Annotated in this window: 52 protein-coding genes, 2 pseudogenes, 2 riboswitches and 1 other annotated feature (1 of these 57 cut by a window edge); of the genes and pseudogenes, 17 read left to right on the top strand and 37 right to left on the bottom strand. The window is 35.9% G+C overall.

The genetic code is table 11. The features are described 5' to 3' along the window. Positions 1-1102, top strand: the 3' portion of a protein-coding gene (gene gshAB / locus FH508_RS11460; RefSeq protein WP_172771449.1) for a bifunctional glutamate--cysteine ligase GshA/glutathione synthetase GshB. 1157 nt of this gene lie to the left of the window's left edge; 1102 of the gene's 2259 nt are visible here — the last part of the coding sequence; the start codon falls outside the window, past its left edge; the stop codon is at positions 1100-1102. A 702-nt stretch (positions 1103-1804) separates the two neighbouring features. Here gshAB and FH508_RS11455 read toward each other — a convergent pair. Beyond that, positions 1805-2392 carry an SCO family protein gene (locus FH508_RS11455; protein WP_172771448.1) on the bottom strand — a complete coding sequence of 196 codons (588 nt, stop codon included), beginning with the start codon at positions 2390-2392 and terminating at the stop codon, positions 1805-1807. 590 nt (positions 2393-2982) lie between these two features. On the opposite strand from FH508_RS11455, the gene FH508_RS11450 reads away from it, so the two are divergent. The 5 genes from FH508_RS11450 to FH508_RS11430 all read left to right on the top strand — a co-directional run bounded on the left by FH508_RS11450 (position 2983) and on the right by FH508_RS11430 (position 7499). Then, positions 2983-3318 carry a DUF485 domain-containing protein gene (locus tag FH508_RS11450; RefSeq protein WP_172771447.1) on the top strand — a complete coding sequence of 112 codons (336 nt, stop codon included), beginning with the start codon at positions 2983-2985 and terminating at the stop codon, positions 3316-3318. Further along, positions 3319-4872: a solute symporter family protein gene (locus FH508_RS11445; RefSeq protein ID WP_172771446.1), complete on the top strand. Its 1554-nt coding sequence runs from the start codon at positions 3319-3321 to the stop codon at positions 4870-4872. It abuts the gene before it with no gap. A 459-nt stretch (positions 4873-5331) separates the two neighbouring features. After that, positions 5332-5670 carry a DUF485 domain-containing protein gene (locus tag FH508_RS11440; protein WP_172771445.1) on the top strand — a complete coding sequence of 113 codons (339 nt, stop codon included), beginning with the start codon at positions 5332-5334 and terminating at the stop codon, positions 5668-5670. Further along, positions 5667-7211, top strand: coding sequence for a solute symporter family protein (locus FH508_RS11435; protein ID WP_139860345.1), 1545 nt, complete (start codon positions 5667-5669; stop codon positions 7209-7211). The genes FH508_RS11440 and FH508_RS11435 overlap by 4 nt, the downstream gene beginning before the upstream one ends. A 99-nt stretch (positions 7212-7310) precedes the next feature. Beyond that, complete coding sequence (locus FH508_RS11430; protein ID WP_139860343.1) at positions 7311-7499, top strand: hypothetical protein; 189 nt, start codon at positions 7311-7313, stop codon at positions 7497-7499. A 22-nt stretch (positions 7500-7521) separates the two neighbouring features. Here the strand turns inward: FH508_RS11430 and FH508_RS11425 are convergent, their stop codons facing one another. The 10 genes from FH508_RS11425 to parE form a co-directional block, all read right to left on the bottom strand. Continuing rightward, on the bottom strand, positions 7522-8271 hold the full coding sequence (locus tag FH508_RS11425; protein ID WP_139860349.1) for a TatD family hydrolase: 750 nt from the start codon (positions 8269-8271) through the stop codon (positions 7522-7524). Next, the gene (locus FH508_RS11420; protein WP_172771444.1) at positions 8261-9010 is read right to left on the bottom strand and encodes an ABC transporter ATP-binding protein; all 750 of its coding nucleotides are present in this window, start codon (positions 9008-9010) and stop codon (positions 8261-8263) included. The genes FH508_RS11425 and FH508_RS11420 overlap by 11 nt, the downstream gene beginning before the upstream one ends. Continuing rightward, positions 8985-9758, bottom strand: a complete 774-nt coding sequence (locus FH508_RS11415) for an ABC transporter permease (RefSeq protein WP_172771443.1) — start codon at positions 9756-9758, stop codon at positions 8985-8987. The genes FH508_RS11420 and FH508_RS11415 overlap by 26 nt, the downstream gene beginning before the upstream one ends. After that, positions 9755-10048: a thiamine-binding protein gene (locus FH508_RS11410; protein WP_172771442.1), complete on the bottom strand. Its 294-nt coding sequence runs from the start codon at positions 10046-10048 to the stop codon at positions 9755-9757. The genes FH508_RS11415 and FH508_RS11410 overlap by 4 nt, the downstream gene beginning before the upstream one ends. Further along, a complete protein-coding gene (locus tag FH508_RS11405) occupies positions 10048-11043 on the bottom strand; it encodes an ABC transporter substrate-binding protein (RefSeq protein WP_172771441.1) in 996 nt (331 codons plus the stop codon). Before FH508_RS11405 ends, FH508_RS11410 begins: the two co-directional genes overlap by 1 nt. Before the next feature lie 196 nt (positions 11044-11239). Further along, a riboswitch (TPP riboswitch) is annotated at positions 11240-11351 on the bottom strand. A gap of 349 nt (positions 11352-11700) precedes the next feature. After that, positions 11701-12699, bottom strand: a complete 999-nt coding sequence (locus tag FH508_RS11400; RefSeq protein WP_172771440.1) for a sensor histidine kinase — start codon at positions 12697-12699, stop codon at positions 11701-11703. Beyond that, positions 12696-13364, bottom strand: coding sequence for a response regulator transcription factor (locus FH508_RS11395; RefSeq protein ID WP_172771941.1), 669 nt, complete (start codon positions 13362-13364; stop codon positions 12696-12698). Before FH508_RS11395 ends, FH508_RS11400 begins: the two co-directional genes overlap by 4 nt. 13 nt (positions 13365-13377) lie before the next feature. After that, on the bottom strand, positions 13378-14352 hold the full coding sequence (locus FH508_RS11390) for an alpha/beta fold hydrolase (RefSeq protein WP_172771439.1): 975 nt from the start codon (positions 14350-14352) through the stop codon (positions 13378-13380). 390 nt (positions 14353-14742) lie between these two features. Continuing rightward, positions 14743-17172: a DNA topoisomerase IV subunit A gene (parC, locus tag FH508_RS11385; protein WP_172771438.1), complete on the bottom strand. Its 2430-nt coding sequence runs from the start codon at positions 17170-17172 to the stop codon at positions 14743-14745. Continuing rightward, entirely contained in the window at positions 17169-19145 is a 1977-nt protein-coding gene (gene parE / locus FH508_RS11380; protein WP_172771437.1) for a DNA topoisomerase IV subunit B, read from the bottom strand. The genes parC and parE overlap by 4 nt, the downstream gene beginning before the upstream one ends. A gap of 653 nt (positions 19146-19798) precedes the next feature. Here parE and plsY point away from each other — a divergent pair. The 6 genes from plsY (at position 19799) to FH508_RS11350 (ending at position 25184) form a co-directional block, all read left to right on the top strand. After that, positions 19799-20401: a glycerol-3-phosphate 1-O-acyltransferase PlsY gene (gene plsY, locus FH508_RS11375; protein ID WP_172771436.1), complete on the top strand. Its 603-nt coding sequence runs from the start codon at positions 19799-19801 to the stop codon at positions 20399-20401. An 18-nt stretch (positions 20402-20419) separates the two neighbouring features. Continuing rightward, on the top strand, positions 20420-20710 hold the full coding sequence (locus FH508_RS11370; protein WP_172771435.1) for a HesB/YadR/YfhF family protein: 291 nt from the start codon (positions 20420-20422) through the stop codon (positions 20708-20710). A gap of 142 nt (positions 20711-20852) precedes the next feature. Further along, positions 20853-22400, top strand: coding sequence for a spore germination protein (locus FH508_RS11365; protein ID WP_172771434.1), 1548 nt, complete (start codon positions 20853-20855; stop codon positions 22398-22400). 34 nt (positions 22401-22434) lie between these two features. Then, positions 22435-23631, top strand: coding sequence for a Ger(x)C family spore germination protein (locus tag FH508_RS11360; protein ID WP_172771433.1), 1197 nt, complete (start codon positions 22435-22437; stop codon positions 23629-23631). Between the two features lie 6 nt (positions 23632-23637). Then, positions 23638-23868, top strand: coding sequence for a hypothetical protein (locus FH508_RS11355; protein WP_172771432.1), 231 nt, complete (start codon positions 23638-23640; stop codon positions 23866-23868). A 29-nt stretch (positions 23869-23897) separates the two neighbouring features. Next, entirely contained in the window at positions 23898-25184 is a 1287-nt protein-coding gene (locus FH508_RS11350; protein WP_172771431.1) for a GerAB/ArcD/ProY family transporter, read from the top strand. Between the two features lie 87 nt (positions 25185-25271). Here FH508_RS11350 and metA read toward each other — a convergent pair whose 3' ends face one another. Beyond that, positions 25272-26207, bottom strand: a complete 936-nt coding sequence (metA, locus tag FH508_RS11345; protein ID WP_172771430.1) for a homoserine O-acetyltransferase MetA — start codon at positions 26205-26207, stop codon at positions 25272-25274. Positions 26208-26313: 106 nt separating this feature from the next. Then, a riboswitch (SAM riboswitch) is annotated at positions 26314-26423 on the bottom strand. 320 nt (positions 26424-26743) lie between these two features. On the opposite strand from metA, the gene FH508_RS11340 reads away from it, so the two are divergent. After that, positions 26744-27115 carry a nucleotide excision repair endonuclease gene (locus FH508_RS11340; RefSeq protein WP_172771429.1) on the top strand — a complete coding sequence of 124 codons (372 nt, stop codon included), beginning with the start codon at positions 26744-26746 and terminating at the stop codon, positions 27113-27115. 100 nt (positions 27116-27215) lie between these two features. Here FH508_RS11340 and panF read toward each other — a convergent pair whose 3' ends face one another. The 14 genes and pseudogenes from panF to FH508_RS11265 form a co-directional block, all read right to left on the bottom strand. After that, complete coding sequence (panF, locus tag FH508_RS11335) at positions 27216-28661, bottom strand: sodium/pantothenate symporter (RefSeq protein WP_172771428.1); 1446 nt, start codon at positions 28659-28661, stop codon at positions 27216-27218. Further along, positions 28661-28924, bottom strand: coding sequence for a YhdT family protein (locus FH508_RS11330; protein WP_172771427.1), 264 nt, complete (start codon positions 28922-28924; stop codon positions 28661-28663). The genes panF and FH508_RS11330 overlap by 1 nt, the downstream gene beginning before the upstream one ends. A gap of 129 nt (positions 28925-29053) precedes the next feature. Further along, positions 29054-30520 carry a class I adenylate-forming enzyme family protein gene (locus FH508_RS11325; protein ID WP_172771426.1) on the bottom strand — a complete coding sequence of 489 codons (1467 nt, stop codon included), beginning with the start codon at positions 30518-30520 and terminating at the stop codon, positions 29054-29056. Between the two features lie 16 nt (positions 30521-30536). Further along, entirely contained in the window at positions 30537-31268 is a 732-nt protein-coding gene (gene fabG / locus FH508_RS11320; RefSeq protein ID WP_172771425.1) for a 3-oxoacyl-ACP reductase FabG, read from the bottom strand. Next, positions 31252-32163 (bottom strand): intracellular short-chain-length polyhydroxyalkanoate depolymerase, encoded by a 912-nt coding sequence (locus tag FH508_RS11315; RefSeq protein WP_172771424.1) that lies wholly within the window; start codon positions 32161-32163, stop codon positions 31252-31254. Before FH508_RS11315 ends, fabG begins: the two co-directional genes overlap by 17 nt. Before the next feature lie 12 nt (positions 32164-32175). Then, positions 32176-33180 carry a 3-oxoacyl-ACP synthase gene (locus FH508_RS11310; protein ID WP_172771423.1) on the bottom strand — a complete coding sequence of 335 codons (1005 nt, stop codon included), beginning with the start codon at positions 33178-33180 and terminating at the stop codon, positions 32176-32178. Further along, complete coding sequence (locus FH508_RS11305) at positions 33177-34199, bottom strand: branched-chain amino acid ABC transporter permease (RefSeq protein WP_370635735.1); 1023 nt, start codon at positions 34197-34199, stop codon at positions 33177-33179. Before FH508_RS11305 ends, FH508_RS11310 begins: the two co-directional genes overlap by 4 nt. Next, complete coding sequence (locus FH508_RS11300; RefSeq protein WP_172771421.1) at positions 34199-35071, bottom strand: branched-chain amino acid ABC transporter permease; 873 nt, start codon at positions 35069-35071, stop codon at positions 34199-34201. Before FH508_RS11300 ends, FH508_RS11305 begins: the two co-directional genes overlap by 1 nt. 15 nt (positions 35072-35086) lie before the next feature. After that, complete coding sequence (locus FH508_RS11295; RefSeq protein ID WP_172771420.1) at positions 35087-35794, bottom strand: ABC transporter ATP-binding protein; 708 nt, start codon at positions 35792-35794, stop codon at positions 35087-35089. Then, complete coding sequence (locus FH508_RS11290; RefSeq protein WP_172771419.1) at positions 35769-36545, bottom strand: ABC transporter ATP-binding protein; 777 nt, start codon at positions 36543-36545, stop codon at positions 35769-35771. Before FH508_RS11290 ends, FH508_RS11295 begins: the two co-directional genes overlap by 26 nt. A 109-nt stretch (positions 36546-36654) precedes the next feature. After that, positions 36655-37898, bottom strand: a pseudogene (locus tag FH508_RS11285) (substrate-binding domain-containing protein). Between the two features lie 165 nt (positions 37899-38063). Further along, entirely contained in the window at positions 38064-38576 is a 513-nt protein-coding gene (locus FH508_RS11275) for an alpha/beta fold hydrolase (protein WP_370635728.1), read from the bottom strand. Between the two features lie 284 nt (positions 38577-38860). Then, the gene (locus FH508_RS11270) at positions 38861-41971 is read right to left on the bottom strand and encodes an AfsR/SARP family transcriptional regulator (protein WP_228134491.1); all 3111 of its coding nucleotides are present in this window, start codon (positions 41969-41971) and stop codon (positions 38861-38863) included. A 368-nt stretch (positions 41972-42339) separates the two neighbouring features. Then, the gene (locus tag FH508_RS11265; protein WP_172771416.1) at positions 42340-43320 is read right to left on the bottom strand and encodes a diaminopimelate dehydrogenase; all 981 of its coding nucleotides are present in this window, start codon (positions 43318-43320) and stop codon (positions 42340-42342) included. A gap of 282 nt (positions 43321-43602) precedes the next feature. Here FH508_RS11265 and FH508_RS11260 point away from each other — a divergent pair, with 282 nt between their 5' ends. Then, a complete protein-coding gene (locus tag FH508_RS11260) occupies positions 43603-43887 on the top strand; it encodes a hypothetical protein (protein WP_172771415.1) in 285 nt (94 codons plus the stop codon). On the opposite strand, the gene yeiL is transcribed toward FH508_RS11260, so the two are convergent. Further along, a complete protein-coding gene (gene yeiL, locus FH508_RS11255; protein WP_172771414.1) occupies positions 43884-44549 on the bottom strand; it encodes a transcriptional regulator YeiL in 666 nt (221 codons plus the stop codon). The two genes, FH508_RS11260 and yeiL, sit on opposite strands and share 4 nt — an antisense overlap. Positions 44550-44647: 98 nt before the next feature. Here yeiL and FH508_RS11250 point away from each other — a divergent pair, with 98 nt between their 5' ends. Then, positions 44648-45799 carry an MFS transporter gene (locus FH508_RS11250; RefSeq protein ID WP_172771413.1) on the top strand — a complete coding sequence of 384 codons (1152 nt, stop codon included), beginning with the start codon at positions 44648-44650 and terminating at the stop codon, positions 45797-45799. A gap of 56 nt (positions 45800-45855) precedes the next feature. On the opposite strand, the gene FH508_RS11245 is transcribed toward FH508_RS11250, so the two are convergent. Further along, the gene (locus FH508_RS11245) at positions 45856-47040 is read right to left on the bottom strand and encodes an oxalate decarboxylase family bicupin (RefSeq protein WP_172771412.1); all 1185 of its coding nucleotides are present in this window, start codon (positions 47038-47040) and stop codon (positions 45856-45858) included. Between the two features lie 202 nt (positions 47041-47242). Beyond that, positions 47243-47476 carry a hypothetical protein gene (locus FH508_RS11240; RefSeq protein WP_172771411.1) on the bottom strand — a complete coding sequence of 78 codons (234 nt, stop codon included), beginning with the start codon at positions 47474-47476 and terminating at the stop codon, positions 47243-47245. A gap of 293 nt (positions 47477-47769) precedes the next feature. Here FH508_RS11240 and FH508_RS11235 point away from each other — a divergent pair, with 293 nt between their 5' ends. Then, entirely contained in the window at positions 47770-48348 is a 579-nt protein-coding gene (locus FH508_RS11235) for a hypothetical protein (RefSeq protein ID WP_172771410.1), read from the top strand. Positions 48349-48714: 366 nt separating this feature from the next. On the opposite strand, the gene FH508_RS11230 is transcribed toward FH508_RS11235, so the two are convergent. Next, positions 48715-50154 carry an aminotransferase-like domain-containing protein gene (locus tag FH508_RS11230; protein WP_172771409.1) on the bottom strand — a complete coding sequence of 480 codons (1440 nt, stop codon included), beginning with the start codon at positions 50152-50154 and terminating at the stop codon, positions 48715-48717. Positions 50155-50254: 100 nt separating this feature from the next. Between FH508_RS11230 and FH508_RS11225 the strand changes: the two genes are divergently transcribed. Beyond that, positions 50255-50857 (top strand): LysE/ArgO family amino acid transporter, encoded by a 603-nt coding sequence (locus FH508_RS11225; protein WP_172771408.1) that lies wholly within the window; start codon positions 50255-50257, stop codon positions 50855-50857. A 327-nt stretch (positions 50858-51184) separates the two neighbouring features. On the opposite strand, the gene FH508_RS11220 is transcribed toward FH508_RS11225, so the two are convergent. The 7 genes and pseudogenes from FH508_RS11220 to FH508_RS11195 all read right to left on the bottom strand — a co-directional run bounded on the left by FH508_RS11220 (position 51185) and on the right by FH508_RS11195 (position 57551). Beyond that, positions 51185-51919: a S8/S53 family peptidase gene (locus FH508_RS11220; RefSeq protein WP_172771407.1), complete on the bottom strand. Its 735-nt coding sequence runs from the start codon at positions 51917-51919 to the stop codon at positions 51185-51187. Further along, a complete protein-coding gene (locus FH508_RS23940; RefSeq protein ID WP_172771406.1) occupies positions 51871-52164 on the bottom strand; it encodes a S8 family serine peptidase in 294 nt (97 codons plus the stop codon). The genes FH508_RS11220 and FH508_RS23940 overlap by 49 nt, the downstream gene beginning before the upstream one ends. A 375-nt stretch (positions 52165-52539) precedes the next feature. Next, on the bottom strand, positions 52540-54255 hold the full coding sequence (locus tag FH508_RS11215) for an ABC transporter ATP-binding protein (RefSeq protein WP_172771404.1): 1716 nt from the start codon (positions 54253-54255) through the stop codon (positions 52540-52542). A 19-nt stretch (positions 54256-54274) separates the two neighbouring features. Beyond that, positions 54275-54748: a lanthionine synthetase LanC family protein gene (locus FH508_RS11210; protein WP_172771939.1), complete on the bottom strand. Its 474-nt coding sequence runs from the start codon at positions 54746-54748 to the stop codon at positions 54275-54277. A 323-nt stretch (positions 54749-55071) separates the two neighbouring features. Continuing rightward, positions 55072-55971 (bottom strand): annotated as a pseudogene (locus FH508_RS11205) (DUF5915 domain-containing protein). 18 nt (positions 55972-55989) lie between these two features. Next, positions 55990-56228: a binding site (T-box leader), on the bottom strand. A gap of 36 nt (positions 56229-56264) precedes the next feature. Then, positions 56265-57113, bottom strand: a complete 849-nt coding sequence (locus FH508_RS11200; RefSeq protein WP_172771403.1) for a DUF2785 domain-containing protein — start codon at positions 57111-57113, stop codon at positions 56265-56267. Between the two features lie 33 nt (positions 57114-57146). After that, positions 57147-57551 carry a hypothetical protein gene (locus FH508_RS11195; RefSeq protein WP_172771402.1) on the bottom strand — a complete coding sequence of 135 codons (405 nt, stop codon included), beginning with the start codon at positions 57549-57551 and terminating at the stop codon, positions 57147-57149. Positions 57552-57671: the final 120 nt, after the last annotated feature.

Below are 57671 nucleotides of genomic sequence, written 5' to 3'. Positions count from 1 at the left end.
TTTAGCTGGAAGACTTTTTGAAGAAAGTGAAAAATGCAGTCAACGTCAATTGGCTACGTCGATTGCTAAAGAAAATTATAAAAAATCATGGGATAAGCCATATCAATTAGCAGGATTTACTGACATGGAGTTGTCTACTCAGATTTTTATGTTTGATGCGATTCAACAAGGAATCCAAGTAGAAATCTTGGATCGACAAGATCAATTTCTGAAGCTCAAATTAAAAGATCATGTTGAATATGTAAAAAATGGTAATATGACAAGCAAAGATAATTATGTATCCACTTTAATTATGGAAAATAAAACAGTAACAAAGAAAATTCTTCAACAACATGGATTTCGTGTGCCGAAGGGTAAGGAATTTCAGACAATTGAACAGGCTTTACGCAGCTATGATCACTTTTCCTCCAAACCTTTTGTTGTGAAGCCGAAAACAACCAACTATGGATTAGGAATATCAATCTTCAAAGAAGGCTCAAATTACGAAGATTATCAAAAAGCCATTATACTAGCATTTAAAGAAGACTCTTCCATATTAGTAGAAGAATTTCTGAAAGGAACAGAATATCGATTTTTTGTATTAAATGATCGAGTAAATGCTGTTTTACTAAGAGTTCCTGCGAATGTTAAAGGTGACGGTAAACATACAATCGAAGAGTTAGTCATGCAAAAGAATCGTAACCCGTTAAGAGGAAGAGACCACCGGACACCTTTAGAAATTATCCAGTTAGGTGAATTAGAGAATCTTATGCTTAAATCTCAAGGATATCAAGTCAATTCGATTCCTAAAACGGATGAAATCATCTTTCTGCGTGAAAATTCTAATATTAGTACAGGTGGAGACTCGATTAATGTGACGGATTTAATTCCTGATGATTATAAAAAAATAGCAGTTGATGCAGCAGCTGCATTAGGAGCCAAAATTTGTGGTATTGATTTGATTATTGAAAATGGTAATAAAAATGCTTATGGAATTATTGAAGCCAACTTTAACCCATCTATGTATATGCACATCTATCCATATAAAGGAGAGACTCGACGTTTAACTATGCATATCATACATTATTTATTTCCTGAACTATTGCTGAGTCAGTCAAATTAGGGGCACAAATATTTTAACCACGTCCTGAGTAAGGACGTGGTTTTAAATGCTGTGTATATAATGCTATACTATGCAAATGTTAAACGATTGAACGATTATGTGATAATTAATTTCGTTTTTCCTTATAGTTTATGGTTCGCAGATAAGACACTTTGTTTATTTGTAAACGGCTATGATAGATTAAAATTAGTAAAGAAAGAATAAACCAATATAAAAGGGTTTCATATTGCGCTGTGTGAGAGCAATCGAGTTGACCAAAGGTACGTGAGACTGAATGTCACTGCGTTTTACATCACTCTGATTTAGTGGTAAATACTTAAAATACAGTATGTACAGGGAAAAATAAGAATGTCCGGACATTCTTGTCCTTTTTATTTTTTTAAAAAATGAACTGTCTGGACTTTCTTGTCCTTTTTAGCTTTTGAAATTGTGAGTTTGTCTGTATTTTCTTGTCCAAAAAGTAGGGAATTATCTTACGTCTGGACTTTCTTGTCCAAAATGTCTGTAGTTTCTTGTCCGTATACAGTATACAATATATGACTGTTAGCGAAAGCTAGCAGTCCTTTTTCTCGTCGTAAAATAATTTTAGTTTACATAATATAAATTATAGGAAGTTAAGTTTCAATGAAAAGTATACTTATGATAGTGAGACAAAATTAAAATAAACTCAGATAATTGTTACATCATCTGAGTTTATTCATCTTATTTAGATAAAGCTTTCATATCTGCTACGATTGTTTCTACAGGTACATTTGTAGCGCCGTCATAATCCTTCACGACAACTCCGTCAGCATTTACTAAATAAAAGCTCGACATATGTACGACTTGATCAGAATTCGGATCATTTTTTACTAATGAATTAAAAGATTTTCGCGCAAATTGCTCAATATACTTTTGATCATAACCAGTTAGTAGCTGCCATTTGCTATCCTTAACAACTGAATATGTTTGTAAATAATTTTTTAAAATATCTGGCGTATCTACTTCAGGATCTACACTAAATGCTACTATTTGATAATTCTTCACACCTTCATCCTCTAATGACTTTTGCACATCCGTCATATTATATGTCATTGGTGGACAAATCGAATTACAATTTGTAAATATGAACATTGCTAGCCAAGGCTGTCCTTTTAAGCTATCAAGGCTTACTTGCTTATTATTTTGATTCGTAAATGAAAAATCTTCTACATCAATACTCATTTTAGGTTCGAATTTATAACTGCCGCAAGCTGCCAAAATTGTGGTTAATACTAGTAACCCAACTAGTATGATCCTTTTCTTCCCCATTAAAATGTACACTTCCCTCCAGTTTATCATCGTATTTTATTGTATAAATAATAGAATACAAATACAAGATAATGAACTTGAATCATTTCCTCCTTTATATCATCCACTCTTAATCTGTATATTTTTGGTATACATTGACCATTTCTATTTTTTATATACAGAAAATTTTCAAAAAAAATTCACAACATTTATTTACTAATTTTCTTATTTCCCAAGACGCTTAACACTTGTTATATAACAACGTTTTTTAGCTATTCCTTTATAACTGACATTTTATACAATATTAAGGAAAGCATTAAATTTCTCTTTCAAGTTCGAATTTTCTCCTACATTCAAAATTATTATCAATAAGCTATTATTAATATACTATTTTAATAACGAATTTCATTCTCTTTCTAACGGGAAATTTCTATTAAAACCTTATTATTTCTACATTATTTCGACTATCTAAATTTAACTAAAAATTTGAAAAACTAAAAATTTAGTATTGCATTATAAGAATCTACCTCATAAAATAAGTGAATATAACGGCGAGTAACAAAGAAATATGTCGTTTAAAACAGAAATATATAACTTTAGGGGGAATAATGATGGCTAACATTACTGAGAACAAAAACGTACAATCAGTTGACTATAATGCAATTGAAGCTATGGAATCGTTCAACATTTTCGTGAAAAAGAAAAACACCTTCCTTTTCTCGATTACAGCAGGGTTTTTATTTCTTTATATTTTACTGCCAATCCTTGCTTTTCAGCCTGTACTACAACAAAAAATTATTGGTAGTATAACGGGTGTTTGGATTTATTCAGCAGGACTTTTCATCATGACAATTGTTCTTTGTACAGTATATGTAAAAAAAGCGGCTTCATTCGATAAAGCTGCTGCTGCAGTTCTTGCAGAGTACCAAGCGAAAGGTGGAAAATAAATGAATTTAGTATCAGTTGGTTTCTTCTTAGGAATCGTAGGTTTAACATTAATCGTTACGTATATAGCAGCGAAACGGACTTCTTCTGCAAGCGATTTTTATACAGCAGGTGGTGGTCTGAAAGGCTGGCAAAATGGTTTTGCCATTGCAGGTGATTACCTATCAGCTGCTGCTTTTTTAGGGGTTTCAGGAGCTATTGCTTTAACTGGATTTGACGGTTTCTTCTTCTCAGTAGGATATGTCGTTGCAAATTTAGTTCTATTATATGTAATTGCGGAGCCAATGCGTAATTTAGGACGCTATACGTTGGCAGATATGTTAACAGCTCGCTTTAATGAAAAACGTATTCGTGGTGTTGCTGCAACTGGAACAATTATTATCGTTATTCTCTATATGATTGCGCAATTAGTCGGTGCTGGTGCACTTATTAAATTATTATTCGGAATTGAGTACTGGATTGCGGTGTTAATTGTAGGAGTAATGATGACAACATATGTATTGTTTGGTGGGATGACAGCTACTTCTTGGGTTCAAATTATTAAGGCTGGACTTTTATTATTTGGGACAGGTCTATTAGCAACACTTGTACTAATGAAATTTGATTTCTCTTTAGTGAAAATGTTTGATACGATTTCTGCCGATCATGGCGACAAATTTTTAGTCCCTGGTATGAAGTACTCAAGCTCAATTGACTCTGTATCAATGATGATGGCACTTGTATTAGGTACGTCTGGTTTACCTCATATTTTAATGCGCTTCTTTACTGTTAAAGATGCGAAAACTGCTCGTGCTTCTATATCTTGGACAACTTGGATTACGGCCATTTTCTTCTCGTTAACAATTTTCTTAGGCTTTGGTGCAATGCACTTTGTAGGTCTTGATAAAATCATTGCAGAAAGTAAGGCTGGTAATACTGCTGCACCACTATTAGCTGAATTCCTTGGTGGAGATGTATTAATGTCATTCATTTGTGCTGTCGCTTTTGCAACCATTTTAGCCGTAGTCTCTGGTTTAGTATTAACAGGTGCATCGGCAATTTCTCATGATATATATGGTGAGATTATGAAAGATGGTAAATTAACAGAGAAACAACAAGTTGTAGCTGCTCGTACTGGCTCTATTTCGATTGCCATCGTTTCTATTATTCTGGCATTGTTTGCTCAAAGTTTAAATGTGTCCTTCTTAGTATCATTTGCATTCTGTATTGGCGCCTCTGCTAACCTACCAGTTATTCTATACACAATATACTGGAAAAAGTTCAACTCAACTGGTGCAGTTACAGCAATGGTAACTGGTTTAGTTTCCTGCTTAATATTAGGCGCAATGGGTCCAAATGTTTGGAGTCCAATAGAAGGTGCTGCAATTTTTGTTGGAGAGCCATTAGTGCCACTAGCAGTCCCAGCAATTATTACCATTCCATTAGGCTTTATTGCTGGTTACTTAGGTTCCGTTCTTTCTGCTAGCAAAGTGTCTCAAGCAGAAGCAGATCGGATTTACAAAGAAATTCGTGTGAAAGCGAATACAGGTGTATCTGTTTCAGATATTTCTCATTAATAAATTTATATCGGAATGAAGCATCAATTATTAATAAAAAGACTCGACTTTGGTCGAGTCTTTTTAATTTTTACTATAAAAATTCAAACATTTTACTTATCGAACAATACTATTTATTTTCCAAATTAAAGAAAATATCCAATTTCCACTAGATAAATAGTGTTTATTTTTTCTGGAAAAAACGCATTTTTTCTCGGTTATTACAATCGTTTTTTTGTCAAGAAGCTAGTAATATCCATACGTTATTAATTTATCTGAATATTCCAAAACCCTTTAATTTCTAGGCTTTGTCTCATATTTTCTGTTTCAAGACTATTTTTACGGAAATTTTTTTTCCATAATTTTTCTGAAATGTATTGCAATTTTGTGAACTGTCTCATAAAATTAAGATGTGAATTCACTAAAGTAGCAAAATTCAGTATTTAAGCAGTAAAAATAAACACAAAATGGGGAATGTTTATGGCGAACAATCAAGCAAGCAAAAGCATTGTAATAGACTATGATGCTATTGCTAAACAAGAATCGTTTAAATCTCTTGTAAAAAGGAAGAATGCATTTCTTTGGTCAATCACTGTATTCTTCTTAGCAGCTTACCTGTTGCTTCCGATTCTTACATCTTACACAACAATCCTACACCAAAAAGCTTTTGGGGAAGTTACTTGGGTATGGATTTATGCAGCAGGATTATTCATTATGACATGGTGCTTATGTCACTTATATGTTGCGAAAGCAAATAGCTTTGACAAAGAAGCGAAAGCAATTATCGCTGAATATGAAAACGGGGGTGGCCGCCTATGAGCCCAATAGCAATATTTTTCTTCGTAGCAATCGTTGGTCTTACATTAATTATTACATGGTGGGCATCTAAACGTACTTCTTCTGCGACCGACTTTTACACTGCAGGCGGCGGTTTAACTGGCTGGCAAAATGGACTAGCTATCGCTGGTGACTACTTATCAGCAGCTTCTTTCTTAGGTATTGCTGGTGCCGTTGCATTATTTGGATTTGATGGATTCTTCTTCTCTATCGGTTATTTAGTAGCTTACTTAGTGGTTCTTTATATCGTAGCTGAGCCATTACGTAACCTTGGTAAATTCACACTAGCTGACATGATTACAGCACGTTTTAACAATTCTAAAGTTCGTGGTACAGCAGCTTTAAGTACAATTACAATTGTATTATTCTACATGATTGCACAACTTGTTGGTGCAGGCGCACTTATTCAATTACTTCTAGGAATCGACTATTGGGTTGCGGTATTAATCGTAGGTGTTATGATGACGACTTACGTTTTATTCGGCGGTATGACTGCAACTTCTTGGGTACAAATTATTAAAGCTTGTCTATTAATGTTAGGTACAGTTATTATTTCGTTCCTAGTATTAAAAGAGTTTGGTTTCAGTATTTCAACAATGTTCTCAGAAATGACGACTGCTACTGAAAGCGGTGCAGCATACTTAAATCCAGGACTTAAATATACAAATGGTCTTGATACAATCTCGATGTTAATCGCACTTGTATTAGGTACTGCGGGTCTTCCACATATTTTAATGCGTTTCTTCACAGTAAAAGACGCAAAAACAGCTCGTTCTTCAGTAATATGGGCAACTTGGATTGTAGGTATTTTCTACGTTTTAACAATCTTCTTAGGATTCGGTGCAGCTGCATTCGTTGGTAAAGAAGATATTATTGCTGCTAACGCGGCTGGTAACATGGCTGCTCCACTACTTGCAGAAGCACTTGGTGGCGATATTCTGTTCTCATTCGTTTGTGCGGTAGCATTCGCAACAATCTTAGCGGTAGTAGCAGGTCTTGTACTTTCTGGTGCATCTGCCCTATCACATGATATTTATGGTCAAATCATTAAAAAAGGTAAAATTACAGAAAAAGAGCAAGTATTTGCGGCTCGTATTGGTTCTATCACGATCTCTATCGTGTCAATCCTTCTTGCTCTTGGTGCTCAAACATTAAACGTTGCGTTCCTAGTATCGCTTGCATTCTGTATTGCAGGTTCTGCAAACTTACCAGTAATTATTTACACAATTTATTGGAAACGCTTTAATACTGCTGGTGCAGTGACAGCGATGTTAACAGGTTTAATTTCCGCTTTAGTACTTGTAGCAGTTTCTCCAAACATTTGGAATCCAGTTGAAGGCAAAGCTATTTTTGTTGGTGAACCGTTAATTATGTTAACAAACCCAGCACTTATCTCTGTGCCACTCGGTTTCCTTGGTGGATTCATCGGAACTTTATTATCTAAAGAAACTGATGACGCGAAATACCGTGAAGTTGATGTAAAAGCTAACACTGGTATTTCAGTACAAGACGTATCTCACTAATATTATGACTAAAAAACCTCGTAGGCCATTAGCTTACGGGGTTTTACTTTTGTCCCCTTTTTCGGTAATATATTGGTAATGTGAAATGGAGGGATTATCATGGCATTATCTAGAGCTAAAAAGAAACGTATGCATTTAAAACGTACACAAGGTAAGGATGTGGAGAAAAAACGTCAAACTTCCCCTTTTAGTACGCATGAGCGCGTGACAAAGACGAAGCGTGCAACATTAGAACATATTAGAACGAAACATAGGAAACAGCCACATGGAGACGATGACTCTCTCTAAATGTGGCTGTTTTGTATTATCACTATAAACTATAAAATTTCTTTGTATTTTCTGTTACAATTTTTGCCGCTTCCTGCGTTGTTAAGTCTTTAATCATTGCAATGACTTCAATTGTATTAGACATCATATAGGGCGATGTAAGCTTTTTATCAAAAGGCCCTTCAAAAGGCCACGGTCCATCCGTTTCCACCATCATCAGTTCTAATGGATATCTTTTAATCAATGCTTGGATTTCTGCTTCATAAACACAATCAGGTGTAATCGAAATAAAATAGCCATTATGTATCATACGCACAATCGCCTCTTCACTTCCCTTAAACCAATGAAAATGTGCTTTTGTCACACCATATCGTTCAAGTAAATCACATGCGATTAAAGCATCCTCATAGACAGCATGTAACACAATCGGTTTGTGAAACTCTTTTGCGAACTTAACAAACTGCTCTAATAAATCAATATAAGGTCTCTCATCGATCTCTTTTTCTTGTCTACGATAATAAGGTAACCCGACCTCTCCAACAGCAATCATGTCACTAGCATGAAGCTGTAACCAATCAAATAAAGCTTTTCTATCTCTGTCACTCGGCAAAGATTGTTCAGGATGAAAACCATATGCTGGCTTTACCTTTGCATAGGTTTTCGATAATTTCAGCGTTTTCTCACACGATTGCAAGTCCGTGCTCACTGCAATGACATATTGTGCTTCATCAAGCAGTAGAGGCACTTCTTCTTCCTTATACTGATCTAAATGGATATGTGCATCAATCAACATACGCATCGTCCTTTTCTTCTTTTAAGTAATGGAAAAGTTGTTGTTTTAATTGAGTAAATTGTACACAATGGCGAATTTCTTCAGAGCGTGGTCGTGCAAACGGAACAATGATTTCCTCCTTGATCGTAGCTGGACGTTTTGTTAATACGATTATCCGATCAGCTAAAAATAACGCTTCTTCAATACTATGTGTAACGAACAAAATAGATTTTTTATGTTCCTCCCAAATCGATAACAACCATGCTTGCATTTCTAGTCTTGTAAACTCGTCTAGAGCTGAGAACGGCTCATCTAGGCATAATATCGGTTTCTCACTGACGATTGCTCGCAGAAAGGATACACGCTGCTGCATGCCTCCCGATAAAGCATGGGGATATGCATTTTCAAAAGAAGCTAGGCCAACCTTTTCTAACCACTTTCTTGCAATCTCTATATTAGGTCGATGATGTAATTCTTCGACAATCGTGACATTTTCCAAAATTGTCCGCCAAGGTAATAAGCTAGGTTGCTGTGGCATGTAGCCGATGGTGCCTGGTTTTTGCTGAATGTTTTCTCCATTTAACAAAATAGCTCCTTGATTTAAGGGTGATATACCGCCTATTAATTGAAAAAGCGTACTTTTCCCACTACCTGAAGGACCAATGATCGCTACAAATTCGCCCTCCCTTACCGTAAAGGATAGGTTTTTCACTACTTCAAGCGCGCCAAAGGATTTAGAAATGTCTTGAATGTCCAGCATGTAATCCTCTCCCCTTTACAGTAATCTTTTCGACGAAACGTATAACACTAAATAACAATAAACTTAACAAAACTATCGCAAATATCGCTACAAATACACGATCCGTTCGAAACGATGATTGAGCAAGTGTCATATAAACACCAATCCCCTTTTTCGCACCAAGCCATTCCGCGATGACAGCCCCCATCACACTATATGTCGCTGCAATCTTAATACCTGAAAATATAGATGGATAGGCAAATGGCCATTCTAATTTCCAAAACGTTTGACGTTTTGTAGCACCAATCATCGCAAAATAATGCTTAAGCTCTGGTGACGTTTGACGAAAGCCATCCATTGCCGCAATAACGATTGGAAAAAAGCAAACGAGACAAATAATAATTAGCTTTGGTAACAGCCCAAAGCCAAACCAAATAATTAATAATGGCGCTAAAACGAGCACTGGCACATTTTGCGAAACTATTAAAATCGGATATAAGAATGCCCGCATTGTATTTGAGCGATGTAATAACACCGCAACACTCAAGCCACAAAGCACACCAATAGCAAGACCTATCACAGCAAGCTGTATAGTAGCGAAAACATGGGGAAGAAACGTTTGGTAAGAGTGCATACCCTCCATAACAATGGCACTCGGCGCTGGCAATAGCCAATGTGGGATTTCAGCAAAACGAATAATGACTTCCCAGATGACTAATAAGAAGGCGATAAAAATAATCGACCTTCCTTTCGTTACTACTTGTTTCATCCTCGATATTTCTCCGTCAACGTCCCCATTGTAATGCCAGTTGGCTGATATAAAATTTTTACTTGTGTAATTACATTAATAGCACCTAAGTCAATCATTTTTTGATTCATCTGTTCAATAATTTGGAGTAAGGTAGACAGTTCGCCCTCCATAGTCGTTTCTAGTGGCTGCACCTCATAGCGCACACCTGCAGCATCGATAATTGCAATTGCCGCATCCACGAAAGGGATGACATCCTCATATTTTTCTGTTTTCGGTATAATTTGTACACTGATTAATGAATTAGCCATTAGTTTGCTCCTTTCGTTGGTAAGAAATCATTTGTAAATGCTTGCTCTGCATCAAATTTTCCTTCTAAGACGTTGTTTTTCGTCATCCATTCCGCATAGTTTTCCCAAACTGCTAATTTTTGTTCGCCCCATTGCGCTGCATCATCTTGATATTTATTTGCTAGCCATTCTTGACTTTTATGCACAAGTGCTTTATCTAAGTCAGGTACCGCTTCAAGTAAAATATCAGCCGCTTCACTAGAATGCTCAATGGCATACTCATAGCCTTTTGTCGTTGCAGCTACAAATGCCTTTACCACATCAGGATTATCCTTAATCATCTTTTCATTCGTAGCTAAAACAGGTGTATAATAATCAAGTTGCTCACTATAGTCTGTTAAATACTGCATGTTTAATGTTTCCCCACGTAGCTCCGCCTCAATCCCTGTCCACGCATAATAGATCCAGGCAAAATCAATATCCTTTTGCATCATGGTGAAAAAGTCTAAATCTCCTGCATTAACAATATCTAATTTTTTGATTTCCGCCTGTTCTTTTTGCATAAGTGATTGTAAAACAGCTTGTTCTATTGGGCTTCCCCAGCCACCATACGTTTTTCCTTCATAGTCCTTAGGAGATGTAATGCCCTTTGAAGCAATCGAAGCAAAGCCAGATGTATTATGCTGAATAATTGCAGCAATTGATACAAGTGGTACACCCTGTACACGTGCTTGTGTAATACCTTCCTGATAGCTTACGCCAAACTGTGCTTTGCCTGATGCAACTAGCTGATCAGCACCAGCATCACCAGGTAAAATAATGTCCACGTCTAAGCCTTGCTCCTCAAAGTAGCCCAGCTTTTTCGCCACATACAGTCCTGTATGATTTGTATTAGGTGTCCAGTCTAGTACAACGGATACCTTTTTTAATGAGTTTGTTTCTTCTTTGTCCTCTTTTTCGCTACAACCAACTAATGTTACTAATGCAGCAATAAGAACGAAAAACCACTTTTTCATGCTGTGTCCTCCAAGTCTAGTAGTTTGAAAGTGTTCATGATTGAATGTTTACACCAGAAAAAAAGGTATTCTAAGGCCATTTGCAGTGCTTATGATTGATTACTCCTAGTTGTAGGTGGAATAATGAATCCTAAACAAAAAACGCCTGGGAGTTATCCCAGACGTTTGCAAACGGTATCAAAAAATAGTAAATGATTATTTTTGAATAGATGTTCCCTACGCTGGTACGAGCCAAATCAGGTTCAAAGGGTCAGCATCTAAACGGACGCAATCTCAGCTGGCAACTTCCAGCCCCCCTACATTCTTAACTTATGAACTTTTCGTTGATTATTATACCCATATGTATCGTAAAATGACAAGCTAGTAATTTTCGTAATTGAAAAAAATGAGCTTTTACTGGACTATACTAGTAATCTGCGACATGACTTTTGCAAATAGAAAAGGTTTTATGCATGGAGTTTGAAGTAGCAGGCTATGCAGTATAATATTTTGGGACAAATATCACTTCCGAAAAAACAATCGAAAAATGTGTAAACAAAAGCACCCGAATCCATGTACTCTCCCCCAATTTTTATATGATTTATGCATTTACCACGTTAAACATAAAGTTGATCTCAAATACAATTTTGGGAAGCTTTCAATTTTCTGGAGTTGCCATTACAAAAAGTTTGAATGTTGCGCATAACTTATGGTAACTTGAGTACCTTTTTCGTTAGATTGGATTGTACTCTGTAGTTCAAGCATTCGGCAAATATCTTCGATGATTCTTAGGCCAGTGCCCTTTTCCTCCACATTAAACCCAACCCCATTATCTTTAAATATAATTAAGTTTTTTTGCAAAGTGATTTCCAATGTATCGCATGCTGCATGACGCAAAATATTTTGGAAGATATTATCAAATAATCTGTGCAACCAAATTTCATTACTCTTCCAAAGGAATTTCGTTGTGGAATCGTTTAACACAATCGAGATTTGATTGACTTTATATAAAAAATTCCACTTTAAAATGATGGTATTGATAAGTTTTGGAACGTCTACTTTTTCCATGATGATATAGGAATTATCAACACGAGATAAGCGCTCAAAGTCATATTCATTGGATAATTTTGAAATATAGTTTATTTGTTCGTTTAGAGAATTGAAAATATCCTGATGTTGTGAAAAATCATTTTCGATTGTGTAAAGTTGTAAGCGCATAGCTGTCAAAGGCGTATTAATATCATGGCGCAACTGCGTTAAAAGTTCTAGTTTCATTTGCTCTTGTTGCATTATTTCAATTTCCTTCGATATCGTCCTGTCAATGAGAAGGTTTACTGCATTGGTTAAATCCCCTAATTCATCATTTCTAGAGTAAGAGATCTTTTGAAGTCTCTTCTTGTCATTACTCGCCAACTCCATAATGGTTTGCTTTAATTCATTTATTCGTTTAATTAATGAATTAATGGATTTGGAAAATAATAATGCCAAAATAAAAAAGCTGACGATAAATAAACCTAGCATTATTGGATAGGCTTTTGACTCGAAAAACTGGGTTTCTGTATCATTTGAAAAATAATTATATATGACGGTTACGATTACATTAATCACTACAATAGAAAAAGGAACACTGAATATAACCGATAATAGCAATAGTTGATATTTCTTTTTTAGTTTCATTGTTTGACACGGGTATTCATACGATACCCTTCTCCATATACATTTTGAATAATCACACCATCTGTATCGGCAATCTTGTTGCGGAGCTTTTTAATATACACATTAATTAAATTGGGATTACGATCTTCTAGCTGCCAAAGGTAATCAATAAATTGTTCTTTAGATAAAATAAAATCTGCGTTTTCATAGAGGTAAAAGAATAATTTCTTTTCAATGGCTGTAAATTCGACTTCTTTATTATTTTGATTATTAACAACACGCTTATGAGTAACATCTATGGATAAATGCTGTATTTGTTTGTGAATTCCGTAAGAAGCAGCTAATCTATTTTTTATTCGTATTAATAATTCCCTCGGATCAAATGGCTTCACCATGTAATCTTCTCCAATTTCAAGCCCTCTTAATTTACTATCAATATCACTTCTAGCCGTTAAAAATAGGATAGGAATATTATGCCCTAACTGATTAATTCGCATGGAAATCTGATACCCGTCCTCGCCTGGTAGCATAATATCCATAATAACAATGTCTACTTGCTTAATAACGGTATATAAAGAAGCACCATTTTTTAACCAGATTACTTTATAACCTTCTTTTTGAAGTATATTCTCCAATAAACTTCCAATCATTTCATCATCTTCTACAAGTAAAATTGAAAACAACATTTTCGTATATTCCTCACTTTTTTCCAACCTTCTCTTGCAAGAACTTTTGCGTTTCTTCATAGATTTCAGTTGGATAGTACAAGTAAATACTATGCTTGCTTTTTATTTGAATAACATTTGAAACGTCTAACTTCTTTGCAAAATCCTGATAGTCTTTTAGTGATGCTTTCGCCGCTTCAGAATTTTTATCAAGGTAAGCATCAATAAATAAAATAGGTGTTGTTTTTGGAATAGGTAATGCGGTCGACTTTTTGCTATTAGTTACGGAATGTAGCATTTCCTGTTCCATATCATTGTTGATTCCCTGTTTATTTGAAATCGCCTTAAATATACTTTTTTCTTTTGAAGTCAGAAAATCTTTCTCTAAGACGGCTTCGTTATAGGCTAAAGACGGAAACAATCTTTGGAATCCTAATGCACTTAATATAGTTCCTGCCTTCATAAAAGCCTTTTCTACGAAACCTACAGGATGTTTTATATATTGAGAAGGTAAACCGATATCTAACGCTACAATCACTTTCACTTCTTTCGGATATTTCTGCGCCCAATAGATAGCTTCGATTCCTGAAATAGAGTGTGGTACTAATATATAAGGGGGCTTATTGCCGCTTTTAATTAGTGCTTCCCTCGTTTGTTCAACTATTACATCGATATCTCGATCGTCGTTAAATACATCACTATACCCATATCCTGCTCTTTCCACAACGGCAATTTTATTTTCCTTTGAGAAATGGCGATACAAGCTTTTTAATTCATACATAGGTGCTGCTACTGCTGAGCCAGCCATAAATACAAATGTCTCTCCGTCTTGACCTTCAGAATAAATATTTATCTTCTTCCCGTTAAAATCGATTAGTTTACCTGTATTATTCTCTAATAACGATGTCTCTTTATTCTCTTTGAACTTATGGAAGCTAAATACAGAGCCGATAAGCACAATCAATATTGTGAAGAAGCTTATCAAAAACCACTTTATCATTTTTTTCATTTTCTACTTACCCCTTTCAATTATTAATACAAGGTTAAAGTAGAAAAATATAATTCTTATAAACTTTTGATAATTTTTTAGAAGTTAACAGCCACTGTACTAAAGTTTGTACACACATTAAAAAGTCACGAATGCTTTTAAATTAATGATTCGTGACTTTCCTAGGAGCACTCTATAACTGTTCGTTTAAATATATTTCTTCCCTTCCTCTACTTAACTTTAACATAAGTATCCAATTTTAGATTTATGTTTTTATTCAATTAATTTGACCGATTGAATAAAAAAGCGAGCAAATTAATTGTGCCTTATTTAACTGCAACACTTATTGAAAATACAGCCCAAATCAAATAAAACCCACGCTCTTTGAATGAACGTGGGCAAAGTAATTTGTTATTCCTCTTTTTTCTTTTTAACAACATGTGAAATGGCACCATCTGTCGCGATATCGACTTTAAAGGAACCATTTGAATGACGGTCAGCGCGCGTTAACCCTTTGACATCAATGATTTCTTGCACGCCCTTATCCGTTTCAACAACAACTTGCTCCTCATCACTAGCCTTGACAACCGCAACAATTCGATGTGGATTTGCTTTTAATTCTGTTAACACTTTTAAACCACGTTTTGCGCGACTCGCGATATCGACTTCGGCGACATTCATCTTCTTCACCGCGCCACGCTGTGTAACAATGACAACATACTCTGTGTCAGATGGTTTTAATATAGTAACACCAACTAATGCTTCCCCATCTTTCAATGTAATTCCCTTCACACCACCAGTTTTAACACCAGTAACAGGGAGCTCCTCAATTGGGAAGCGGATAGCATATGCAGTATCTGTTATTAATAACAATTCGGCATCGTCTGAAACAATATCCGCCAGTATCATTTCATCACCCGATTTCACATTCATCGTTTTAATCGGCTTCGAATATCGTGTAACTGCATAATCAGCTAATAGTGAACGTTTAATCTGTCCTTCTTTTGTAGCCGTTAATATATATGTGTTTGGCTGCTCAAACGTATCAAAACCATAAACGGCAATAATGGTTTCGTCTTCGCCAGTTGGCACAATACTTGAAATATGCTGCCCAAGATCCTTCCAACGAATATCGGGCAATTCATGCACAGGCTGATAAATATAATTTCCACGATTTGTGAACAGCAATACATGATGCTGTGTATTTAACGTTGCCTCATACAATAAATAATCCGAATCCTTCATGGCAAAATCTTGCCCATTGGATGCTGCGTGAGAACGTGTAGATGTTCGCTTAATATAGCCATCTTTTGTCACTGTGACAACCACTTCTTCACTTGGAACTAGCACATCTAACGTAATTTTAATTTCTTCAATTTCTTGCTCAATTTTCGAACGACGTGGCTCAGAAAAACGTTTTTTAATATCGAGCAATTCTTGTTTAATGACACGAACAAGCTTCGCCTCACTGTGTAAAATACCTTCTAGCTTTGCAATTAATGCATTTAATTCATCTTGTTCATGACGAAGCTCTGTAATATCGGTATTTGTTAAACGGTATAATTGTAAGCTTACGATCGCTTCAGATTGAACTTCGGTAAAGTCATACTTCACCTGTAAATTTGTTTTCGCATCACGCTTATCATTCGATGATCGGATCGTCGCAATCACTTCATCTAAAATAGAAAGTGCTTTTATCAAACCATCAACAATATGTGAACGGTCTTTCGCCTTTTGCAAATCATAAATCGAGCGGTTTGTCACCACTTCCTTTTGATGGGCTATGTACGCATCAAGTAGCAGTGGTAAAGTCATCATCGTTGGACGACGATTATGGATAGCAATCATATTAAAATTGTAGGCTACTTGCAAGTCAGTAGTTTTAAATAAGTAATTTAAAATTCCTTGTCCTGGCACATCTTTTTTTAGCTCAACTACCACGCGTAATCCTGTACGATCAGATTCATCACGGATTTCAGCAATGCCTTCCAATCGTTTATCTACACGTTGTTCATCAATTTTCTTAACAAGATTTGCCTTATTAACATCATACGGTAATTCCGTAATAACGATTTGTTCTTTCCCGCCTTTTAACGGTTCAATGGTTGCTTGTGCACGGACAATAATTTTGCCACGCCCTGTTTCATAAGCTTTTTTAATGCCATCTACCCCTTGGATAATACCTCCTGTTGGGAAGTCAGGACCTTTAATAACCGTCATAAGCTCATCTACAGTTGAATTTGGTTGCTCTAAACGCATTAAAACCGCATCTAACACCTCATTAAGCGCGTGAGGGGGAATATCCGTTGCATACCCAGCAGAAATCCCTGTTGAGCCATTTACAAGCAAATTTGGGAAGCGAGACGGTAATACAGTTGGCTCCATATCCTGATCATCAAAGTTCGGTACAAACTCTACCGTTTTTTTCCCAATATCACGTAACATCTCAGCAGCAATTGCTGACAATCTTGCTTCTGTATAACGCATCGCAGCAGGTGGGTCACCATCAACAGAGCCGTTGTTACCATGCATTTCAATTAACATATGGCGAGCCTTCCAATCCTGACTCATGCGCACCATTGCTTCATATACTGAACTATCACCATGTGGATGGTAGTTACCGATAACATTCCCGACCGTTTTTGCTGACTTACGGAAAGGTTTATCATTGGTATTCCCTTCCGTATACATTGCAAATAAAATACGGCGCTGTACAGGTTTAAGACCGTCACGTGCATCTGGCAACGCTCGGTCTTGAATTATATATTTACTATAGCGACCAAAACGGTCACCCATTACTTCTTCTAAAGGTAAATCTTGAAACTTTTCCGTACTACTCATGCTTGGTCCTCCTCTTGTTGGATGAATTCATTATCTAAAATATTTGAATCATCCTCCATACCGAAGTTTACATTTGCTTCGATCCATTTACGGCGTGGTTCTACCTTATCGCCCATTAACGTCGTTACACGACGCTCTGCACGTGCTCCATCTTCAATTGTTACACGGATTAACGTACGTGTGTCAGGGTTCATCGTTGTATCCCACAGCTGGTCAGCATTCATCTCACCAAGACCTTTATAGCGTTGCAGCATATAGCCTTTTCCGACCTTTTTAATGGCACTTTGTAAATCGTTTTCGGTCCAAGCATACTCAATAACTTCTTTTTTACCAGTACCTCTGGATACTTTATAAAGCGGTGGTAATGCGATAAATACTTTACCTGCCTCAATTAATGGGCGCATATAACGGTAGAAGAACGTTAATAGTAGCACTTGAATATGTGCACCATCTGTATCCGCATCGGTCATAATGACAACTTTATCGTAAGCCGAATCTTCGACTGAGAAATCGGCTCCTACACCCGCACCAATAGCATGTATAATCGTTGAAATCTCCTCGTTTTTCATAATATCTTGGAGCTTCGCTTTTTCTGTATTGATGACTTTACCTCGTAACGGTAAAATCGCTTGGAATGTACGATCTCGCCCTTGTTTTGCTGAACCACCCGCAGAGTCACCTTCGACCAGATATAGTTCATTTTTTGCAGCATTACGAGATTGCGCAGGTGTTAGCTTTCCTGAAAGAATCGTACTACCTTTTTTGTTTTTCTTGCCGTTACGAGCATCCTCTCGCGCTTTACGCGCCGCTTCACGAACTTGTTGTGCACGAATCGCTTTTCGAACAAGGGAAGCTGATAGCTCAGCGTTCTCTTCTAATACATATAAAATCTGCTCAGAAACAACGCTATCGACCGCAGAACGAGCCTCACTCGTACCAAGCTTACCTTTCGTTTGACCTTCAAATTGTAATAAATGCTCAGGAATTCGAACAGAAATAATTGCCGCTAAACCTTCACGTATATCTGTCCCTTCCAAGTTTTTATCTTTATCTTTCAAAAGACCAATCTTACGTGCATATTCGTTGAACACTCGCGTTAAGGCAGATTTTGCTCCTGTTTCATGTGTGCCACCATCACGTGTACGGACGTTGTTAACAAACGATAAAATCGTCTCTGAATAGCCATCGTTAAATTGGAAGGCAAATTCAACCTCGATATCATCTTGTTCACCTTCTACATATTTTACAGGGTGAAGAACATCTTTTTCCTCATTCAAATACGCAACGAAAGCTTCAATGCCGTTTTCATAAAAGAAAACATCACCTTTGCCTTCCTCGCGTTGATCGATTAACTCAATTTTTAATCCTTTTAATAAAAATGCAGATTCACGTAAACGTTCTGCAAGCGTATCATAATTGAATTTCGTAACTGAAAAAATCGTGTCATCTGGTAGGAAATGCACAAGTGTTCCTGTTTGTTTTGTCTGACCAATTTCTTCAAGCGTTGTTACAGGGTGTCCGCCATTTTCAAAACGTTGTTTATACTTTTTACCATCACGATGAATTGTTACTTCTAAAAACGTCGATAAAGCATTAACAACTGAAGAACCGACACCGTGTAAGCCACCACTTGTTTTATAGCCGCCTTGTCCAAATTTACCTCCTGCATGTAATACAGTGAAAATAATTTCAGGGGTAGGCTTACCCATTTTATGCATACCTGTTGGCATACCTCGTCCAAAATCTCGAACGCTTAAGCTCTGATCTTTATGAATCGTGACAATGATATGAGAACCAAAGCCAGCTAGTGCTTCATCCACCGCATTATCTACGATTTCATATACAAGGTGATGAAGTCCTCTGCCGTCTGTGGAACCGATATACATGCCGGGTCGCTTTCGAACCGCTTCTAATCCTTCTAATACTTGAATGGCGTCATCATTATAGACGCTTGGTGACTGTTTATTCGCCAAAAGATTCCCCTCCAAAAAACAAACGCATGTTCTGATTACGTTCTCATCCTAATAATAATAGCATTTCCTGTCAATAGCTAGTGACAGTTATATATATTTTTTTGTTTACGCTATGGCGTCTTGCCTTCTATGAATTTTGTTAAACGATCAGTGTAAGTCCGTTTTCGGATATAAATAACTACCACTACCTAAAGTTTACGGCACTAACCACTCTACAAAATCCACAACAGCGTCATAGGTGCTATCTTCATTCAGTCAGCAATAAACGCCAACTTAATGTCTTACACTCAGCTTTCCAAAAAAAGGATTGCTAGGCGTTATCTGTTGAATGATGATTTTTTATAGCTTCACATAGAAATTAAAGATAGACTTCTATTCTACCAAAGGAATGTGTGATTGACAAAATTGCCATTTTACCTATATTTTAAGAAAGAGCTTAGGTATTGTAACGATAATAGTGTCGAACAACCTAACATAAGCTATTATAAGCTTGTGACTTTTGAAATCATGGTAATTAGTTTCCTTTTGTATTGAATTCAAGGCTCATGATGAAATCTCCTTCATATCATTGTAGATTAAAAAGAAAAAGTGTAAAATACTTGTTACAAACTATTAGTACCAAGTGTTATTATTTGGATGAAAGGAGTCCATCTATGTTAAACGGACTTATTATTTTATGTGCCTATCTCATCGGCTCTATACCTTCAGGGTTATGGATTGGCAAAATATTTTACAAAACAGATATTCGCGAGCATGGTAGTGGCAATTTGGGAGCTACCAATACTTTCCGTATATTAGGAAAAAAAGCAGGTTTAGTTGTAACAATCATGGATATTTTAAAGGGAACTGCTGCTGTGTTATTAGTGACACTACCAATCTTCTCTGATGTCACAATCCATGGATTGATTTTAGGTCTTGTTGCAGTTATTGGTCATATGTTCCCTATTTTTGCAAGTTTCCGTGGCGGAAAAGCTGTTGCCACATCAGCTGGCGTCCTACTAGGCTATTCTTGGCCACTATTCATTTTACTATTCATTGCATTTATCGTAACGTTAAAGCTTACGAAAATTGTTAGCCTAACATCGATGATTGCAGCACTTGTAGCTTTAATTTATTCGATTATTTATTATTTTGTGACAGGCGATTTTGCATTGGTGATATTAGTAGCATTTTTATTTATCTTTATTGTTTATCGTCACCGAGCTAATATTACGCGCATTAAAAATGGTACTGAACCAAAAGTAAAATGGCTTTAACTTGAAAGGAGTTCGCACATGAATATCGCACTGACAGATGAAGCTCTTCAATGGTTTAAAAATGAAATGGAAGTCGTAACAGGCGATACCATTCGCTTTTATGCAAGATATGGTGGTTCAAGCCCATTTCATGAAGGATTTTCTCTTGGAATGACTCGCGAAGAACCTCTTGAAATAGGTGTTCAAACAGTAATTGATGGTGTAATCTACTATATCGATGAGAAAGATTTATGGTTTTTTAACGATTATAACTTACACATTGACGTTGACAAACAGCTTTACGAATTAAAATATGACTATTTAAAATAGAACAGTGATTCCTTTCATTTAACTGAAAGGAATTACTGTTTTTCATTTTGTGTAGTAAACAATCTTTAGTTTGTACGAATTGGTTTAGCTCTTCGTAAAATTGACCATCCTCTAACTAGTCAATCTATGAGGAGGAATCATAATGCCCGTTTCAGAAAACAACAATACCTCCCAACAGCAAAACCCCACAACGAATTTACTGCACACTTCTCTTTCAGAAAACATTTATACGATTAAAGAAGCGCTCGGAAATAGTAACGATGTAATTATTCGCGAAGTGATACTTGAAAAATTAGATAATCAATCAATTGCGCTCATTCACATTGATGGTCTATCTGATAAAACGGTGATTACAGATTTTATATTAGAAAATTTAATGCTTGAAATCGACACTGATCCTGAAAACAAAATAGACAACAACATCGACTATATAAAAAAACAATGCTTGGCAGTTGGTGATGTCAAGGTTGTTTTGGATTTTACCGCATTTTATTCCTCCATACTAAATGGCGAAACAGTCATTATGTTAGAGGGACAGTCGGTTGCAATTACGACAGACACTAAAAGTGCAAAAGATAGGGCCATCACAGAGCCACAAACAGAATCCGTGATTAGAGGTCCACGAGAATCATTTACTGAAACATTGCGTACGAATACGGCTCTTATCCGTCGTAAAATTAAAAGCCCTGACCTTTGGATAAAATCCCGAATTATTGGTGATGTAACACAAACAGACGTAGCCATTATGTATATAAACGGGATAGCCAACGATAAGGTTGTCCAAGAGGTGTTAGACCGTTTAGATAATATTGTCATTGATGGCGTATTAGAAACTGGTTATTTGGAGGATTTTATTCAGGACTCTAAATTCTCGTTGTTCCCGATGGTTTACAATACGGAGCGCCCAGATGTGATTGCAGCAGAGTTGTTAGAGGGTAAAGTTGCCATACTTGTGGATGGCACGCCCCTTGTACTTACCGTCCCTGTAGTATTTACGTCCTTTTTACAAGCAGCAGAAGATTATTATCAAAATTGGATTATAAGCTCGCTCATCCGACTTTTACGTTTTTTCGGTATTACTCTTGCATTAGTTATGCCTTCCCTTTATGTAGCCATTACAACCTTTCATCAAGAAATGCTACCTACAGGCATGCTTATAAGCATTGCTTCACAAAGAGAAGGCGTTCCCTTCCCCGCTGTAGTTGAAGCATTAATTATGGAAATTGCTTTTGAAATATTGCGTGAAGCAGGTCTACGAATGCCAAGGACAATTGGTCCAGCCGTCTCCATTGTAGGGACCTTAGTAATTGGTCAAGCGGCTGTAGAAGCAGGTATCGTTTCCGCTGTGATGGTCATTATCGTTGCATTAACGGCTATTTGTAGCTTTCTGTTTCCTTCTTATGGCTTATCAAACACGATTCGTGTCTTACGCTTCCCATTAATGATTTTAGCTGCGATGTTTGGTTTATTTGGCGTTATGTTTGGGGTTATGATGATTATTCTACACTTATGTAGTTTACGCTCTTTTGGTATTCCTTATATGAGTCCATTTGGGCCAATGATTATCAAAGATCAAAAAGATGCGATGGTCCTGTTCCCACGTAGAAATTTACTTACGAGACCAAGGCTCCTCAGTCAAAAAAATGATGTTAGAGAACAACAATATCAAGAGGTTAAAAAAAGAACATAAACATAAACATTAATGTGTAAACGAGGAATACACCATGTCAAAAATAAAGATGATTTTGTTATTGCTAATCCTCACTTTATTATTAAGTGGCTGCTGGAGTAAACGGGAGTTAAATGAGTTAGCAATTGTCGTTGCTCTTGGCATAGATAAAATAGACGATGAATATGAAATTTCTATTCAAGTCGTTGATCCGAGTGAAATATCTTCTAAACAACCATCTAGTGGAAGATCACCTGTAGTAACCTATCATGCTAAAGGAAAAAGTGTATTTGAAGCAATTAGAAGAATGACGACCTTAACACCAAGGAAACCATATTTTTCTCATCTACAAATTGTCGTTATTGGACAAAAATTAGCTGAAGAAGGTTTAAATGAGCCTTTAGATTTTATTGCTAGAGATCATGAATTTCGAAACGATTTTGATGTCGTTATGTCTTATCAAACAACAGCCAAAGAAGTACTCAACGTTTTAACCCCGATTGAAAAGATGCCAGCCAATAAACTATTAAATTCAATTAAGGTTTCTGAAAAATCTTGGGGGTCAACATTAACAGTTAATACAGACGAATTACTTAATACGCTTAGTAGTAAAGAAAAAAGTGCTGTTTTATCCGCTGTTGAAATAGAGGGAGATCCAAAATTAGGAATAGATCAAACGAATGTAGAAAGAATTAAAACACCTGTCATTTTAAAATATTCTGGCATAGCTGTTTTTAAAGAAGATAAATTGTTAGGACTCCTATCAGAAGAAGAAAGCATTTACTTCAATTTCCTTAACAATAAAATTGAAAGTACGGTAGTTGTACTTGCATGCCCTGACAAGGGAGACTTAACGACAGAGATTACACAATCGAAAGCAAAAATTAAAGGGATTTTCGAAAAGGGTACTCCTAAAATTTCCATCAAAATAAATGTCACGCAAAATATAGGTGAAGTGAATTGTGCCATTAATTTAACCCAAAATAAAACCATTGAATATATAGATAAGTTGACAGAAGATCAAATAAAAGAACAAACAGAAAAAACACTAAATATTATTCAAAAAAGTTATAAGCTTGATATTTTAGGCTTTGGCGAAGCACTCCGTCGCGAAAATCCGAAAAAGTGGAAAGAAATGCAAAAAGAATGGTCTACCATTTATCCAGAGATTACAGTCGACATTGATGTAACTGTCAATACTCAAGGATTAGGAACAATCCAAAATTCATTATTGTACAAATCAAAGGAGTAATCGTCGATGTTTTCAACATTTATTATCTTGCTTGCGTCAGTGGCTATTGCCTATATTGTTATTCCTCCTTTGAATAAAAAAGGCGAAAAAAAAACGATACTCGTTTTTTCAATTATCTTAAGTATAGGAGCAATAATAAACATCGCCATTGGCATAAAAAAGAATATTCCGAGCCCATTAGATTTTATAACCTATATTTTCACACCACTTAGGGAGTTTTTGCTTTCGCTTATATAATAATAAATGAAAAGAAAGGGTAGTGTACGATGGAAAAACAAATAATTAGCTCGCAACAATTTACAGTCATTACCCTTCTTTATTCAATTGGTACAGCCATATTAATTGTGCCAGCAAGCATTACAAAGGCGCTTCATCAGGATGCGTGGATTGGTGCGACAATTGGTGTACTGTTAAGCTTATTATTAGTAAAGCTCTATATAACTTTAGCAAATCAAACTCCTAGCAATTCGTTCGTCGAGGCAAATGGCAAAATATTAGGCAAGTTTCTCGGTCCTTTGGCATCACTAGGTTTTTTATCTTTAACCTTTCTGTCAGCTGGTGAATTGTTATATTTCATTGGTAATTTTATGCAAACAGAAGTGATGCCTGAAACGCCTACTATATCCTTTATTGTTTTATTCACCATTATTATCGTTTTTGCTTCGTATTTAGGCATCGAGACTTTTGCCCGCTCAGCAGAAATACTATTTGCAATTTTTTCAGTAATATTTATTGTCTTTATTATTTGTATTTCACCTCAAATAAATATCCAAAATATACAACCTATTTTAGAAACAAAAACAAAGCCATTACTAATCAGTACACTATCATTTATGAGTATTTTTTCATTTCCGTTCGTTGTGTTGCTTATGTTCTTCCCTACAGGAGTCAATGTACAAAAAGCAGCTCAAAAAGGGTTTTATTTAGGGACGATAATTGGCGGAATCGTATTAATCATTATTATTTCCCTATCAACACTAGTTCTTGGTTCAACGAATACTGCTGCTAAAACATTTCCAAGCTATGCTTTAGCTCAAAGAATTTCAATAGGCAATTTTTTTCAGCGCGTAGAAATAATTATGGCAGTTATGTGGATTATTTCAATTTATATTCGTACCTTTATTTATTTTTACGCCACGGTTATTGGCTTAGGACAAATACTTAAAGTGAAAGATCCTCGCCCCTTTATTTTACCATTAGGGATGTGCATGGTTGCAATGGCACAACTTGCTCATCCAAATATTGTCCATTCGAATAATTATAATCAGAAGATATGGCCTCTATTTTCAGGGCTAATAACTGTTTTACTTCCATTGCTTTTACTAGTAGTTGCAAAATTGCGTAAAATAAAAAAGAATGAGGATAATCAACAACGTGATAACACGCAACAGGATACAAACGCTCAACAAAATTCCAACAATCAGCAAAGTGCTAGTATTTTAAAGGATTCTATCGATACCCAAAGCGACAAAACTAAACAAAAATCTAAAGAACAGCAAGATACTAACACGCAACAAGATTCTAAAAATAAACCAAATACTACTGAATCGTAAAAAGTTTAAACAAACCCCCATTTCTCACTGTTTATTTGAGAAATGGGGGTTCTTATCGCTGTAAAACGCAATGGCAATAGTCCCATATTAAATATGGTATTCAATCTCATCAACAAAATCCCATTCGTACGGTGTTTCCTGATAAACATAATAGTTAAGCCAATTTGAAAATAGTAAATGCGTATGTGCTCGCCATGTATTAATCGGCTCATTAGAAGGATTATTATTCGGGAAATAGTTAACAGGAATCGCAATATCAATTCCTTTTTCAACATCACGGTAATATTCATCAGCTAATGTTGTCGCGTCGTATTCTAAGTGACCTGTAATCATTATGTTCTTATTATCCTTTGACTGCACGATAAAGACGCCAGCATCTTCTGAATAGGACAGTAAGCGTAAATCTGGGTGCTTACGTACTTCATCAATGGAAACCGATGTATAGCGTGAATGTGGTGCTGTAAATAAGTCACTAAAGCCGCGCACTAAATCGACCGTTAAATCGGTAATGACATGTGAATAGACGCCAGAACATTTTTCTGGTAGCTCAAATTTACCGATACCGTAATGGTGATATAGTGCAGCTTGTGCACCCCAACATATATGCATTACGGACGTAACATTTTTCACAGACCAATCCATTATTTCTGAAATTTCTTCCCAATAATTCACTTCTTCAAATGCCATTTTTTCAACAGGCGCACCCGTAATAATCATACCGTCAAAGCGGCGATGGCGAATTTCTTTAAACGTCGAGTAAAATAGCTGTAAATGTGATTTACTCACGTTTTTAGACTCATGTGTTGCTGTATTTAAAAATGTAATATTCACTTGTAATGGTGTATTACCGAGCAATCGCAGTAATTGTAGCTCTGTTTTTTCTTTTTCTGGCATTAAATTAAAAATTAAAATATTTAAAGGACGAATTTGTTGCGTTTTAGCGCGGTCTTCTTCCATAACGAATATTTTTTCCCCACGTAAATGTTCTCCAGCTGGTAAGTTTTTCGGAATATTAATAGGCATGCTGTATTCCCCTTTTCTTTAATTTTTTTCTCTCTATCTATTTAAAAATTAAAAAATCCCCCTCATTCCATTAGAGCAAGAATGAGAAGGATAATTATCACGTTCACTCTTATCTCTCAAAGGAAACATCCTTTGGTGGAATTAGCACCTTTCTAACATTGTTAGAGGTTGCTGAAGCGTCATAGGGCCAAATCCCTCAGCTTCTCTTGATAAGATTATTTAATTAAAAAGAATTGTATCATGAACAATTAAGAATTTCAATAATACATAGAATATTTAGTATTTAAATGAATGGAAGTTTATTTTTTGATGAACACTATCATTAAAGTATCTATTTCTTTTGTGAGTTACGTATCTACTGGTTAAATATCATTTTTTACATCAATTAGCCTTCGTAAATGACAAACCAATGACAATTGTAACCCGATAAACATTCATGCATTGTAAATTGATTTTTGTAGAAGAAAACGTAATGGTAATCATGGAGGTATTATGTTAACATATACCTTTAGTAACAGAGAGGAACGTGAAATATTTTGATTAAAATTGAACTCCCAAAACCAGACTTAGTAATTCGTCAACGTGAGCAAGTATTAAAACCAGGTGATGTAGAAATCACACCATTCCATGGTTTTATTGATTTCCATAAAATCACTCGCGAAAAAGGTGGCATATTCTTATTCTACAACGAAAAAAATGAGCTATTATTTGTAGGAAAAGCGCGCAAAATTCGTCAACGCATTAAAAAGCATTTTGAAGATAACGTATCACCAATGAAAAAATATCGTGATGAAATTTTCAAAATTGAAGTGTATGAAATTGATGATCCAATGGAACGTGAAATTTACGAAACATATGCTATTAACACTTTCCGCGCAAAATATAATCTTGAAAAAGTATTTTATTAAGATAAACGCCGTTAGCAACCACTTGCTAACGGTTTTCTTTTTTAGCGTTATTCATATAAAAAAACCCACGAGAGAGGTATCTCTCGTGGGTTTTTGGTATTTAGATAAATATTTTTTCGTCTTTAAATTTGTTAGCTGTTAGTAAGCTTACAACAACAAAGATAATAAATGAAGCTACTATCGGGATTGTCACTGTATGCATACCAAAGATTGACGGATAAAAGCGATCAATCACAATGTATAACGTCATGCCCGTAATCATGGAAGCAATTGCGCCATATTTGTTGGCCTTTTTCCAATATAATCCTAGGACGACTGACCAAATAAAGACAGCTTCTAGGCCACCAAATGCAAATAAATTAAGCCAAACAAGTAAATCTGGTGGATTTAACGCAAATACAACGACCGCTAAACCAATTACGGTAGTGACAATAAAGCTTGCCCGCTTAATCTCCCCGTCGTTGGCAGTTGGCTTCACATAGTTTAAATAAATATCTTTCACAACGGTTGAACTAACTAACATCAGTAGTGCATTAACCGTAGACATCGTGGCTGCCATCGGTGCTGCTAAAACAATACCCGCTAAATATGGCGGTAAAACTTTTAACGTTAATAATGGCATCACTTTATCGCCAATCTCAATACCTGGCATAACTGGACGCGCTAGCACACCAATTAGATGCATGCCAAACATAATTGTCCCGATGGCGATCGTACCAATAATAATCGCTAAATGCATACTTTTTGAATCTTTATAGCTCATAGCACGTACTGCAATTTGAGGTAGACCCACTACGCCAATTCCTATTAAAATCCAAAATGTAGAAACATATAACGGCGTTAGTTCACCTTCTGCACCAAATGGAGACACTAACTTTGGATTTTCTGCCACAAGGGATGTCATAATTTGATCTATTCCCCCGCCTGCAATGATTGTCCCAATTAGTAAAATAACCGTACCAATTACCATTATCGAACCTTGTACTGTATCCGTTAAAGCGACCGCACGGAAGCCCCCAATAATGACATAAATTAATACCGATGCAGCAAAAATAAAGAGTGCCGCTGTATAATTTAAACCCGTTAAAGATTCAATTAAGCGTGCTCCACCAACCCACTGTGCCATCATTGCAGAAAATAAAAAGACAATAATACTAATTGCAGATAAAATTACAATGACATGGCTTTTATAGCGTTCCCGTAAAAAATCAATTAATGTTATTGCCTGATAACGGCGAGCAATAATTGCAAATTTCTTTCCTAATATCATTAATACAAAATAACCAGCTGGTAGTTGTGCCATCGCTAGGAGTACCCATCCAAGTCCTTTATTATAAGCGACCCCTGGTCCACCAATAAAGCTGCTTGCGCTTCCGTACGTGGCAATCATAGTCATTGCTAGGATAAAGCCACCCATTTCACGACCACCAAGAAAATATTCCTGTAAAAACGAGTTCGATGAACGGACATGTTTATTGGCCCATATACCAATACCAAAAATAATAATTAAAAAGATGAAGAGTGGAAAAATAACTTGCCAGTGCACTATTTATCCACCTCCCCGTCTTCAAAAGGTACTTCTTTGAAAAAGAATTTTAAGACGAGCCAGATTAACACAATCATAAAAGCTGTTCCAGCGATACAACTATAGAAAAACCATGCTGGGAAACCCCAAACATATGTATATTTTGTTGGGTCCCCCGAGCCTAGGCCATATGCAAAGCCGTACCAAATAGCAAAGTTGACAAGTACAAGTCCTATGCCGATGAGCGCCTCACGATGTGCAATTTTAAAGCGTTGATCTTTCAATATAGAATCCCCCTAACCTACTCTATTTTACTGGTATGTAGGTATTATGGGAAGCATTGTGAACGATTTCGGTGGTTTTATCGGCGATTTTACACATCCTATCGGCGATACCTCATATTTCATCCATCTTTAAGAGCTTTTCAATTGCATGTTAAGTGCCTTTTTGTCGATTTTCCCGACGATTGTTTTTGGTAACTCATCGATAATAATAATTTTTTTCGGAATTTTATAGTGTCCTAACTCATTTCGACAAAGAGCCTTCACTTCAGCTATTAGCGTATCAGATTGCTGTTGGCAAACAACAAATGCCGTTACAATTTCACCCCAATAATTGTCTGGCACACCGATGACAGCTGCTTCTTTTACAAGCGGGTGACGTAATAAACATTGCTCCACCTCTTGTGGGTAAATATTTTCACCGCCACTAATAATCATTTCTTTCCGACGACCGACAATATAAAAATAACCATCCTCATCCATTGTGGCTAAATCACCTGTTTTTAACCAGCCATCACAAATCGTATTGTCCGTTTCCTGCTGATTATTCCAATAAAATCTAAACATATGCCTACCTCTGACAAAGAGCTCACCTACTTCATGTGCAGTGCAATTCTTCCCATCTTTATTAATAATTTTTGCCTCAATAAATTGCATGCTTTTACCTACTGCCCCTTTTTTCGCATAGGCTTCTTCACGTGAGATATAAAAATTATTTGGTCCAGCCTCTGTTAGTCCATAGCCTTCTTTAAAATATAGTCCCTTTTTAAAAAAAGCATCGTATATAGGGAGTGGACACGGTGCCCCGCCAGATAAGAACACTTTTACAGATGGAAAACTACTTTTCTGAAAATAATCTGTTGTAATCATCGCCTGATACATTGTTGGCACAAATAAAGAAATGGTTGTTTTATAGTGATTAATTGCTCTAAGTGCTGTTTCCGCTTCGAACTTATCTCCAATAACAACCGTTCCTCCTGCCATCAGCAACGGGATAGATAGCGCATTTAGCCCACCTGTATGGAACATCGGCATATAGTTTAACGTACAGTCTTCTTCACTTAACCCCCAACTAATAATTGTATTAATTGCATTCCAATTAACAGAATTAAAGGATAGAACTACTCCCTTTGCTTTACCAGTAGTGCCTCCAGTATAAATCATTAGCCATGGTTCATTTACATCCATTTCTATCTTGCTAGGAACAGACGCTGATTGCGGTACTTGTTGGATGGGATACATATTTTTTAGTTGGATAGGACAACGAACATTCTGATCATAAAGAAGCATGGAAGGTGTAGCATCCGCAACGATTTCGCTAAGTTCCTTCGTATTGAGGCGCCAATTTAAAGGGACATAGATGAGTCCCCGTAAGCCACAAGCAAATAATATGGCAAATAGCTGTATGTTATTTCTAGCAAAAATCGCTACACGACTACCTGTCTGTAATCCTTGCTTTTCAAAAAAACTGCTCCATTTTGCAATTTCATATGTTAACTGCTGATATGTCCATTGTTCCTTTGTTTCAAGGTTTACTAATGCTAAACGATGCGGTGTTAAAGATGCACGGTTTAAAATCCAAGCTTGCTCTGCAAACATCTTAACGCCTCCTTTATTACATCATAATAGCGCCATCCACATGGAGCGTATGGCCATGGACATAGGAAGCCTCTTCAGATGCTAAAAACAAATAAGCATTCGCGATATCTCTCGGTGTTCCTAATCTTTGTAGTGGCACAATCGACCGCATTTTTTCAAGCACTGTTTCAGGCATCTTTTTAACCATATCTGTCTCCGTAAAGCCTGGTGCGACAGCATTTACGTTAATCCCTTTACGCCCAAGCTCTTTTGCCCAAGTTTTCGTCATCCCTACAATCGCAGCCTTTGTTGCCGCATAATTTGTTTGACCTACATTTCCATATACTCCGCTTACAGAGGAAGTATTAATAATTTTGCCATATCCAGCAGCAATCATATGGGGACTAACTTCTTGCGTGCAGTGGAAGACACCCGACAAATTTACATCAAGTACTTGCTGAAATTGATCTTCTGTCATTTTTGTCAACATTGCATCCCGTGTTATACCTGCGTTATTGACTAAAATGTCAATACGACCAGCGTGCACAATTACCGTTTCCACAAGTTTTTTCACACTGTCTCGATTAGCGACATCAACCTGTACAAACGTGGCATTTTCACCTAGTTGATTGGCTGCAGTATTCCCTGCATTATCATCAAAATCAGCAATAAAAACAATAGCTCCTTCTTCAATAAACCGTTCTGCAGCGGCATATCCGATGCCATTAGCAGCACCTGTAATGATTGCTACTTTATTGTGTAAGCGCATTATGTTTCCCTCCAGTTTGTAAAAATGTTTCAATTTCAAATGTAAGTTGCTGCAAATCATCAATTAGCGGAGAATGACCACAATTTTTCAAGCGAACAAATTGTGCATGTTTAGGTAAATCGAGCATTGTTTCATCATTCATTTGCTCTGTTATAACTAAATCTCGTTCTCCTCTTAACACTAAAATTGGAATGTTAATTTGTTGTACTTCATTCGTTCCTTTTGCTACTTCATTATCGATAGCACTCACATTAAATATATTTAATGCGTGGTATACTTCAGCTAAATTTCTTTGCGTCAACATGTCTTCTATATATTCATCATAGTGATCTGCTTCTGGCTTGTTCTCTGTATAAATCAATGCATCCCAAATTGTTTTTAAGCCTTGCGCATTTTTGCTATCATAGAAACCTTGTACTGTCTTAGTTTTAGATGTATCTACGAGCACTTCTTCATACGTGGCGGCCCTTTTGAATGAAGCATGATTTCCCGTTCCTAAATCACTGTAAAATGGATAGCCTCTAGTCGAAGCGGAAGCTAGTAAAATCAGCCGTTGACAATAACCAGGATAGTTCGCGACAAACTGCATACATACTGCGCCACCTGTAGACCAACCAATCATATCAAAGTGCTTTAAGGAAATCGCATCAACAAATAGCTTAATATCATCACTAAAATCTTTAATGGCAGTGATTGATTGTTGATAAGATGAACCTCCAAAACCGCGTAAATCTAGGGCGTAAATCGTGTATTTTGCATCTAAATTTTCCAACAGCATATCCCAATGCTTAGAGGAGGTCATATTGCCATGAATCAATAATAAAGTACGGTTACCCCCGTCGCGTTTACGATAAGCTATTGTTTCCCCATTTAATAGTTGAACTGTTTGTAACATTGCGCATCCTCCCTATCCCCAACGAATTGTTATTGCTCCCCAGACATAGCCTATACCAGCGCTAACAAGTGTTACAATGTCTCCATCTTCTATACGTTTTTCTTCTAATGCCAGCTGTAAAGATAAAATTTGATCGATTTGTCCAATGTGACCGTAGTTTTCTAAATAGATGGATTGTTCCTCTTGTAAGCCAAGTTCTGACAATATATACATGTGTGCAGACTTTTTCATATGAAGCATTGCTAGGTAGCGAATATTTTCTTCTCCTAATCCACTTTTCGCTAAAGATGATCGAATGACCTTTAAAAAATTATTTAATGATTTTTGTTCTAGTCTTTCCTTCATGCCAACTGGATCTAATACGTCTAATTGATATAGGTTGTTTGCTAAATGCTCAGCAGTAATTGGCTTTTTTGTTCCACCAACAGGGACTACCACATCCTCTGAAAAAGAACCATCCGTTATAATATCTGCCTCTAACAGGTGGTTTCTGTCATAATTCTTTTGTAAAACAATCGCACCACCACCCGCGCCCAAATTATACATAAAGCGTGTTCTTGGATTGCTGTAGTCTATAAAATCAACATTACGATAGCCCCCTGCTAGCAACACAGTCTGAATGGCGTCATCCGATTCCATTAAGCTTTTTGCTATTTTAAGTGCCATAATCGTCGTACCACATCGTAATTGCACGTCAAATGCCCAAGCATTGACTGCGCCAAGTTCCTCTTGCATTTTGATGGATGCTGTCCATAGCGGATATTCTTTATGTTCCTCCCCTATATAAATCACAACATCAATTGTTTTCGGCTCAATACCAGCCTTTTGGATGGCTTCCTGAGCAGCCCATATACCCATTTGCACAGTATGATCCTGTTCAGCAGGAATTGGCTTTTCCTGAATGCCCAACTTGTGGCGGATAATGTGCTCGGGAATTGACGATAGTTTGGCTATTTCATTTGCTGTCATTTTCGTTTGTGGGATATAGATACCTGTACTGACAATGCCTACAGTCATTCAAATCGCTCCTTCTCATGCGATAGTGCCGATGGTGTTTTACGTTTTTCTTTATGTTTTCCTCTCCATTTCCATTTCCATACAATAAGCCGAATCGATCCGATAATTCCCTTTGGAAAGAACAATACAGCTAAAATATAGAGAATCCCAAAGAATATTATCCATCGTTCAAATATCGGATAATCCCTCGCTAACCCCGAAAGTGCATGTTGTGCATACTCAATGACCGCTGCCCCAAGCAGTGGTCCGACTAATGTGCCTACTCCGCCAATAATCGTCATTAACAATGCATCCAATGTTATGTCCATCGTCATCACACTTGTATTCACAAAGCGGAGAGACAGTGCATAAAGAGACCCCGCTAAACTTGCTACAGTCCCTGCCACAATGGATGCGATGACTTTATAATGTAAAGTGTGAAAACCTAATGATTTTGTTCGTTGCTCATTTTCTCGCACTGCAATTAATATACGTCCTGTTGGCGACTGAACAAATCGATAAAGTGCAATAAAAATGACAACCAAACATGCTAATACAAAAAAATAAAATGTAATTCGATCTTTAAAAATTTCTGGTGCTCTAAACGTAAATCCGTCATTGCCATATGTAATGGAACGCCATTTTTCAGCAACAACTAAAAACAGTCCAGAAAAAGCGAGTGTAAGCATAGCAAAAAAGTGACTTTTTAAACGCAATGTTAGCAATCCAACTAGGAAGCTTACAAATCCCGCTAAAAACATTCCGATCACAATCGACAATAAAAAGATGGAAAGCGTCGTATCGACTTGTTTTAGCATAACGGCTGTTGTATAAGCACCAATTCCAAAGAACATCGCATGCCCAAATGACACGATGCCCGTATAGCCGAGCAATATATCGTAGCTCATTGCTAAAATACCAAAGATAAAAATTTGCGTTAATAAAATAATGAGCGTCCTCGAGTCATTAACGAAAGGAAGAAGAACGAGAATAGCTAGCATCAACACAAAACTTAGGTGTTTCCACGTCAGTTTCTTCATCATGTCGATCTCTCCTTTCCGATTGTAAATAAGCCTTGAGGTCGGAAAATTAACACGATTGCCATTAAAATCATATTGACAGCAAGCGATAACACAGGCACATAATACGCCATAAAGCTACCCGCAAGACCTACTAGAATAGCAGCAAGCAGTGAACCAGAAAAGCTTCCCATTCCCCCAATGACAACAACGATAAAGCCTAAAATTGCATATTCCATCCCCATCTCTGCATAAATAACACCTGAATAGGGGGCCATTAACATACCACTTAATGCTGCCAAAGCTGCACCTACCATAAAGACGTATAAAAATACTTGTTTAATATGAATACCAAGCGCCTGGACCATTTCTTTATCCTGTACTCCTGCTCGTACAATCAGTCCGATTTTTGTACGTTTTAGCATGTATTGGAATATGCCGAAAATAACAAAACCAACTAAAATGATAAATAATCGATATTTTATTATGATGACGTCACCTATCTCCCAGCTCCCCGCTAAATAGCTAGGCGTTTTCACCGACACACCATTTGGTCCAAAAACGACTTTAATCATCTCTTGTAAAACAAGCATTAGTCCTAAAGTTATTAAAATTTGTTGAATATGATTGCCGTATACTGGTGTAATAATAAACTTCTCCGTCAGCAAGCCTAAAATAGCACCTGCGGCGATTGCTCCTATAATGCCAATGAAAAAGCTTTCTGTGTATATATACGTAAATATTCCAGCATACGCACCCCACACAAACAATCCACCGTGAGCAAAATTTAACACATCCATCAGCCCAAAAATTAACGTCAATCCTGCTGCAAGCAAAAAGATTAACATGCCTGTAGCCAACCCGTTAATGACTAAATTTACGATTAGCTCCAATGAAACACACCTCCTTTATCCGATTCCTAGATACTTACGTTTTAATTCTTCATTGTGGATAAGATCTTTCATGTTTCCTGAATGAACTGTTCGACCATCGTCTATTAATGTGTACGTATCACCAATACGACTCGCCATAATAAAGTTTTGCTCCACAAGGACAATAGACGTTTGCTTTTTCATTTCCACGATTGCCTCCATTACTTTCTCTACAACAATCGGCGCAAGTCCTTTTGACGGCTCATCAATTAAAATTAATTTACTGTCATTAATAAATGCCCTTGCCATTGACAGCATTTGTTTTTGACCACCTGAAAGATGACCACCAGCCTTTTTCCAAAATTTCTTTAAATCTGGAAATAGCTCGAGTACATATTGCTGCCGCTCCATTGCTGCATTGTCCTCCTTGCGCATCGCCACTTTCATATTTTCCTCTACCGTTAAATCTGCGAAAATCCCTTGATTTTCTGGTACATAGCCAATACCTAATTTAGCCACTTTGTAAGTGGGACTTTTTTTTATCGACTTCATGCGAAAATTGACTTCACCTTTAGAAGCGGGTGTTAACCCCATAATTGTTTTTAAAGTAGTTGTTTTCCCTGCACCATTTCTCCCTAGTAGGACACTGACCTGTCCTTCAAACGCCTCAAAATTGACACCTTGCAAAATGTGGTATTGACCGATATGTGTATGAACGTCATTTAATTTCAGTAAGGTGTTCATCGTACAACCCTCCTAAATAGGCATTTTGAACAGTTTCATTTTGCATAATGGCTTCAGGTGTTCCATCTGCGAGAAGCTGCCCATTAAATAACACCATAATGGAGTCTGACAAATCTAAAATCATATCCATCTTGTGTTCAATAAGCAAAATCGTTTTATCACCTTTATTTTTTATCGTTCGGATTACTTCTAAAATGGCTGGTACCTCTTCTAACGACATACCAGCAGTAGGTTCATCCAGCAGTAAAATTTCAGTGTCTAGAGCAAGTAACATGGCAATTTCTAACTTTCTTTTTTCACCATGTGACAGCATTGTCGTCAGAGCATCTCTTTTATTTTCAAGCAAAACAAGCGACAATAGTTCATCCGCTTTTTCTAGAATAGCTTTGTAACTTTTATAATGACGAAACAGTTGATAGCGTATTTTTTCTTTTGATTGCACTGCTAGACGAACGTTCTCTAAAACAGTTAAATTCGGAAAAACATTTGTAATTTGAAATGAGCGTCCTAGCCCCATACGTGTCCTTTCCACCGATGATTTTTGCGCAAGTGACTGCCCTTTAAAAAACACATCACCAGTAGTGGGCTTTAACTCACCGCTTATTAAATTAAAGAATGTTGTTTTTCCTGCACCATTTGGTCCAATAATTGACTTCAAATGTTTTTCAGGCATCGTAAAGTTCACTTGATCGACTGCGGTATGGCCACCAAAACGGATTGTTAAGTTTTCTGTTCGTAAAATAGGCTCCATTTCAATCTCCTTTCTAGTGCTTCTATCACTCTTCATCTATTCTCAACAGAAATGAGATGAAGAGAGACAGAACGACGTATACTTCTGTCTCTCAATTGTTTGGAAAAGTCTAGTTCATAACAGGTGGTGCAGTTTCCTCAGGGCTTAGTTCACGAATGAGTACTGGCACTGGGTAATCGATACCCTCTTGTTGTTCTAAACGAATAGAATACATTGACTGTAAAGCTTGGTGATCTTCTTCCCGAAAAGTCATCTTCCCTTTTGGTGTTTCAAATGACATACCTTCCATAATGCCAATTAGTTTCTTTGCATCTACGTCCCCTTGTGATTTTTTCAATGCTTCTACAATTGAAATAGCAGCAGACATCCCACCTGGAGTAAATAAATCAGGTACTTCATTAAATCGTTTTTGATGCTCATCAACTAACCATTTATTCACTTCATTTTGCGGTAACGTATGATAGTAAACCGAGAATCCTTCCATGCCTATTAGCGGGTTCATAAACTTCAGGGCAATAATATCAGGCGCTCCTGTAGAAATTTTTATGCCTTTTTCTTGAATTTTAAGATCGGCAATTTGATTCCAAGGAGAGTTTGCCCCAGCCCATACGACAAATAAGTAATCTGGCTTTGCATCAATTACCTTTTGTAAATTAGAGGTAAAGTCAGTAGCAGCAGGGTCTGCATACTCCTCTAACACGATTTCTGCACCTAGTTCCTCTGCAGCTGTTTTAAATGCTTTCACACCATCCCAACCGAATGAATAATCTGGCGCAAACGTCGCAATTTTCACACCTTTGCCTGCGATGGCAGCTGCTGCTGCGTATGCATCCTGTGAGGAGTTACGCCCTGTGCGGAATATATAGTCATTAAATTCCGAACCTGTAATACTATCTGCTACCGCTGGTTCAACGACCATAATTTTTTCGTATTCTTCCGCGAGTGGTAATACAGCGAGCGTATCACCTGAGCTAGATGAGCCAACTAAGAAATCTACCTTATCATCCTCCAAAAGCTTTGTAGCCTTCTGTACGGCTACCTCAGGTTTTGTTTCTGTATCTTCATATACAATTTCAATTTTTTTACCGTTTACCTCCATGCTACCGTTTGTTGCATATTCGATGCCTAAATCAAATCCACGTTGTGTTTGCTTCCCATAGGATTCGAGGGCACCTGTCAGGGATGCAAGAACACCGATTTTAATTGTACCCCCCCAGCATCCCCCTCAGAGCCTTTGCCCTCATCATTTGAAGCAGGATCATCTGCTGAAATATCTTTTGCCCCTTCTCCATTACAAGCCACCATCATCAATGATAAAACGGCTAACAGTAACAATAACCAAACCTTTTTCATCCCAAAACCCCTTTCAAAATGAGTTGTAAAGAAAGCGCTTTCGTTGCTATGCACTTACTATATAAAAGTCCAGTTACAAATCAGTTACAAATTTTCTTTTGCATAAGTAAGGAAATACAAAAAGAGTTCGGTACAAGACCGAACTCAAGTGAAAAGTTTTTACTCCTACAAGAAAAAAGAGCGATTTGATTCGTTTACTCGATCTAGCCACTCGCTCATAAGTGTAAGAAAAATATTGGATTGTTCAATTTGTAGGTTATGACCTGCTCGATCTAAAATCGAGAAGGTCGCTCTTGGGAATAAATCTAACACATCAAAAGCATCTTTATAGCCTACAACGGCATTTTGTTTGCCTAATAAAAAGAGACTTGGTTGATGAAACATAATATTTTCTAGATGAAAAGAAAAGCCATAGCTTTGTTGAATCTTTTCTAGAAAATGTACATCTGCTATTTGGCAACCAGCTAATACTTCATTTGAATAGCGTTGCCAGTTATATTCATCAAGAACAACTTGGTTTGAACTAAAATCGTCTACTTCTTGTTTCGTTAATGTTGCTAGAAATTGCTGGTCTGCCGCTATAATCGAATGTGCAGGTACTGTGCGTTCTTGCTTTTCAGGTACAATCATCGGACAAATAAAGGCAGCACCTAAAATACGATCCCTCTGATTTTGCATAACACCTCTTGTTAAATAACCACCATAACATATCATCTGAATTACTTATGTTTTCATAGTTTTTTGTCTTGCCCATGCCTGGAAGGTCCATATATATACGACTCCAGCCATCTCTTTCTTTAAAGATCGGCTCCATACATCCTTTCATAAGCCGATGATCTGGAGAAAATCCATGTAACATAATAATGGGTATTCCTTCCCCAATCACTTCATAATAAATATTCGCATGCGTACCTTTGCAAAATGGCATATTTGCTCCTCCAATATTTCAACATATCTGTGTGCTAATTCATTATTAAATCGAATACAGCCATTGTCGGCTCCATAGGTGATGTATTGAGTTCTTTTTGTAAATTGTGCACACATTTTTCATACCATTTTAATGCAAGTGATCTGTTCCCTAATTGATAATAACTATACATTAAAAGACGGTATCCTTCCTCCCAAAGTACATCTTCTTGAACAATCTTTTCTGCATAAAAAATAGCTTGTTTAAACTGCTGTAGTCGTGTTGCATTTTGAGCTAATCGTTCAAGTACTTCAATATATAAAGTTTGCAACTTGTCACGATCTTGCGTCAGCCAATCAATTTGCTTTTTTTCAGCATACAAAACATCTTTGTAACTATCGGCAGCAATTTGCAACCACTCATTTGATAATAGTGGATCAAATTCTTCCATTCCTAATGCATAATAGTAATGAAAACGTTCGACATCGATATGCAAAAATTGAATATGCTGTAGTTGATACATATTGTTTTTACGATGAATAAAAAAGCTATCTTGACGAGCATTTCGCTTCGGTTCTAGCACTTTTAATAACGTGTTTAATACTACTTTAAAGTCACGATCTAATGTTTCTACTGAACGGTCAGGCCATAGTGCCTGTGAAATTTCCTCTTTAGGCATATACCTTTGGCGATGGCAATATAAATATACAAAAAGTTCCTTCGATTTTTCTCTCTGCCATTCTTTATCTCCTAGTTTGCGATAGTTTCTTATTAAATTTAAACTACCAAATAAATTAATTTGAATTTCTTCTGTATGATAAACAACGTTCCCTTCCATTTGGAAATAATTTCGCAACGCTTGAATCGCTGGATTATCTTCCTTCCAGCGCTCGCTATACTGTAATAGCTCGTAAAAAATCGTTAAATTCGTTGGACCGAGAATCGTTTTTCTTTGAAAAAAATATTCGTAGCCATTATCAATACAATGACTAGCAAAAAGTTTGAAATAATGTGTAAATGCGACAGTATTATTCTCTTTGAAGGCGATGACAGATTGGTAGAAAAAAACATGCATCTCCCCATATCGATCGCCACAATCGAGAAATAGCTTATGTGCTTTTAATAATATTTGGCTTGCCTCTTGCCATTCATTACATGAAATCATTACCTTCACTTCAGCAAGTAAAATAAGTGCTGTCATCCAAGCGTCTTGTACTTGTTCAGTTTCTTGTAGACCTAGTGCTAAGTATTTTCGAGCAGATACATAATCCCCAAGTGCATGTTTGGCAATCGCCAGTCCCATATACGGTTCAGCCTTTACACGTGAAATATTAATGGTATTCATTAGTGCAATGGCTTTCTCATAAGCAACACATGCGACTTCATAATTAGGATAATCTAATAACAGCAAAGCATGAGCCTTTCGATTATAGCCAACAGCCTCGATAAAAATGGACTTTTCACGCATACCCCTCCGAATACCGTGCTGTGCCGTATACCAAGCTTCTACGCCTTGACCTAATAAAGCAAAAACGAAAGATGCTAAGAGCTCACTTTCCCTATGAGTGGCAACCAATTGCGGAGGCATTTCCAATCTTTTAATCAATAGATTTTTTGCCTCCACTAATTGCCCTGTCCTTAACATAATCCGCACATCAACATTTGCTCTATATAAAACCGCTTCATTTAAATTAACTTCTTCTATAAATTGTTTTGCCTTATGCGCTTTCCCTAAATTAACTAAATTTTCAGTATACTGTCGTTGTAATTCTATATGTTCTTCCTTGCTTAATGCCGCATTTGGCGCTAATTGTAATGCTTGTTTTAAATAGGGTTCTGCTAAAGCAGGCTGAATTGTATCAAGATAAATGTGGGCTAACCCAGCCTGTGCCTTTGTCATAAAGAGTGCATCGTTGTTCCTCTTAGCAAGCTGCTCACTCATTTCGTATGCATTTTTTGCCTTTTCATAATAGGCACGATAACGGTGGCACTCCCCCTCAAAAAAATACAAACGATAAAATTTTATTTTTACATCAGCTGAAAAACGGTGAATTTTCTCTAACAGCCATTCAAACTGACCAGCTTTTACTATACTCTCCGCATGATTTTGTAGAAGCTCACCACTGAAATGTGCGTCATTTGATTTAAATGCATGGTGTAAAATGGCATGAATGTTGTTGTTATTGACATAATACAAAGCTGCCTTTTTATGTAAATTTACATAGTTTGTAGGGAATTGCTGCCACTTCATTTCTAAAAATCGGCTAAATAAAGCATGAAAACGAAAGGAGCCATTTTCAGCAACTGGTTGAATAAACAGATGCTTTTGCAATAACAGCTTTAACGTTTCTACCGTTTCTCTATTATAAAAGTCAGTAATTAATTCTACAGAGAAAGTTGGAAAAATGGCCAATTTGAGTAGGACATCTTGCTCGTAGTTACTCATCTTTAAAAATACTTCTTCTGATAAGTAGGTAAAAAGATCATTTGAATGGATCGTTAACCAGTAATCTAAGGCTTCATTGTTCCATTGCTCAGCTAGCAATGCAATGCTAATTGCCCATCCTTCTGTAATATTTAATACTTTTGATATTTCATCTTCCGTAAGATGGATTGCAGCATAATCTTCAAAGAAAACAGCAATTTCTTCATCTGTAAATGCTAAATCCGCCTCTGTAATAAAATGCGCTTTCATCTGCATTTTTAGCTTTCTAATTATATCCCAATTCGGTAATGTTCTAGAGGCAAAGATAAAATGGATATTTGGAGGTGAAAATTCAATGATTCTTTCCATTACATAGTTAATATGAAACTCATGGTCTACTAAATGATAATCATCAATAACAACCAAAAAGGAATCTTGAATCTCACATAAACTATTAACAAATAGCTTATACCACCGATTTAGTTCTTCGATTTTTGGAAAGCGTGATAGCTGATGCCATTTGTTAAATTGTTCACCAAACTGTGGTACTATTCGCTTTATACTATGAAGTAAATGTCTTAGAAAGGGTAATATATTATCGTCCTCATCTGAAACACTATACCAAGAAAATTTACTAGATTCCGCATGTAAAAATTGTGCAAGAATTGTAGTCTTTCCGTATCCAGCACCACTATGAATAAATGTACAAGTATGTCCAAGACCTTTCTTTAGTTTTTTCATTAGTGACGCTCTACGTATACAATGATTAGACGGACTAGGTGGAATACACTTTGAATGAATAATTATATCTGCTGTCATTACTTACACTTACCTCCCCCTAATTACGGTTATACGGGTCGTGACATAAATTTTATGCCATTGTTTTCGAAAGTTAAATTATTGACAGTTTACCATATACTATATGTAGTTTTACATTATTCCAATGAATTATGTGGGACAAAAGAAAAAAGAGTTAGATTGACTACACAATGGGCAATCCCTCAATAATACCAATTATATCTTTACATCTTATTCTGTATATAGTTAGTATTCTATCAAACAAAAATAATCCCGATTATCATGATCGATAATCGGGATTTTAGCTTTAATTATAGTAAATCCTTACGTAATTGCGCAGCTGATTTTGGAGATAACAGACCGAATGGAATATCAAGTACTGTTTTTGCCCCTTTGTCGCCTGCTTGGCTTAATCGGTGTGCTGCACGAGCATACGCTACAAGGACACTTGAAGTGAAGTTTGGATTACTTTCAAGTTTTAAGGAGAATTCTAGAATTTGTTTATCGTCAGCGCCACTTTCTCCACTGCGAATAACGAAACCACCATGTGGCATACCTGTATGATTAGCATTAAATTCTTCTTCAGAAATAAAGTTTACAGTTGTGTCATACTCATCGAAATAATTTGGCATTGTCACAATTTCTTGTTCCACTTTTGCCGAATCTGCACCATCTTCAAGCACTACCCAACATTCACGTGCATGTTTTTCACGTGTAGTAAGTTCTGGATTTTCGCCATTTCGAACACGTTCCACTGCATCTTTGATTGGTAATGTATATTGAACAGCATTTTTAACCCCTTCAATACGACGTACTGCATCTGAGTGGCCTTGACTTAAACCGTCGCCCCAGAATGTGTACGTTGTGCCTACTGGTAATACAGCCTCTCCTAACACACGATTTAAAGAAAATAAACCTGGATCCCAACCTACTGAAATTACAGATACTTTACCAGATTTTTGTGCTGCAGCGTCTACCGCTTCGTAAAACTCTGGAATTTTCGCATGAGTATCAAAACTGTCAATTGTATTAAACCATTGCGCAAAATGTGGTCCTTGTTCAGGTAAATCAGTTGCAGAACCACCACATAAAATCATTACATCAATGTCATCTTGGAATTTTTCAGCATCATCTACTAAATATACGTTTGCGTTACTTGCAACGCTCACTGTTGAAGGATCACGACGTGTGAAAACTGCTACTAATTCCATATCTGGATTTTGCGAAATAGCGAATTCTACACCGCGCCCTAAATTTCCATAACCGACAATACCTACTCGAATTGCACTCATTAAAATTCCTCCTCACGTTAACGTGACAATGTGAAAACATTCACGTTAAATCTAATTACAATAATACTTTGAGTTAGAAAAATTCACAATAGTTTGAGTACGTGTTTTTGTCTTGAAATTATACAAATTTTCTATGATTTCTATACATTAATGGCATGAATACGGTTACAAAATATTAAAAAATATGACGAACCTTTAAGCTTTCGTAAAAGGCTTGTAAATTAAGACTTTTTGCAATAAAGGTCTTGTACAATATAAATAACAATAAAGGGGGCATGTTGAATGAAAGGTAATGGTTATTCACTATGTAAAACAGTGGTTTTTTTAAATCCCAAAGATAACGCAATTTTCGTTTCACCATTGAGGGTTTTAGATGCAAGGTTTTCTACAAGTAAGCTCCTCAGCAATGAACGAGCAATGCAAAAAAACCCTTGTCCTGTCAATATGCCTCTATCAATTCCAATAAATGCGCGTGATATTAGCGAAACACATAGTAATTACCATAGTGAGAAGCAAATAGCACGCTGGTTTATTAAAAAAAGTGAGTACAATGAAAGCACCTTTTAATGAATTTCTTGCGCTAATCGAGAAAGCCGTTTTTCATCGACTATATGATAGCCATTTTTTTGCTTTTCCAAAATATGATCCTCACAAAATTGAGCAAGTACATATAATAAATGACGATATGATACCCCCAAATACTCACATATTTCCGTATGTTTTTCTTTATAAATTCCATTGTCAGATGATAGCTTGATAAAAGCCGCTAATCGATTTTCAAGTGGATAAGCCTGATTTTGCGTGTATTTTGATGTCATATTGGAAGCCTTCTCCCCGAGAAATACACATAATCGACGTAAAAATGGCGCATCTGCCAGCAACAAATCTTTACATCCCTGTGTTGCAATCGATAAACAAATGGTTTCTGTAACAGTTTGAATCCCTTTTGTATATCTCGCCTCATTTAGCAATTCAATTTCCCCCATAAAGCATGGTGCTTGAATATATTCAATCAAAGAAACCTTACCATTTTTATGCGTCACATATAGTTTTGCTTTGCCTTCCATCATATAGTACATCGTATCTGGAAAGCATCCTTCTTTGAAAATCCATTCTCCCTTTTCAAATTTACATATTTCAATAAATGGATGATAGTCAAAAGAGAAAAAATCATCGATATTAAATTTTTTTATATAGTAAGAACGTTCTTCACCTGTAAGTTTTTGCATTTTTTCTAAACTCCTATTCAAAAATATGAGATATCTCACATTATTGTAGCGAGGAACATGCTATTATTCAACATAGTTAAATGGAGGTACCAAATTTTATGAACAATCAACGTTGGCTTTCTCAAAGTTTCTTTACATTCTTTTTTACATGGGGCATTTTTTTACCATATTGGACAGGGTGGTTAGTCGATGCAAAACACATTACCGTATCTCAAGCTAGTGTCGTTATGGGCTGTGGTCTTTTAGCTCGAGCAACGTCCAATCTATTTTTCTTTCCCACCCTTGCAAAATACGTACACAATAAGCGCTTAACGACAATTTTAGCAATTGGCGCATTGCTAACGGCTTTACTTTACATTCCAAGTACTAGCTTTTCCTCACTTCTTTTTGTAACGATCTTATTTAGTATTTTTTATCCTGCTCTATTACCTGCCGTAGAAAGCAGTGCAGCAACACTTGTGCAACATGGTAACGTCCATTACGGTAAAAGTCGCTCTTACGGTTCATTTGGCTTCGTTATTGCGGTACTTATTATTAGTATGTTAACAGGTGTTTTTGGTAAACAAGTTATTTTCTGGAGTATGATTCTAGGCATAATTGGTATGTTATTAATGCAACAATTGGCCACACCAAAAGAATTACTCATTGTTCCAACGAAGGAACAACGAGCGCAATCACTTTCAATGAAAACATTATGGACTCTTAAAGGTTTCCCTATTGTGTTATTTATCGTGATTTTATTACAAGGTGCACATGCTTCCTACTATAGCTATGGCTATATTTATTTAGAAGATTTACACGTGGATCCATTCTATATGGGGATGATTATTAACATTGCAGTTATTTGTGAAATTTTATATTTTATGAAGGCTGATACGCTGTTTAAAAAATGGCGCTCTTCTTCTTTATTATTGCTAGCGGCTAGTGGCTCATCATTACGTTGGTTACTTATCTTCCTATTTCCAAACGTTTGGGTATTTATCGGCTCGCAAATATTACATTCTCTATCATTTGCGCTTGCGCACTATGCCTTTATCGGTTATTTAACGAAAAACTTACCGAAAGAGCAAATTCCAAATGCACAAGGTATCTATTCAGCACTGGCAATGGGTTTAAGTACCGCCATTCTTACATTTTTAGGTGGCTATTTATACGAAATTTCCCCTGGTCTTGCCTTTGCCGCGATGTTGATTTGTACTGTGCCAGCAATCGGGATATTGCTAGCTACTCGAAATAAATTCCATTATTAAAAAGCAAGCAGGTGATGAAAGACTATGTATCTTTCTCCACCTGCTTTTCTATATGCTTATCTTGGATAATAAGAAAATCCAGGATATTTGACTACTGGCCATTTTTCCTTTCGTAATGCATTGAGAAGTTCAGGACCAACCTGTAAATTGCTTTTTACTAATTCAGATGGTGTAAGCGCCATCCATTGATTTAATGAAACATCCTGGAATCGATCACTTTTAAATATTTCAAGGAACCATAACGTTTCAGTCCCCGTATTCTCAATATAGTGACCATTTGCAAACGGCACGTAGCCGACATCTCCCGCTCGATAATCAAAGGTTCTAGCTGTACCGTTTCCTGCAAACACGGTCATACGTCCTGTTCCTTGAAGGTAATATTGCCATTCATCATTATTCGGATGCCAATGTAGCTCTCTCATCGCACCAGGCTCAATCTCGACGAGTGCCGCGGCAATAGCTTTGGAAATTGGAAAATTCGTGGAATCGACAATTCTCACACTGCCACCAGACGTTTTAATTGGCGTTTGAGCAAGCAGACGATGTTTAAATGATAGAGGAACCTTACCATAGGGAGATTGTACTTGCTGGGTTTCAATAGGTCCAGGGACTTTATCTTGATAAATGTAAACTTGTTCTTTTGGTATATGATTAAAAGCACTCATCGGAACACCAAAATTAGACGACAACACATCTTTCGGCGTATGCGCAAACCAGTCAGATATAGATAATGTGTTTAGATCTGAAAAATGCCCATCGTCAAACACTAATAGAAATTCACAGCCATCTTCAAGCCCTTGAATGGAATGAGGTATACCTGGCGGGAAATACCATAAATCGCCTGGTCCAACATCGGCAATAAAATTATGCCCATTTTGATCGACGGCAGTAATGCGAGCATGACCAAGAAGCATGTAGGACCATTCCGCCTGTTGATGCCAATGAAGTTCACGCACTCCACCAGGTGTCAAACTCATATTGACGCCTGCCAATGTAGTGGCAATTGGCAAATCTCGCACAGTAATTTCTCTAGACCATCCACCATTATTTAACGTCATATGAGTATCAGAAAAGGAAAATTTCAAGTTCGGTAATAGACCTGCATCTGTTATTGGTGGAACTAGCATATCTGGATTTTCTAAATCCCGCATAATATCTCGCGGCCCTTTATCCACCCCGCCCGCACCATCATTGCGAATAGGCTGCGGAACATAATAATAGCCCTCTGGCTTGTTATCCAACTATTCACCTCTTCATCAAGTAGTCATTATATAAAATGTATGATGCATCATTTGTTTTATTCTTTTAATGTAAGGTTCAGCACTTGTAATGAGTCCATCATTAAAATAGCCCCACTTTCACCTAAGCTGGTAAAAGTGGAGCTGCAAAAGTTCTTTCTTTTGTGATGATATTTGACCCTATATGTATTTGCATTTTAATAGATTACTCATTCATTCTATGATGAGAAAAGCCTCTAACCAAGAAAAGAATACCTACGATAAAGAAAATTAAACTGAAAAGAAATAACACGTAGCCCGAATCAAAAAATGAATGATAGAAAGATTCCTTACTTGCATACGATAAATTTGAGACTAGGATAGCCGTCACAATATATTGTGTTGAAATGAAAATTGCTGCGATAAGTAAAAACAGTGAACCTACAATTTTGTCTTCCATAATACACTCCCCTTTAATTTATAAGAAAGTTAATATTATCCTTATTAAATACGATATAAACGGAATTTTCAATAAAAGTTGAAATTTCTCTGATTTTTCTTAAAATTAACTATATAACAACCATTAAACGGGAGGAATATATATGAAATTTCAGCTTTTAACCGCTTAATAGTTTTAAATTTTTATCATCGCTTTCCTTATCGCCTCAGCTATTCAATTAACTAAAAGGCATCATAATGCCAACACCACTATTCCATATGGAAGTAAATTAATGAAAGGAGAAGAGGAATAGGATGTTTTCGAAAAAAAAGTCGATTGTAACGATTGTTTCAATGTCTTTAATTTCAAATTTAGTTATTTTGCCATTTAACCTTAGTGAAGCTAAAGCTGTGGAAAATAAAACTATAGAAGATGCTACTGACAATGTCATATTTTCTGAACAACAGCTTGAAGAAGCTCAGATTATAACAGATCATGTATCTTTCGAAAGAAAAAATGGTGTTGGTGTTTTTACACTTTCTAATATCGCAGAGATGGAGATAAAATTACAAAACATTAATTCTATTATTACTGCTGAGGAGATTAATTTAGCAATTGCTGACATAAATACTAAATTAGCTGAAGAAAACGGAAATGGTGAAACGACAGAATTACTAGTTAAATCTAGAAATCTTATTCAATATGGAACTGCGAATGCACCACGTATCGTAAAAAGATCATGTAGTAAATGGTTAGGAGGCTTAGGTCTTGCCCATGCTGCAGCTGTTTCAGGAGCTGGTGTATTATTAGGTATTTCAGGACCAGTAGGTTGGACAGTTGGGACTGGTATTGCTGCGGCTTACTATTTGGGGTCACTTGCATGTCCAAACTAAAAATTTTTTTGAAAACATACCTACTTTCTGTTAATTTTTCAACTATCTTTCTATTTACGTGTCTAACCATCTATCATATCACACAAACCATCTACCCTACTGTCATACTTTTTATTCTAATGGTGTTAAACATATTTACCTTTGAATATTTTTTGAGTCGTAAATACAATACTCCACAAAAAAGAGCAATTCCAGCGACATTCTATTTTATAGTAACTGGCATTCTATCCTACTTAGGTTTTTTGCACATAATGGATAAGTAATTGTAGATACTGGCCAATTAATATATCAGAAAAAAGCGTTTTGCTTCTTTTTTACAAGATACAAAACGCTTTTTTATATCCCTCAATATACATGTGAGATTTTTTAGTACAATTTTTTCACATGAGACTTTGCCACTTGAACCATCATCTCTATCCCATATTGCAATTCTTCTCGTGATGCATAAGCATATGAAAGTCGGATATGCTGGTTATCTTGCGCATCATAAATATAGCCAGGATTGATAAGAACATTCAACTGCAATAACTTCATAAAAAATGCTTTATCTACAAGCGGAGCATTAAATTTTAGCCATATATAAAAACCTCCTTTTGGTTGTTGCCAACTCGCAATGTCCTTCAATTTTTCATGTAATAAGTTCTCAACAAAATTTGCCCGCTGCAAAAGCTCATGGCGTAAGCCTTCAATATGGCGTTCATATTTACCTGATTGCAGCCAGTGCAACACAATTTCCTGTGAAATGGCACTAGAACCATAGTCAGTTTGCATTTTTATATCTGCTAATCGTTCAATTACTGTTGTTGGTCCGATTAACCAGCCAATGCGTAGTCCTGGGCTGAGTGTTTTTGAAACACTGCCAATGTATAAAACTTGTCCACTATCATCCATTGATTTAATCGCTGAAGATTCCTCTTGAAAAAGTAATTCATGATAGACATCATCCTCAATAATAGGAATACGAGATTGTTTGCATGCCTCGTAGAGTTGCCTTTTTTCTTGCGAAGTCCACACTTCTCCAGTTGGATTATTTAATGTAGGTACCGCATAAAAAACAGCCTGTCTTTTTCTTTTCTTGTGCATTAATGATTGGGCGAGTTGTTCATCACGATCGATTGCCATCATTTGCATGCCGACAGATTGGAATGGATGAACTGAATTTAAATAGGACGTTTTTTCTTGAAATACAATGGAACCTTGCTCTAGCAAACCGACCGCAACGAGCTGCAATGCTTGTAATGCACCTGAAACGATACAAACATTTTCAGGTTCAGCCTGTATGCCTCTTTTTTGTACATATTGGCAAATGGCTTCCCGCAATTGCATGTTACCTTGCGGAGATGAATACCCTAAAGCTTTCGGCTGTAGGGATAACTCCTTTAAGGATGCCTCCATTTCGCTCGTTGGCAAAAGGCTTGGTGCAAGCTCTCCAGTTCCTAAGCGAATAATATCATCTCGTTGCTCGTATTCATTGATCAATTGAATCGTATGGTAATTTGGTTTGTGAAGACTCGTTTCAATGAATATTTGCCAATTTGGTTGTCTTTGCTTAACTAATGAATGCCAGGAAGAATTTGCAACATAAATACCTGAACCTACCGTCGTTTCAAGTATGCCTATAGCTTTTAATTCCTCTAATGCCTGCTGAACAGTACTTCTGTTAACCCCTAATTGCAATGCAAGTTGTCTTTGCGTTGGTAGCTTCGTTCCTGCAACCCAATCCCCTCGCTCAATGCGCTCTGTTGCCCATGCTACAATTTGTTGCTGTAAAGTCCTATCCCCATGTCTGGTTGGTTGCCAATTCATATTTTCACCTCATAAATTGGGTGGGTGAAATACCATCCAATTGGTCGTTTTCTTATAGTTATATCATAGGTAGAATGTGTATTGGAAGGAGGGATTGTCATTGGAGGCATTTCTACATGGGATGCTATTAGCATTCGGACTTATTTTACCTCTAGGTGTGCAAAACGTCTTCGTTTTTACACAAGGAGCTACACAACAACGTTTAATGCTTGCCTTACCAGCTGCTATTACGGCAGCTCTTTGCGATACTTTATTGATTTTGCTTGCTGTTTTTGGGTTATCAGTTATTGTTTTGCAATTTGAATGGCTACGTATCGCTTTAATGTGCGTTGGTATCGTGTTTCTGTTATACATCGGCTATAGTATTTGGCGCTCGACAGCAACCACTAGCGAAAAGAGCGAAGCAATGCCTGTCAAAAAACAAATTGTATTTGCGCTGTCTGTTTCGTTATTAAATCCACATGCTATTTTAGATACAATCGGCGTGATTGGCACTAGCGCATTAAAATATAATGGCACAGAACAAATACTCTTTACTGCTGCATGTGTGCTCATTTCGTGGTTATGGTTTTTCGGTCTTACACTAGCTGGTGCTTCTTTTAAAAAGCTCGATAGCTCTGGCAAGCAGATGAACATCTTAAATAAATGCTCAGCAATCTTTATTTGGGCAACCGCTATTTATTTACTGAGTGGTTTACTTTAATCTGGTACATAGTTTAGAGATACATTTTATAATAAATAGTTGCTGTAATTGCATTGATTTAACAATGTTTTGCGTTTTATTAATCAAGTTTTAATGAGCTTACTTTGTGAGTGGACCTAATAAATAGGGAATTCAAGAGTCGTCGTATTTTAGAAGTTAGTTTTAACCAATAGGTTCATCCATGGTTGGTTTTCGCCTCTACACATTCCATAAAACACAGATATAGCGGAGCGAAGGGGCGGATAACCATACAATTACCAAACAGTCTGACCATAAATCTACTCATTACCTACTATTTATCAAAATCTAGAAGTAACTTTCGAAATTTTATGATATTGATTCATTTAAAAGATTTAATAAATTATATGTATTAATCTCTTGAAGATTAATACAATTCGCATTTTCATCTTTTGCTTTATAACTTTTCTTTAAGTAATAGTTAATTATTTCAATACTTGGTTTTTCTCCGTTCAACTCTAAAAAATAACTAATGAAAAGTGCAATTGTTCCACTAAAATGTGCACAAGAAATACTTGTTCCATAACTTATAGTATAGCCCTGCGGGAGGCCCAAATTTTTTCTTAAAGGATCTATGTTTTTTAAATGTTTTGGATAGGTTGTAATGATAACTTGCGTGGGATCATTAGTATCAAACCATTCCCCTCCCGGAGCAAGCAAACATTTATCACTGTAATTTGAATATGTTGAGAGTTCACCTAATTTATTGCTAGCTGCAACTATGTAAACACTGGGGTTAAACCCTAACATATGTAATTCTGGGTGGACATCTAAATTAATTTTAGTGTTACCTGCAGAAGTAATAATTAATATATTTTTATTAGTGGCCTCTTCTATCAATTGATTAATAATATTCAGTAAATTGGTATCATTAGTTTTTATAAACATTGAAAGACTTATATTTATTACATCTACATTACAACTTATTGCATATTTAAATGCTTGTAAGAAGAGTCTTAATTTAAACTTTTTATTATCCGTTATTTTGCAAATAATCAAAGAAATATATTGGGGGCTAAACCCGTTAAAATCCCATTTCCACAAATAATTCCAGCAACCATAGTTCCATGACCATCGTAGTCCATTATATTTGTATGTTCACCGACAAAACTTCTCGAATTTTGAAAGTCTATGTTAGAAAGTAGATTTTCATGCGTATAGTCTATTCCACTATCGATAATAGCCACTTTAATTTCAGAACTTCCTTTTGAAAAATTATAAACTTCCCCATTTTTTGTTAACTTAGAAATATTCCACTGGTATTTGAACAGTGTACTATTATCAGACATTATTCGTCTCAAAAAAGAGGTGTATTTTACGGGAAAGTTCTTGCTTTTCCTCTCGATTTCTTATATTTGCGTTTAAAATTAGCCTGGATAGTTCTGAGTTTTCCTCGAATATTTGCTTGTTTTTGTCATATAAATCCTTTATTTCTGGATTATCTTTTGACAACTTGTCAACTCTTATATTTATTTTCCTTTGTGGAGTTCCATAGCCCAATGCTACATATGCATTTATTATCAAATCAACGATTAAATCAAAGATTATAAACATATACTAACACTCACCTCATAATTAGTTTTTATTAACGTTTGTCATTACTATTTCAGTGGCTTGTTAAAAGATTTAATTCAAGTGTTATCATATGAGTATCCTTTAATAAATTATTTAATAGCTTGAGTTTCTACAAATAAAGCATATTTTTTATGAGTTTCTAATAATTCTTGAAGTAATCCAATTCCTGTTATTTCCCCATTATCTAAGAATATAATCTGATCTGCATTTTTAATGGTAGATAATCTATGGGCAATTACTATAGTGGTTCTACTTTTCATCAATTTCTTTAAAGCATCTTGTACTAATTGTTCGCTTTCACTATCAAGACTAGCTGTCGCTTCATCTAATAAAAGAAGATTAGGATCACGTATAAAAGCCCTACCAATAGCAATTCTTTGTCTTTGCCCACCAGATAGTTTTATACCCCTTTCACCTACAAGAGTATTAAAGCCAGCTGGAAAATTTTTTATAAATTCATATGCATTTGCAAGTTTAGCATACTGTATTATTTTTTTATCATGTACATCATCTACTCCATACATTAAATTTTCTTTAATAGTGCCATTTATCATAGCGCTTTCTTGCATAACATAACCAATAACATTACGCCATTCTTTTAATCCATAGTCTGAAATAGAAACTCCACCATAATAAATAGCACCTACTTGTGGTTCATACATACGTTCTATTAAATAAAAGAGTGAAGATTTTCCTGATCCTGAAGGTCCGACTATAGCTGTAGTTTTATTTTCAGGAATCGTAATATTTAAATTTTTTAATACATTAACTTTTCCATCGTAACTAAAGCTTAAATTTTTAATTAATAAGTTAGAATCTACATCATTTATTGGGATGTTTGAGTTATATATTGCTTCTTGGGGCATAATGTATATTTCATACAATCTCTCTGTAGATCCTATAGTTTTTTTATACTCAGTATAAAATGAGGATAAAGATGCTATAGGAGTTATTGATTGAATTAAGTAAAAGAGTATAGCAACAAATGTACCTGCAGAGATTTCCCCATTAGATACTCTAAAACCACCATACCCTATTATTATTAAAAGCATTAGCATCATTGTACCTGTTACAATTGGCGATACGATTGCTTGAATTTTGGCTTCCTTTAAATTTAAATTAAATAGTTCAAATAATTTTCTTTCCCCATTATTAAACTCTTTCGTTTCAGCACTATAACTTTTGACAAGCCTTATCTCAGTAAGTACCCGATTTAAAAAACTAATAAAATTAGCAGTTTCATTTTGCAAATTCAGAGATATTTTATAAGTGAGGTTCCCTATAGGTAATATTACAAATAAAGTAACTGGAATAATTGATAACATTGCTAATGTTAGTTTCCAATCTAATACAATTAACATTGTTACTGAACCAATTATAATGATAATTTGCGAAAGTAAGTTAGGGATTTTCTCTGAAATAAAACTATTCATATTTTCAATATCATCTGTTAATCTACTTATTGTTTGTCCGCTGTCGTTACTATCAAAATAGGAAATTGGGAGTCCCAAAACATGATTCCACATTTTGCTTCTTATACAATATATTGCATTACCTCCTATATATTTCAGCATATAAAAAGAAACTCCACTTAAAATGGAGTTAACAATAAAAAATACAATTAAATATACAACCCAGCTCCATTTAATATTATCAATTGAAAAGTCATCAATTATAGTTTTTGTGATAATTGGGAGTACTAAATTTATTAAAGAGGAAAGTATAGATAAAGTAATACTAATAATAATTATTTTCTTTGGCCAATTAACTAATTTAAGTAAAACTATTAGGTGATTTTTTTTCAATTTTTTAATGTCCCTTCTCTTAATTGCTCATTAAAAAAAGACTTTCCCATTTGGTAAAAGATTTTCTTTTGATGTAATACAAAAGAACTAGGTATATGCCAGAATTCCCAGTTAACAGCCCAGTCTTATTAAATTTGTATTTTTCATTATTAAATGCTTCTATATCATTAAAGCCAAATTTTGATTTTTCATCATATCTTTTAATAAGTTCTTCGATAAAAAAACTTTCCATTTCTTCGAAGATTGGAAGTTTTGTATCTTCATTCATAATTATTATTAAATGTAATAATCCTGCTATTCCATGATAATAGCTAGGGGATATTAAATTGTATTCGTTTTTATGTGTATTTACAGTGTTAAAGAATTCCAATGAAAACTCTTTTAAATAGCTATTGTTTAAGGCTGTCCCTGATTTCCATATAGTTCTAGCTATAGACAAGTCCCCATAGCACCAACTAAAGTTAATTCTATTCGATCTCCCCTCTTTAAAAATAAAATTTGAAAATAAAAATTATTTTTACAATTAGTATAAAATGCCTTTTGCAAGATGAAAAGTATATATTTTTTGAATATTTTGTGAACTAAAATGATATTATTTGTAGGAGGAGACATCTTGAAAACGATTAATTATTAAAATCCTAAAGTGGCAAGCTATCTATGTATGGGTGGAATATTTATAGTCTTAGGTTTTTCTCAAGGTTTAATCTTCTTTCTAATAGGGCAATTTTATGCGTTATTATTTCGAATAAAAATAATAAGAAAAGCCGATTAAAAGGTTTTAGCGCTTCTTTTAATCGGCTTTTCCAAAACTATATATTAGAAATTAAAAGTAATCTCGATTTCCTTATCAAACAATTTCGCCTGAATCACATTTTCTCCTGTTTTCACTTCCCCGAATAAAATGTCATTTAACAATACATTAGCTTTCAATAATGCAGTATAGTGTTGGATGATTTTCTCAGTTTCAGCATCTGCAGAGATTGAAATCGAAATATATTGTTCAACAGGTAATTGCCATTTTTTTCGTGTATCTTGGATCGTACGTATTAACTCTCTTATTTGCCCCTCCTAAAGTAAGTCATTCGTTAGTTGGGTATTCAGTAAGACACGACATCCATTCTCTTCTGCCAATAAATAATGCTCCTTAATGACGGATTCTTTTAACACATGTGATTTTAACAAAGTAAGTTGTTGATGATCAATATCTATTGCAATTCCACTTGTTAACTGTAGTGCCTTTTGCTCTGCTTCACTTAATCGCGTAACATAATCTTTTACTTTATGCACTTGTGATCCAAATGCTGCACCAGCTGTTTTGTAGTTTAGTTTGTAGTGAATGGTTTCATAAGCAGTAAAGTCCTGTGTCCACTTACATTCCTTCACATTTAATTCATCTCGAATAATATCATTATACTGAGCATAATCTTCCACTTCTCCAACTACTGACATCACCATTTCCTTTAATGGCTGCTTCACTTTAAGTCCTTCACTATTACGAATACTTCGACTAAGTTCAACGACAGCAAGGACATTTGCCATCTCTTGTTCCAGTTGAAGGTCAAGTAATGATGCATCGGACTTTGGATAGTTTTGTAAATGTACACTTTCCCCACATAAACGTCTATACACATCATCCGCAATAAAGGGCGTAAATGGCGCTAGCAATTTACTAACAGTTGTCAATACCTCATACAGTGTGCTGAAGGCACCAGGCATACAAAAACCCCGTCCCTTACTTGGGACGGGGTTAACCGCGAATACCACCCTAATTCTATTGAAAACCGCTCAATAGTACTCAGCAACGTACAATCATACGTGTTCTTTTTAACGGTAGACACCCGAATTAGCTTACTCATTTCAGCTAATCTTCTCAGAGAGGATCTTCATGAAACATTTGCACACCGACTTTCACCAAAATGTCGGCTCTCTGTAGAACAAAATGTAACACTACTCTTTCTCATCAACGAATTTGTATGCTTTTATTGTCACTCATCTTAACAAACTGCCATTTACTTGTCAATATTCAGACATTCTACGACGCTTTGATGAAGTGCCGTATATTGAGGACTATCAGCAGTTTGAATATAAAAACTTTTTAATAATGTTTTCCAGTTAAATCGTACTATTCGATAGTGCTGTACATCAAGCTGTTCCTTTTGAGCAGCTAACGTTGCCATCGTTTCATTTAATAATGCGATAACTTCTTGCTGCTGCAAACCTTGTTTTAGCATTGTAAAAATAGGTACTAATAGCCTTTCATCCTCATCATGAATGAATGCATAATTTGTTTGCAACATCATATTCCATAAAGGACGTAAAATATCCATAAAAGAAGATTTCTTGAATTTCGGGCTTTTCACTAATTCATCTACTGCGTCTGACGCATGTGCCACACTATGAGCCCACCCTTTTACAGGTATATAACCTCTTACATCTTTTTCAGTCAATAAATAAGTGCTGAACCTATTTGTAAGTTCATCGATTTTGTGCACTTCTATAAAATCAGCTTCATTATCTTTTGCTAATATTAGTGCGATTAGTAACAAAGTAAACGTTCTAGTAAAAACTGAATCTGAATTATCTTCTCCAATGCCTTCACATAATAAAACAGTTAAACAGTAGTCCAACATATCGCTTAATATGGCATAATCTAATAAATTTTGTTCTAAAATCATTGTATAAAAGGAACCATAGATTAATCCGTCTCGCAGTTCGCTATCTACTGAACCAATATGTGCAAGCATTGACTGAATGAGTATTTGTTGATCTGCTTGTTGCCAGGCATTACTGTCATTTAGGAATGCATGAAGTTCACGTTTCAAATCAACTTCACTTAATAATTTTTCATGTAATATCATATGTAGTCATTTCTCCTTTTGTTTTCAACTTCTTTAATCTTGAGTTAAATGCCATAATTTTTCCAATGAGATGTCCGCTAATTGATAGCCATACTTGTCAACTAGCAAACGATCAATAGCGATTTCTGGTTGCTCGGTATAAAATTTTGTTATTACATCACAATGCGCAAGTGCTAAATGCTCTGTTAATTGCTTTGCCAACTCCGCTAATGGCTCAATATGCCCGTCTTGTACATCGCTTTCTGAATAAACGCTAACGGATACATAATTTGTTCGTTGCTCGTCTTCATCCATGATAAAATCAGCTATCTCCAATTCTTCAACTGTGGCTTTTCTTCTTTCATCCACGATAACCAAGCTGTAATGGACTCGTTGAATACGTATTGTCCAGACTTCCAAATCTGTTAACCTTAATGTCCGTTCGAAATAATCAATCAATGATATAGCTCCTTTTTCATTTTTATACAGTAACTTACAATAAGTGTACCTTAATCCAAATAAAAAAACAGCTTATACTTGTAAGCTGTTTTTAAGGGGTGCAATTCTATTTCAATTTTT

Source organism: Lysinibacillus sp. CD3-6, assembly GCF_006351725.2.
GTDB lineage: Bacteria > Bacillota > Bacilli > Bacillales_A > Planococcaceae > Lysinibacillus.
Note: the sequence above shows the minus strand (reverse complement) of the source record. Positions and strands in the feature narration are given on the sequence as shown.

Bases quoted from the DNA above. Each gene is read 5' to 3' on its own strand.
- FH508_RS11455 (WP_172771448.1), bottom strand. From the start codon at position 2,392: ATGGGGAAGAAAAGGATCATACTAGTTGGGTTACTAGTATTAACCACA.
- FH508_RS11450 (WP_172771447.1), top strand. From the start codon at position 2,983: ATGGCTAACATTACTGAGAACAAAAACGTACAATCAGTTGACTATAAT.
- FH508_RS11445 (WP_172771446.1), top strand. From the start codon at position 3,319: ATGAATTTAGTATCAGTTGGTTTCTTCTTAGGAATCGTAGGTTTAACA.
- FH508_RS11440 (WP_172771445.1), top strand. From the start codon at position 5,332: ATGGCGAACAATCAAGCAAGCAAAAGCATTGTAATAGACTATGATGCT.
- FH508_RS11435 (WP_139860345.1), top strand. From the start codon at position 5,667: ATGAGCCCAATAGCAATATTTTTCTTCGTAGCAATCGTTGGTCTTACA.
- FH508_RS11430 (WP_139860343.1), top strand. From the start codon at position 7,311: ATGGCATTATCTAGAGCTAAAAAGAAACGTATGCATTTAAAACGTACA.
- FH508_RS11425 (WP_139860349.1), bottom strand. From the start codon at position 8,271: ATGTTGATTGATGCACATATCCATTTAGATCAGTATAAGGAAGAAGAA.
- FH508_RS11420 (WP_172771444.1), bottom strand. From the start codon at position 9,010: ATGCTGGACATTCAAGACATTTCTAAATCCTTTGGCGCGCTTGAAGTA.
- FH508_RS11415 (WP_172771443.1), bottom strand. From the start codon at position 9,758: ATGAAACAAGTAGTAACGAAAGGAAGGTCGATTATTTTTATCGCCTTC.
- FH508_RS11410 (WP_172771442.1), bottom strand. From the start codon at position 10,048: ATGGCTAATTCATTAATCAGTGTACAAATTATACCGAAAACAGAAAAA.
- FH508_RS11405 (WP_172771441.1), bottom strand. From the start codon at position 11,043: ATGAAAAAGTGGTTTTTCGTTCTTATTGCTGCATTAGTAACATTAGTT.
- FH508_RS11400 (WP_172771440.1), bottom strand. From the start codon at position 12,699: ATGAAACTAAAAAAGAAATATCAACTATTGCTATTATCGGTTATATTC.
- FH508_RS11395 (WP_172771941.1), bottom strand. From the start codon at position 13,364: ATGTTGTTTTCAATTTTACTTGTAGAAGATGATGAAATGATTGGAAGT.
- FH508_RS11390 (WP_172771439.1), bottom strand. From the start codon at position 14,352: ATGAAAAAAATGATAAAGTGGTTTTTGATAAGCTTCTTCACAATATTG.
- parC (WP_172771438.1), bottom strand. From the start codon at position 17,172: ATGAGTAGTACGGAAAAGTTTCAAGATTTACCTTTAGAAGAAGTAATG.
- plsY (WP_172771436.1), top strand. From the start codon at position 19,799: ATGTTAAACGGACTTATTATTTTATGTGCCTATCTCATCGGCTCTATA.
- FH508_RS11370 (WP_172771435.1), top strand. From the start codon at position 20,420: ATGAATATCGCACTGACAGATGAAGCTCTTCAATGGTTTAAAAATGAA.
- FH508_RS11365 (WP_172771434.1), top strand. From the start codon at position 20,853: ATGCCCGTTTCAGAAAACAACAATACCTCCCAACAGCAAAACCCCACA.
- FH508_RS11360 (WP_172771433.1), top strand. From the start codon at position 22,435: ATGTCAAAAATAAAGATGATTTTGTTATTGCTAATCCTCACTTTATTA.
- FH508_RS11355 (WP_172771432.1), top strand. From the start codon at position 23,638: ATGTTTTCAACATTTATTATCTTGCTTGCGTCAGTGGCTATTGCCTAT.
- FH508_RS11350 (WP_172771431.1), top strand. From the start codon at position 23,898: ATGGAAAAACAAATAATTAGCTCGCAACAATTTACAGTCATTACCCTT.
- metA (WP_172771430.1), bottom strand. From the start codon at position 26,207: ATGCCTATTAATATTCCGAAAAACTTACCAGCTGGAGAACATTTACGT.
- FH508_RS11325 (WP_172771426.1), bottom strand. From the start codon at position 30,520: ATGTTTGCAGAGCAAGCTTGGATTTTAAACCGTGCATCTTTAACACCG.
- fabG (WP_172771425.1), bottom strand. From the start codon at position 31,268: ATGCGCTTACACAATAAAGTAGCAATCATTACAGGTGCTGCTAATGGC.
- FH508_RS11315 (WP_172771424.1), bottom strand. From the start codon at position 32,163: ATGTTACAAACAGTTCAACTATTAAATGGGGAAACAATAGCTTATCGT.
- FH508_RS11310 (WP_172771423.1), bottom strand. From the start codon at position 33,180: ATGACTGTAGGCATTGTCAGTACAGGTATCTATATCCCACAAACGAAA.
- FH508_RS11305 (WP_370635735.1), bottom strand. From the start codon at position 34,199: ATGAAGAAACTGACGTGGAAACACCTAAGTTTTGTGTTGATGCTAGCT.
- FH508_RS11295 (WP_172771420.1), bottom strand. From the start codon at position 35,794: ATGAACACCTTACTGAAATTAAATGACGTTCATACACATATCGGTCAA.
- FH508_RS11290 (WP_172771419.1), bottom strand. From the start codon at position 36,545: ATGGAGCCTATTTTACGAACAGAAAACTTAACAATCCGTTTTGGTGGC.
- FH508_RS11275 (WP_370635728.1), bottom strand. From the start codon at position 38,576: ATGCAAAATCAGAGGGATCGTATTTTAGGTGCTGCCTTTATTTGTCCG.
- FH508_RS11270 (WP_228134491.1), bottom strand. From the start codon at position 41,971: ATGAAAAAACTAAAGAAAGGTCTTGGACATACTTGTACATTTATTCAT.
- FH508_RS11265 (WP_172771416.1), bottom strand. From the start codon at position 43,320: ATGAGTGCAATTCGAGTAGGTATTGTCGGTTATGGAAATTTAGGGCGC.
- FH508_RS11260 (WP_172771415.1), top strand. From the start codon at position 43,603: ATGAAAGGTAATGGTTATTCACTATGTAAAACAGTGGTTTTTTTAAAT.
- yeiL (WP_172771414.1), bottom strand. From the start codon at position 44,549: ATGCAAAAACTTACAGGTGAAGAACGTTCTTACTATATAAAAAAATTT.
- FH508_RS11250 (WP_172771413.1), top strand. From the start codon at position 44,648: ATGAACAATCAACGTTGGCTTTCTCAAAGTTTCTTTACATTCTTTTTT.
- FH508_RS11240 (WP_172771411.1), bottom strand. From the start codon at position 47,476: ATGGAAGACAAAATTGTAGGTTCACTGTTTTTACTTATCGCAGCAATT.
- FH508_RS11235 (WP_172771410.1), top strand. From the start codon at position 47,770: ATGTTTTCGAAAAAAAAGTCGATTGTAACGATTGTTTCAATGTCTTTA.
- FH508_RS11230 (WP_172771409.1), bottom strand. From the start codon at position 50,154: ATGAATTGGCAACCAACCAGACATGGGGATAGGACTTTACAGCAACAA.
- FH508_RS23940 (WP_172771406.1), bottom strand. From the start codon at position 52,164: ATGTCTGATAATAGTACACTGTTCAAATACCAGTGGAATATTTCTAAG.
- FH508_RS11200 (WP_172771403.1), bottom strand. From the start codon at position 57,113: ATGATATTACATGAAAAATTATTAAGTGAAGTTGATTTGAAACGTGAA.